The organism is Streptomyces lunalinharesii (genome assembly GCF_039532155.1).
In the GTDB taxonomy this organism is placed as follows: Bacteria; Actinomycetota; Actinomycetes; order Streptomycetales; family Streptomycetaceae; genus Streptomyces; species Streptomyces lunalinharesii.
In genome coordinates this window covers 115,344-169,299 of record NZ_BAAARK010000019.1, presented here as the reverse complement: position 1 = coordinate 169,299, position 53,956 = coordinate 115,344, and the positions used below count along the sequence as shown (strand labels likewise).

Below are 53,956 nucleotides of genomic sequence, written 5' to 3'. Positions count from 1 at the left end.
GAACCAGGACTGGCCCAGGCCGCCGGAGGCGTGGCCGGGGAAGGTCAGCCACTGCGGCTTCTCCGCGACGATCCGGTCCAAGAAGGGGCCGTAGCCGCCGAAGTAGTGCAGCGGCACGTACACCGCGAGGAACCCGAGGGTGACGATGACCAGCACGTCCTTGAGGACCGACACCCAGGCGCTGCCGCGCAGCCCGCTGACCACGACGAAGCCGGTGGTCACCGCGAAGCCGATGAAATAGGCCCAGTTGAGGCTGATCGTGCCGTAGGAGATGGTCGAGACGACCACGCCCATGCCGGTGATCTGGAGCTGGATGTAGGGCAGCAGGCAGACGGTGGCGAGGACCGCGACGGCGGCGCCGAGCCAGGGCCGGCGGTAGCGGTGGGCGATGATGTCGGTGATGCCGACCAGCCCGTGCCGGCGGGCGTAGGCCCACAGCATCGGGCCGACGACGTAGCCGATCGCGTAGCCGCAGGACATGTAGGCCAGGACGTAGAGCACCGGTGCGCCGAAGTTGTAGCCCCAGCCGGCCGCGCCGAGGTAGCTGAAGCTGGTGTAGCTCTCCCCGGCCATCAGCACCCAGATGAAGACGGTGCCCAGGCTGCGCCCGCCCACCGACCACTCGGCCAGGCCGGCCGCGGAGCCGTCGCCGCTTTGCCGGCCGCGGACCGCGAGCAGGCCCAGGGCGACGGTCAGCACCATGAACGCGGCGAAGATCGTGGTGGAGACGGTGGCGTTCACGCGCGGCCCCCGCTCGGTGCGTCGGCCCGGCCGTGGCCCCGCCGGCGGTCGCCGCGGCGGGCCAGCCACACCGACACCGGCGTCAGCAGGGTCGCGAGCAGCATCCAGAAGAAGAGGAACGGCAGGCCGAGGACGGTCGGCGTGACCCGGTTGACGAACGGCAGCACCACCAGGAACAGCACATACGGCAGCAGTAGCCAGAGCAGCGCGGGGCGCTTTCGGGATCCCGGGGGCGGGCCGCCGGGGGACTGGTTTCGCACGTGGGGAGAGCCTAGGCGACCGGCCGGTCGCCCGGTGCGGGACCTCGGCGATCGGCGGCGGTCCGCGCTCACCGCGGCTGCGCCGTCCGCAGCACCGCCCAGACGACCAGGCGGTAGGTGGAGGTGTACTCGGGCGTGCAGGTGGTCAGGGTGAGGTACGCGCCCGGGGCGGTGAAGCCGTGGCCGGGGTGGACGGTGCTGCGGGGAACGGGCGCCAGTACACCGGTGTCGCCCGGCGTGGTCTCGGGCAGCGTCGCGCGGACCACGTAGGTGGCGCGCAGCCGGGCGGTGTCGACGACGACGGTGTCGCCGGGGCGCAGCCGGTCGAGGTGGCGGAACGGCTCGCCGTGGGTGTTGCGGTGGCCGGCCAGCGCGGTGTTGCCCGGCCCGCCGGGCTGCGCGGTGCCCGGGTAGTGGCCGACGTAGCCGCGGTTGAGGACGGCGGTGCGGTCGACGCCCTCGGCGACCGGGGCGGTCAGGCCGATGCGGGGGATGCGCAGGACCGCGTAGGCGAGGTCGCGGGGCGGGGCCGCCGGGGCGGTGTCCGGGCCGTGCGGGGGCGCGGTGGGCGGGGCGGTGCCCGGCGCGGTCGGCCGCGCGCTGCCGGTGCCGGCCGCCGGCGCAGGGCGCACCGGTCCGGCCGCGGCCCCGGCCCGCCACTGCCGTTCCAACTGGCCGACCTCGTCGCGGGCGGCGCCCTGGGCCACGCGGTTGGTCCACCACAGCTGGTGGGCGACGAACAGCAGCAGCACCACGCCGAGCGTGACGGCCAGTTCCGCACCGGTCCACACGAGCTGAGCGGCCGGCGAGCGGCGGCCGTACCGCCCCCGCCGCCCCTGTACGACCACCGGTATCCGCTCCCGCACGCGGGCACCGTAAGCCCTGGGGCCGCAGCCCGCCAGGGTCGGTGCGGATCCGGTCCGGGCGCGGTGCCCGGGGTCCGGCCGGGTCAGCCGCCGAACGCCTGGGAGACGGCGTAGATGCACAGTCCGGCGAGGGCGCCGACGACCGTGCCGTTGATGCGGATGAACTGCAGGTCGCGGCCGATGTGCGCCTCGATCTTCTTGGAGGTGTGCTCGGCGTCCCAGCCGGCGACGGTGTCGGTGATCAGTGCGGTGATCTCGCCCTGGTACGTCGTCACGACGTAGGCGGCGGCGCCCTCCAGCCAGCCGTCGACCTTGTCGCGCAGCCGGTCGTCGGCCGCGAGCCGGCCGCCCAGGGACAGCAGCGCCCCGCGCACCCGGAGCCGCAGCTCGCTGTGCTCGTCCTCGGCGGCCGCCACCATCATCGCGCGGACCGCGCCCCAGGCGGAGGCGATCAGGTCCTGCACCTCGCCGCGGCCCAGCACCTCGGACTTGAGCCGCTCGACCTTCTCGCGGGTGCCCGGGTCGGAGCGCAGGTCGCTGGCGAAGTCGGTCAGGAAGCGGTCCACGGCGCCGCGCGCCGGGTGGTCGGGCATGTCCCGCATCTCGGTGACGAAGCGCAGCAGCTCCTTGTAGACCCGGTCGCCGACCTTGCGGTCGACGAACCGCGGGGTCCATCCGGGGGCGCCGCCGGAGACCGCGGCGACGACCGAGTCGCCGTGGTAGACCAGCCAGTCGTGGGCGCGGGCGCAGACCAGGTCCACCACCCGGGAGTGGCCGCCCTCGGCGACGACCTTCTCCAGCAGGGAGCCGATGCCGGGCGCGATCTCCTGGGCGTCGGCGCGGCGGGTGATGGCCTCGCCGACCACCGCCTGGACGTCGGAGTCGCGCAGCACGGTCAGCGCACCGCGCAGCGCGGTGGACAGTTCGGCGGTGACCCGGTCGGCGTTGCGCGGCTCGGCGAGCCAGGTGCCGAGCCGGGCGGCGACGCCGACCGAGCGCAGCCGGCGGCGGACCACGTCCCCGGAGAGGAAGTTCTCCCCGACGAAGTCGCCCAGGCTCTGTCCGAGCTGGTCCTTCTTGGTGGGGATGATCGCGGTGTGCGGGATCGGCAGCCCCATGGGGCGCTTGAACAGCGCGGTGACCGCGAACCAGTCGGCCAGCGCACCGACCATGCCGGCCTCGGCGGCCGCCGCGACGTAGCCGGTCCAGCCGCCCGCGCCGGCCGCCCCGGCCCACTTCGCCAGGGCGTACACCACGGCGACGACCAGCAGCAGACCGGTGGCCAGGGCCTTCATCCGGCGGACGGCCCGCCGCTTGTCCTCGTCGGCGGCGCTGTAGCCGAAGCCGCCGGGTGCCGTCCGGCCGCCCGGGGCGCCGGCCGCCGCCGGTGCGACGGCCCGCGCCGCCCGCGGCCCGCGCGGCCCCTCCGTCTGGGTGCGTTCCATCCGCTCCACCACTCCCACCGTGTCCCCCGCCTTCCGTACGCCGTCCGGTCCGCATCGCCCGGTCGGCGCCGTGCGCACGGCGCCGACCGGAGCGCGCGGTCCGTCCCGGGGCGCCGGGAGCCGTCCGTACCGGCCGTACGCCCGTATGTGTCCCACAGTGCCCTACTCCCGCAACCCACCACGAGTTCCCGGCGCCGCGGACGCCGGGGCGGGTCGGGGCGGCAGGCGGGCCCCCGGGGGTCCGTGGGATCATGGACCCCCGGCCGGACCGCGACGGCACCGCCGTCGACCGGACGTCCGCCGTCCGGCCTTCCCGGTCCGGACGTCCGCGTCCCGCCGTGCCCTGTCCGCCCGGAGCGCGCCGCTCCGCCAGCCCCAGGAGACGCCTGCGGCATGACCAGACGTGTGGGATTCCTCCTGCTCGCCGGCCTGGCGGCGGTGGTGCTGCTGATCTCGGCCGGCATATTCGTCGGCTTCGGCGGCGCCGGCGGCATTCCCGGCGCGGCTCCGCACGAACCTCAGACCTCGGCGGCGCCGGCGGTCTCCGGGCAGTGGGTCGGCACCTGGTCGGCGGCCGCGGCGTCGGCCGAGCCCGGCACCCAGGACGGCTACGGCCAGATGTCGATCCGCAACGTCGTGCACACCAGCGTCGGCGGCTCCAGCGCCCGGATCCGGCTCTCCAACCTCTACGGCACCCGCCCGCTGGCGGTCGGCCACGCCTCGCTCGCGCTGTCGGCGGGCGGCGGCAGCCCGCTCGCCACGGCCGGCACCATGCGCCGGATCACCTTCGACGGGAAGCCGTCGGTGACGCTGCCGGCCGGCGGCGAGCTCACCAGCGACCCGGTGCGGCTGGCCGTCCCCGGCAACGCCGACCTGCTGGTCACCACCTACTCACCGGCCCCCTCGGGACCGGCCACCTACCACCCGTACGCCCGCCAGACGTCCTACCTGGCGCGCGGCGACCGCACCGAGGACCCGGCCGGCACCGCCTACACCGAGCAGAGCCCCTACTGGCGCTACCTGACCGGCGTGGACGTGTTCAGCACCCAGGCGCACGGTGCGGTGGTGGCGATCGGCGACTCGATCACCGACGGCATCACCTCCACGCCGGGCGCCAACCACCGCTGGACCGACTTCCTCGCCGACCGGCTGCGCAACGAGCCGGGCGCCCCCCGCTACGGCGTCCTCAACACCGGCATCAGCGGCAACCGCCTACTGACCGACAGCAACCGCCTCTCCCCCACCAACGGCCCCAGCCTGCTCTCCCGTCTGGACCGCGATGCGCTGTCCCGTACGGGGGTGAAGGCGGTGGTGGTCGAGATCGGCGTGAACGACCTGTTCAAGGCGCCGCGGCAGCTCGACGCGCAGAAGATCGTGGCCGGCATGCGGGAGGTGGTCCACCAGGCGCACACCCACGGGCTGCGGGTCACCGGCTCCACCCTCACCCCGTTCGGCGGGCACCGCGGCTACTCCCGACAGCTCAACGCGGTACGCGAACAGATCAACCACGTCATCCGGTCCGGCACCGTCTACGACGAGGTGGTCGACTTCGACCGGACGCTGCGCGATCCGGTGCACCCGCTGCGGCTGCGGCCGGCCTACGACTCCGGGGACCACCTGCACCCCAGCGACGCCGGCTACCGCGCGATGGCCGACGCGGTGGACGTCGACCACCTCCGGCGGGCCGCCCCCGCCGCGCTCTGACCGCGGCGGCGGCCGGTCAGTCCAGTTCCCGGCGCTCGCGCCGATCCTCCCTGAGCCGCCGCTTCTCCTCCCGGCGCTCCTCCTTCAGCCGCCGCTGCTCCTCCTTGGGCAGCTTGCGCTCCACGCCGACGCCGCCCATCACGGCCAGCCCCGAGACGATCACCCGGGGCGCGCCGGGGTCGCCCGGGACGCCGTCCTCCTGGGAGTCGAAGGCCCCCATGATGCCCAAGCCGCGGGTCTCGACCTCGATGCCCGGCGGCACGATGACGTTGACCCCGCCCATCAGCGTCCAGACGCTGATCTCGACCTCCCCGGCGGCGAAGTTGGCCTCGCGCAGGTCGAGTTCGCCGCCGCCCATGAGGCAGATCGCGAGGAACCGGCGCCCGATCGTCCACCGGCCCTTGCGCTCGAAGCCGCCCATGACGGCGAGGCCCGACGTGGAGCCCTTGGCTCCCTCGGTGATCCGCTCGGACCAGGCCGTCACCGCGTCGCCGGCCGCCGGCTCCTTGCGCAGCGACAGCGGGGCCGGGGCGGGGGCGGCCGCCGGCAGGTCGGCGGTGATCAGTTCCAGTTCGCCGTAGGTGCGGGCCCGGTAGGTGGCGTCGAACCGCTCGTCGAACTCGGCCATGTCCAGCCGGCCTTCGGCGAGGGCGTCCCGCAGGATCTCGGCGACCCGCTCGCGGTCGGCGTCGGAGGCACGCAGCTGGGGCAGCCGTTCGTCAGTCATGCGGACAGATTACGGCCCGGTCCCGGGGCGCGGGCCGGGTCGCGCCGCCCGGTGCGACGCGGGCCGCGCCGCCGCCCGCGTACAGCTCGGCGATCAGGGTCTCGACGTCGGGTTCGCGGACCGCGAGGTCCACCAGTGGATAGCGGGCGGCGACCGCCGTGACCAGGGGCGCCGCGCTGTGGGCCGCGGGGAACGCCAGCCACTGCCGGGGGCCGTCCACCTTGGCCGTGCGGGCCCCGGGGACGCCCTCGATGGGCGGCAGCTCCGCCGCCAGGTCCACCACCAGCAGGCGTTCGCCGTCGGCGGCCGCCCGCAGCCCGGCCAGGTCCCCGTCGAAGACCAGCCGGCCGTGGTCGATGACCATCACGCGGCGGCACAACTGCTCGATGTCGGTGAGGTCGTGGGTGGTCAGCAGCACCGTGGTGCCCCGCTCGGCGTTGACCTCGTGCAGGAACGCGCGGACCTTCGCCTTGCTGGTGACGTCCAGGCCGATGGTCGGCTCGTCCAGGTAGAGCACCTCCGGGTCGTGCAGCAGCGCCGCCGCGAGGTCGCCGCGCATCCGCTGGCCGAGGGAGAGTTGGCGGACGGGGACGTCCAACAGCGGTGCCAGGTCGAGGAGTTCGACGCAGCGGTCGAGGTTGGTGCGGAAGGCGCCGGCCGGGACCCGGTACATCCGGCGCACCAGTTCGTAGGAGTCCTTCAGCGGCAGGTCCCACCACAGGGTGGTGCGCTGTCCGAAGACCACACCGATCCGGCGGGCGAGGCGGGTGCGTTCGCGAGAGGGGTATCCCCTGTTCGAGCGCAGCCGAGAACTTGGGGAAGGGTCGATGCCCGCGACCCGCAGCCGGCCGCCGCTGGGCGTCAGGATGCCGGTCAGCATCTTGATGGTGGTCGACTTCCCGGCGCCGTTCGGCCCGATGTAGCCGACCATCTCGCCGCGCGGCACCTGGAAGGTGAGGCCGTCGACGGCCCGCACCTGGTGCCGGGCCCGCCGCAGCCGGCCCACCTTGCGCCGCACGGTGAAGACCTTCTCGACACCGGCCACCTCGATCAGCGGCTCCGCCTCCGCCGGGTCCGTTTTGCCCACTGCGCTCGACTTCCCTTCGTCTGAAGCTCGTTGATGCGTGCGGTCAGCTGCCGGTGCTGCGGTAGGCGCACACGCCGCGCCGCCAGGCCAGGGCCGCGCCGGCGGCCATCAGCGCGGCCACCGCCGGCCCGAGGAAGGCGGTCCAGAGCGGCAGCCCGAGGGGGTAGGGGCGGCCCAACAGCCACAGCGCGGGCAGCCAGTTGACGAAGGCCAACGGGACGATGAAGGTGACCCCGCGCACCAGGTCCCGGGCGAACACCGTCGGCGGGTACTGGAGCAGGGCGTTGCCTCCGTAGGTGAGGGAGTTCTGCAGCTCGGCGGCGTCCTGGGCCCAGAACTGGAAGGCCGCGCCGACGGTGTAGACCGCGCCGAAGATCACCGCACCGCACACCGCCATCAGCGGCACCATCAGGACCCGGCCGGCCGTCCACTCCACGTCGAGTCGGCCCACCGACCACAGCAGCACCAGCAGCCCCTGGGTGGTGCGACCCAGCCGGCGCAGCGCGAAGCGGTCCGCGGCGATCTGGAGGTAGACCGGGACCGGACGCAGCAGCAGGGTGTCCAGGGTGCCGTCGCGGATCCGGGCGCCCAGCCGCTCCACGTTGCCGACCAGCAGGTCCGCCAGGCCCAGCGCGAGACTGCAGGTGCCGTAGAGGAAGGCGACCTCGGGCAGGGTGAAGCCGCCGAGCGCGTCGACCCGCGAGAACATCAGCAGGATCGCGACGAAGTCCAGTCCGCTGGCGGCGAAGTTGCCGAACGTCATCAGCACGAACGACGTCCGGTAGGCCAGCGTGGAACGCACCCACATCCAGGCGATCAGCCCGAACGCGAACAGCCCGTGCCCGACGGCCCGCAGCCGCCCGTCCGGTCCGTCGTCGCGCCACCCGGGCCGGGCGCTAGCCACCGTGGACCACCACCTTGCGGGTGGCGGCCGACTGCACGAGCCGCCCCAGTGCCAGCAGCACCACGGCCCAGGCCGCCTGGAACGCCAGCCCGCCGAGCAGCGCCCCGCCGGTCCGCGCACCGATCAGCACGTCGGCCGGCACCTGGAGCAGCGCCGCCCAGGGCAGCAGTTGGGCGAGGTCGGCGAAGCCGCCGGGGAAGACCCGCAGCGGCAGCACCATCCCGGAGAAGAACATGCAGGACAGCCCGCTGATCATGGCCAGCCCGGAACTGTCCAGCAGCCAGAACGCGGACAGCGCCACGAGGTAGCGCAGCGCGAAGCTGACGACCACGCCCAGCAGCGCCGACAGCAGGAAGCAGGCCCAGGTCAGCGGGTTGCCGGGGAGCGCCAGCGGGAACGCCAGGGCCCCCACCGCCAGCGGCACCACCCCGCGGCCGATCAGTTGGAACCCGGCCCGGCCCAGGTCGGCGGCGAGCCACCACAGCTGGAGGTCGGCCGGCCGGTAGAGGTCGACCGCGACGTCGCCGCTGCGGATCCGGTCCTGGAGCTCGTCCAGACCACCGGTGGCGATCATGGCGACGGCCAGCAGCGCCTGCCCGGCCCAGACGAAGGTCAGCGCCTGCGCGGGGCCGTAGCCGCCGAGGTGCGGCCGCTGGTCCCACAGGGCGAGGTAGGTGTAGGCGATGATGAAGCCGAAGACGGTGTTGGTGGCGACGCCCGCCGCGGTGGCGGCGCGGTAGGTGGCGTACCGCCGGAAGCTGCCGGCCGCCACGGCCCCGTACAACACGCCGCGCTCCCCCTGCTCTTGGTCGGTTCCGTCCGGGTCCGTGCGGGTCCGTGCGGACGGCAAGGCACCGGAGCCTAAGGTCCGCGTGCGGTGGGCACCATCGATTTATCACCCGTCCGGGTGAGGCAGGGGCGCCATTCAGCCGGTCGCCGGGCGGACGCGGGTGCGCGCCACCCCTGGCGACCGGGACGGATGATGCGAAAGTTATCCATCGGGTGCCCGTTGCCCTTCCCGGCACAGTGCAACACGGCGCAGCAGCACCGCACGGCGCTTCGCACGGCACTCCGCACGACCCCGCACCGGTCCTGACACGACACCGCTCCCGCCGCGGCACGACCTCCGGCGGCGGCCGAGGAGTCACACAGACATGAGCGACGACGCGCGGCACGACGGCACGGGCGACGAGAGTGACCACGACGGCACGGGCGGCGGCACGGGCGAGGAGGTCCCCGCCCGCCCCCGACGCACCGGCTGGCGCCGACTCGTGCCCACCTGGCGGATGGTGCTGGGCTCCGTCCTGCTCCTCCTGCTGCTGATCGTGGGCGGCCTGACCGCCGGCTACCTCCTGGTCGGCATCCCGCCCGCCAACAGCGCGGCCAAGGCGCAGAGCAACGTCTACCTCTACTCCGACGGCACCGAGCTGGCCCGCGACGGCGACGTCAACCGCGAGAACGTACCGCTGGGTCAGGTCCCCAAGGCCGTCCAGCGGGCCGTACTCGCCGCCGAGGACCGGGACTTCTACTCCGAGTCCGCGGTCGACCCGGCCGCGATGCTGCGGGCCGCCTGGAACACCGTCACCGGCAAGGGCAAGCAGTCGGGCTCCACCATCACCCAGCAGTACGTCAAGAACTACTACCTCGGCCAGGAACAGACCGTCACCCGCAAGGCCAAGGAGTTCTTCATCGCCATCAAGCTGGACCGCGAGGCCAGCAAGGACGACATCCTGGAGGGCTACCTCAACACCAGCTACTACGGCCGCAACGCCTACGGCATCCAGGCCGCCGCCCGGGCCTACTACGGCAAGGACGTCGGTTCCCTCACCACCGCCGAGGGCGCCTACCTCGCGGCGCTGCTCAACGCCCCCAGCGCGTACGACGTCACCGCCCACCCCGAGAACCGACCGCGCGTGGTGGCCCGTTGGAACTACGTCCTGGACGGCATGGTCAAGCAGAAGTGGCTCGGCGCCGGCGAACGCGCCGGGCTGGCCTTCCCCGCCCTCACCAGGGCCCGCACCTCCGCCGGCCTCTCCGGCCAGCGCGGCTACCTCGTCGAAGCGGTCCGGGACTACCTCACCGACCACGACGTGCTCGACGACAACACCCTGCGGGCGGGCGGCTACCGCATCACCACCACCATCGACCACAAGCGGCAGAACGCCTTCGTCAAGGCCGTCCGCACCCAACTGATGGACCGGCTCAGCGAGGACCGCGCGGTCGACGGCTACGTGCGGGCCGGCGGCGCCTCCATCGACCCCGCCACCGGCAAGGTCGTCGCCCTCTACGGCGGCGTCGACTACGCCAAGCAGTACGTCAACAGCGCCACCCGCCGCGACTACCAGGTCGGCTCCACCTTCAAGCCGCTGGTCTTCGCCTCCGCCGTGCAGAACGGCTCGGTCACCCAGGACGGCTCCGCGATCACGCCCAACACCGTCTACGACGGCACCAACAAGCGGATGACACTCAACCACGGCCGCCCCACCGGCTTCGCCCCCGGCAACGAGGACGACCGCTCCTACGGCCCGATCACCGTCACCGAGGCCACCGACAAGTCCGTCAACGCGGTCTACGCCCAGATGGGCATCGACGTCGGCCCGGACACCGTCCGCAAGACCGCCGTCGCCCTCGGCATCCCGGCCAAGACCCCCAGCCTCGCCACCTCCCAGGGCGCCATCTCCCTGGGCACCGCGACCCCCAGCGTGCTGGACATGACCCAGGTCTACGCGACCCTCGCCCACCACGGCCGGCAGCTGCCGTACACCCTGGTCGACCACGTCGCCAAGGACGGCGAGGACGTCGACCTGCCGGAGCGCGAGGAGAGCACCGCCGTCGAACGGGCCGCCGCCGACACCACCACCCAGATCCTGCGCAGCGTCGTCGACGGCGGCACCGGCACCGCCGCCCAGGGCGCCGGCCGCCCGGCCGCCGGCAAGACCGGCACCGCGGAGAACGACAAGGCCGCCTGGTTCGCCGGCTACACCCCCGACCTGGCCACCGTCGTCGCCGTCCTCGGCCAGCACCCGCAGACCGCCGTCCAGGAACCGCTGTACGGCGCGGCCGGCCGGGACCGGCTCAACGGCGGCGACTTCCCCGCCCAGATCTGGGCGGACTACACCGCGGCGGCGCTCACCGGCCACCCCGCCCACGACTTCGACCTGCAACTCCAACAGGGCGCCGAGGCCGGCGGGTCGCCCTCGCCGTCCGCCGACGACTCGGCGTCGGCGAGCGCCTCGACCTCGCCGGGCACCGGCCCGTCCGACAGCACCGGCCCGACCGGCACCGGGGCACCCACCGGGACCGGCGCCCCCACCGGACCGACCGGCGAACCGACCCTCCCGCCGATCCCCACCGAGGCGCCGACCACCGACGCGCCCACCGAGGAGTTCCCCACGGTGGGCCCGCCGGACGTCGACGACTACGCGCGACGGTGGGGCGACGGATAACCGACGGCGGCCGGAGAAGCGGCCCGCATCAGTGGCCGGAGGTGGCCTTCAGCCCGACCACGGCCACCAGCAGCAGGCAGATGAAGAAGATCCGCGCGGCGGTCGCGGGCTCACCGAGCACCAGCATCCCGACCACCGCGGCCCCGGCCGCACCGATGCCGACCCAGACGCCGTAGGCGGTGCCGATCGGCAGCGTCCGGGCGGCGTAGGAGAGCAGCACCATGCTGACGACGATGCCCGCACCGGTGGCCACACTGGGCCACAGCCGGGTGAACCCGTCGGTGAACTTCATGCCGATCGACCAACCGACCTCCAACAGGCCGGCGACGACGAGCAGGATCCATGCCATGACGGCACCTCCGTGAAAGGACTTCAACAGGGGTGCGTCGTCTTGTCGTGACCCGGTACGGCGCGTCTCGTCGGGTTGTCACCGAGGCTAGCAAAAGGCTCCCCCGCAGGTGGTGACGTGGATCACCACCCGCGGGGGAGCCGGGTCCGCTACAGGTACAGGCCGGTCGAGTCGTCCGCGCCCTCCAGGCGCTCCGCGGCCACCGCGTGCAGGTCGCGCTCGCGCATCAGCACGTACGCCACCCCCCGCACCTCGACCTCGGCCCGGTCCTCGGGGTCGTACAGCACCCGGTCGCCCACCTCGACGGTGCGTACGTTCTGCCCCACCGCGACCACCTCGGCCCAGGCCAGGCGGCGGCCGACCGCCGCGGTCGCGGGAATGACGATGCCGCCGGACGAGCGGCGCTCGCCCTCGGGGATGTCCGTCCGGACCAGCACGCGGTCGTGCAGCATCCGGATCGGCAGCTTGTCGTGGGTGTCCTTGGCGTTATTCGGGCTCACGGCATGACCGTACCTGCCCCACGGCGCCCCCCACGCACCGCGGGCGGATTCCGAAGGCGGCCGCGCCCCCGTGGGACGGGCCGCCCGGGCCGCTGCTCGTACCGCTACTTGTGCCGCTTCTTGGAGCCCAGCACCAGCAGGCCCACCACAGCCACGCCGACCATGGCCACCGGAACGACCCGCTCCAGGCGCGGCGCCCCGTCCTCGGACACCAGCTGGCCGCGCACGTCCGAGACCAGGCGGTTGACGGCCACGTAGGCCCGCCCCGCCGTGCGGTCCACGGCCGCGGACGCCTTCGCCTTCGCATCGTCCATGATCGTCTTCGGGTGCAGTCGAACGCCGATCTCGTCGAGCGTCACGGCGAGATCCTGCCGCCTGCGGACGATGTCCGCCTCGATCTGCGCAGGGGTCCTGGCTTCCGACACCGCGCCGCCTCCGTCATCTCGTGCCGATGCTTACGGGGTCCCAACGCCTGCCGGAACCGCCCCGTACCGAACCGGCCACCTCGATCACGTGCCGATTCGTCAGGGACAGTCTGTCAGCTCGCACCGGCAGGCGCCCCACAGCGTCCCCGTTTCGCGCCGCCGCGGCGCCCCCGGCACCGGCCGCGGCCCGCGCTGGCTAGGGTCAGGGGCGTACGACCCAGCTGTACGACCCCGCAAGGAGACGGAGACCCACCATGAGCGAGCGACTCCAGCCCGGCGACACCGCGCCCGCCTTCACGCTCCCCGACGCCGACGGCCAGCAGGTCTCGCTCGCCGACCGCAAGGGACGCAAGGTCATCGTCTACTTCTACCCGGCCGCCCTGACCCCCGGCTGCACCAAGCAGGCGTGCGACTTCACCGACAACCTCGACTTCCTGGCCGGCCACGGCTACGACGTCATCGGCATCTCCCCCGACAAGCCGGAGAAGCTCGCGAAGTTCCGCGAGAAGGAGGAGCTCAAGGTCACCCTGCTCGGTGACCCCGACAAGGAGGTCCTCACCGCCTACGGCGCCTTCGGCGAGAAGAAGCTCTACGGCAAGACGGTCACCGGCGTGATCCGCTCCACCGTCATCGTCGACGAGGACGGCAAGGTCGAGCGCGCGCTGTACAACGTCAAGGCCACCGGCCACGTCGCCAAGATCATCAAGGATCTGGGCCTGTAACACCGCTACAGGCGTCCGGCGCGCCCCACCCCTACGGCGCCGGGGCCACGACCTCCTCCGGGACCGTCACCACGGCCCGGTCCGGCAACTCCAGCACGGCCTCGGCGCCGCCGCCCGCGGCGGCGCCGAACTCCAACCGCGCCCCCAGGACCTCCGCCTGCCCGGCCGCGATCGTCAACCCCAACCCGTGCCCCGTACCGCGCTCCGGCGCCGCCGTGCGGAACCGCCGCGGCCCCTCCGCACACAGGTCCGCCGGATACCCCGGCCCGTGGTCCCGCACCACGATCCGCGCCCCGGCGACCACCACCTCGATCGGCGGCTCGCCGTGCTTGGCCGCGTTCGCCAACAGGTTCACCAACACCCGCTCGACCCGCCGCCGGTCCGTCTCCACGATCACCGGCTCGCCCTCGACCGCCACCGACACCGACAGGTCGTCCACCCCGCGCTGCCGCACCGCCCGCTGCACGATCCCGCGCACCAACGACGGCAACTCACAGGCGTCCAGATCGGCCCGCTCCACCCCGGCGTCCAACCGCGAGACCTCCAGCAGGTCCTCCACCAGCCGCCGCATCGCCTGCGCCCGGTCCCGCACCAACTCCACCGCCCGCGGCTCCGGCAACAACTCGGCCGCCGCCACCAGACCCGCCACCGGCGTCCGCAGCTCGTGCGCCACGTCCGCGGTGAACTCCCGCTCGGCCTCCACCCGCGCCGCCAACGACGTCGCCATGTGGTGCACGCTACGACCCAGCTCCGCCACCTCGTCCCGGCCGTGGCTCGCCAACGCGTCCGCGTCCGGCGGCTCCCCCGCCGCGATCCGCCGCGCCGCCGCCGCACTCAACCGCAACCGCCGCGACAACCGCTGCGCCACGAACCACGACACCACCGCCATCAGCACGACCGTGCCGCACCCCGCGATCAGCAGCGCCCGGTCCAGCGCCACCTGCGCCGGATCGTCGTCCGGGTACGCCGCCGACACCGACAACGAACGCGTCGGCCGGTCACCGTCCCCACCGACCCCGGTCGCCGCCCACACCCGCGGGTCGTCGCCCCCACTGAGATACGTCCCCGACCGGTTGTGGAACACCGCCGCCCGCAACGGCGACGGCAGCGTCGCGTCGTCCAACTGCGCACCGAGCGCCAGCGTCCCGTCACGCTCGAAGATCTGCAGCGCCGAACTCAGCCGCTCGTCCTGATAGGACCGCGCCGACCGCTCCCGCTCGGCATCCGCGATGTGGTGCACGGCAAAGCCGAGCACCACCACCGCAAGCGCCGTCATGCACGAAATGGCCAGGGCGATCCGGCCTCGAATGCCCATCACGCGAGGTTGTACATCTCCGTCGTGTCACCGAGCGGCGTGGAGCCGTCGTAGGTCACCTCAAGGCCCGTGAAGGCCCGCGCACCGTCGACCTCCTTCGCCCCGTAGAGCCGGAACGTCGCCCGATACCCGGCATCCGTACCGACCCCCGCCGCGGTCTTCTCGACCTGCACCACACCCCGCCCCTCGGCCTCGTCCGCGTCATAGCGGTCCCACGTGATCGCGGTCGCCACCATCCCGGCGTCCGCACAGGTCAACGTGATCACCTGGGGCTTGATCTCCGGCTCCCCGATCCCGCAGTCGCGGACACCCGGCAGATCACCGCTCGGCGGACCGTCCGACTTCACGTCCTGCACGGCGGAGGTCTTCGGCGCGGCGTCCACCGCCGACGCCCGGTCCGACGCCTGGCCGAACCACACCCCACCGGCCGCCAGCGCCGTCACCACGAGGAAGGCCAGCAGGGCGGTGCGCCCGCGCCTCCAACGGGCCCCTTCGTGGTCGGTCATCACACACTCCTCCCGAGGCACCTTCGCCCCGTCAACCCCACCAGCAAACACGACCGCCGCGGCAACCCCGCACCGGCCCGGACCCCGATCACACCGTTCCGCCACCGCACCACGGCCGTCACGTCCCGCGACGAAAGGACACCCTTCGACGGGCCTGCGACCAAAAGGGGCGGTTTCGCCACCGCCACTCTCCTCTCCCCCCGACACAGGCTGATTGCCCGAATGCCGCGGTGACCCCTCGGCTTTGTACCAGTCGTGTAACAAGCCTCCGCGGGACGGCAACCCTCCCCCCCTGACGTGCGCCGTACGGACCGGTTCCGCGTGACATACCTCGCGTTCACCGTCCACAGTGTTTTGACCCGCCCTCCAGCGTGCAGGCGCACACGTCGAAGCCCCAACGCCCCACCCGCGCAACCGAACCGCGCGCCGACCCAACGGGAGGACCGCCGCGTGCCGCACCTCAGTACCGAAGACAGCCACTCCGCGCCGGAACCGGACCGAGAGGCACGCAGACGCCACTGGGCGCTCTTCCGCGCCATCGACCGCCGCCGCAACCCCCCACTGCGCCGCACCGACATCACCGTCACGGACGAACCCACCGTCCGCCGCGCCGTGAAGGCCGCCGCACTCGGCAACGCCATGGAGTGGTTCGACTTCGGGATCTACAGCTACCTGGCCCTCACCATCGGCAAGGTCTTCTTCCCCAGCGGCAGCGCCACCACCAGCCTGTTGTCCTCCTTCGCCACCTTCGCCGTGGCCTTCCTCGTACGGCCGCTCGGCGGCGCCTACTTCGGCCCCCTCGGCGACCGCATCGGCCGCAAGAAGGTCCTCGCGCTCACCATGATCATGATGGCGCTGGGCACCCTCTGCATCGGCCTCATCCCCTCCTACACGACCATCGGCCTGTGGTCCCCGGCCCTGCTCATCCTCTTCCGGCTCATCCAGGGCTTCTCCACCGGCGGCGAATACGGCGGCGCCTCCACCTTCATCGCCGAGTACGCCCCCGACAAGAAGCGCGGCTTCTTCGGCAGCTTCCTGGAAATGGGCACCCTGATCGGCTACACCGGCGCCGCCGGCATCGTCCTCCTGCTCAACACCACGCTCGGCCCGGACGCCATGCTCGCCTGGGGCTGGCGGATCCCCTTCCTCATCGCCGGCCCGCTCGGCCTGGTCGGCCTCTACCTCCGGCTCCGACTCGACGAGACCCCGGCCTTCCAGAAGTTCGAAGCCGCCCAGCACCACGCCCCCGCCGCATCCCCCGCCTCCGCCGAGGACGAACCCGCCCACCCGCCCGCCGGCAACCCGGGGAAGAAACTGGGCGAGATCCTCACCCAGCACTGGCCGGCACTCATCCTCTGCATCGCCCTGGTCGGCGCCTACAACATCACCGACTACATGCTCCTGTCGTACATGCCGACCTACCTCACCGACACCCTCAAGTACAACGAGGCCCACGGCCTGCTGATCCTCCTGGTCACCATGGTCGTGCTCATCTGTCTGCTCCCCACCGTCGGCAGGCTCAACGACCACTACGGCCGCAAACCGCTCCTCATGGCCGGCATGCTCGGCTTCCTGGTCCTCGCCATCCCGGCGTTCCTCCTGGTCAAACAGGGCTCCCTGCTCGCCGTCTCGTGCGGCATGGCGCTCCTCGGCCTCTGCCTGCTGTGCCTCCTCGGCACCATGTCCGCCGCCCTGCCGGCCCTCTTCCCCACCAGCGTCCGCTACGGCTCGCTCTCCATCGGCTACAACCTCGCGGTCTCCCTGTTCGGCGGCACGACGCCCCTGGTCATCACCGCCCTCATGGACGCCTTCAACAAGAACGTCATGGTCCCCGCCTACTACACGATGGCCGCCGCCCTGGTCGGCGTCGTCGCCGTCGCCTGCATGAAGGAGACCGCCCAACAGCCCCTCGAAGGCTCCCCGCCCTCGGTCGCCACCAAGGAAGAAGCCCTCGCCCTGATCGCCGAACGCACCCAGGAACCGCGCTTCTGACGTCGCTCCCCCGACCGGCTCCGGCGTGACCGCAGGCCCCTCCGCTCGTTCTCCAGTTCGGCAGTCGAGAGAACGCACGGAGGGGCCTGCGGCTCTGCTGCCCACGAAGGGGGAGCCATGCCGACGAGCCCGTACACCCGCGAGCGCCTGGAGGCCGCCGCGACGACATCCGGGACGCTGTCCGAAGCACTCGGAAAACTGGGGGTCGACCCGCGAAGCCCGAAGCGGAACTACCTCAGGGAGCGGATGCGCAAGCTGGGGGTGGACACGTCGCACTTCGAGCGGGAGCCGGCGCGATGGACGAGGGAGGTGCTCCAGGCCGCGGTCTCCGCCTCGACGAGCATGTACGGGGTTCTCCGGCACCTCGGGCTTGAGGTCGTCGGCGGGCACCACACGCACATCAGTCGCCGGGTCAGGGCGTACGGGATCGACACCTCGCACTTCACGCCGGTGGTCCGCACCGCGCGCATGAGGGACAACCAGCGCCGCCGGAGAGCCGAAGAGATCCTCGTCGAGACCACGTCGACACAGGCCAGGCGCACGTCGAACACCCGGCTCAAGAGGGCGCTGCGCGAGCGGGGAGCACAGGAGTGCTGCGCCCTGTGCGGCATCGCACCGGTCTGGCAGGGGAAGCCGCTCCCCTTGGAGGTCGACCACGTCGACGGCAACTGGCGCGACAACCGGATCGAGAACCTTCGCTTCCTCTGCCCCAACTGCCATTCGACGACGGACAGTTATCGAGGGCGCGGCAAGGGGCGCAGCAAGGGTGCCGTCGCATGAGCAGTGGCGTGCGGTACACCCGCGAGCGGTTGGCCGAGGCGGCCGCGCGATGCTCCGACATCGACGAGGTCATCGCCTTCTTCGGCACGCGGTCGTACGACACCCTCCGCCGTCACCTCTTCCGCCGGTTCGACCACTTCGGCATCGACGTGACGCACCTGCCCCGTCAGCGGCGGGCCACCGGGGCGACCGTGAAACCGGCCCCGGACGAACTGCGGCGGGCGGTGGCGGGGGCGACGTCCGTCGCCGGCGCCCTGCGCGCACTCGGCCGGAAGCCGTACGACAGCCGGCTCCGCGCGCTGTTCCCCACGTGGGTCGCCCAGGACGGCCTCGACACCTCGCACTTCCTGGGGCAGGCACACCAACGCGGCAGGTCGGGCGCGACTCCTCGCAAGCGTCCGGAGGACATCTTGATCAAGCACGCCGGTAGGCGCCGGACGCGCACCCTCCTCCTGCGTCGGGCGCTCCGCGAAGTCGGCGCCCCCGAGGCGTGCGCCGCATGCGGCGTCGGCCCGGAATGGCTGGGGAAGCCCATGACGCTGGAGATCGACCACATCAACGGCGACTGGAGCGACGACCGTAGGGAGAACCTCCGGTTGCTCTGCCCCAACTGCCATGCGATCACAGACACTTGGTGCCGGGGTGGCCACCCGGACGGCCACGGCCGCAAGAGCCGCTGATCCGCACCCGCCACGCCCGTGGCGGGGCCGGTACGATGACTGGGAGCTGGCGGCCGTGGCGGAATTGGCCTACGCGCAGCACTTAGGATGCTGTGGGAGAAATCCCTTGAGGGTTCGAATCCCTCCGGCCGCACTCATAAATGGCCTGCGAATCGAAGGTTCGATACGCAGGCCATTGTGCTGTCCGGACGTCTCAGCCCAACAACTCCCGCACCACCGGTGCCAGCGCGCGGAAGGCCTTGCCGCGGTGGCTGATGGCGTTCTTCTCGGCGGGGGTGAGTTCGGCGCAGGTGCGGGTCTCGCCGTGGGGCTGGAGGACGGGGTCGTAGCCGAAGCCGCCGGTGCCGGCGGGGGTGCGGCGCAGGGTGCCGTCCAAGGTGCCTTCGACGACCCGTTCGGTGCCGTCGGGGAGGGCGAGGGCCGCGGCGCAGGCGAAGTGCGCGGCGCGGTGTTCGTCGGCGATGTCGGAGAGCTGGGCGAGGAGCAGGTCGAGGTTGGCCTGGTCGTCGCCGTGCCGGCCGGCCCAGCGGGCGGAGAAGATGCCGGGGGCGCCGCCGAGGACCTCGACGCAGAGGCCGGAGTCGTCGGCGACGGCCGGGTGGCCGGTGGCCCGGGCGAGGGCGTGCGCCTTGAGGAGGGCGTTCTCGGCGAAGGTGACGCCGGTCTCCTTGACGTCGGGGACGTCGGGGTAGGCGTCGGCGCCGACGAGTTCGACGTCGAGGTCGGCCGCGGCGAGGATGGCGCGGAGTTCGGTGATCTTGCCGGTGTTGCGGGTGGCGAGGACGAGGCGGCGGGGGGCCGCGGGGCGGTCGCCGGTTTGTGACTCCATGGGTGGTGATTATTCCTCGTCGTCCGGGGTGCAGGCGCTGGTGATCCGGCCCAGGGAGTCGCCGACGGGGGTGAGGTCGGGGGTTTCGTCGTCCGCGATGGCGCGGCGGGCGTTCTTGATGCCGGTGCTCATGGTGTCGACGGCTCCGGCGAGCTCGGGGTCGTCGGTGGCGGCGCTGAGGCGGTGCAGGTCGGTGTCGAGGGCGTCCAGGGCCGCGGTGGCTTCTTGGGGGTCGTCGGTGGCCTTGTCGGCGGCGGTGTGGAGTTTGTCGACGCCGTCGACGAGGGCGGTGACGGTGTGGGTGCAGTCGACGGCCCGCTGGGCCGCGCCGCAGGCGACCAGGAGCGGGAGGGCGGTGGTCGCGGCGGCCAGTGCGGCGAGCGCGGTGACGGTGGGGCGGCGCGGGCCGGGGTGGCGGTGGGGGCGGGCCATGGGGCGTTCCTTCCCCTGCGGCGTACGGGGGATGCGTACGGGTGCCGGCGCGCGGTGGTGCGGGGTGGTGCGTGCGGCGGACTCAGCAGGGGTGGGAACGCGGGGTGGGGAAGGGGGGGCCCGGTGGCGGTGGGGGGAGCGGGGCGGAGGGTGGTGTTCCGGTCCGCTCCCCCGGTGGGTGCGGTCGGTCAGAGGGTGCGGGCGAGCGCTTCCTGCTGGGCGGCGTCGAGGGTGGTGCAGCCGGCGACGGCGAGGTCGAGCAGGGAGTTGAGTTCGTCGCGGGCGAAGGGGGTGGCCTCGGCGGTGCCCTGGACCTCGACGAAGCGGCCGTCGCCGGTGCAGACGACGTTCATGTCGGTCTCGGCGCGGACGTCCTCTTCGTAGCAGAGGTCGAGGAGCGGGGTGCCGTCGACGATGCCGACGCTGACCGCGCTGACGGTGCCGGTGAGGGGGCGGCGGCCGTGCTTGATGAGCTTCTTGCCCTGGGCCCAGCTGATGGCGTCGGCGAGGGCGACGTAGGAGCCGGTGATGGCGGCGGTGCGGGTGCCGCCGTCGGCCTGGAGGACGTCGCAGTCGAGGACGACGGTGTTCTCGCCGAGGGCCTTGAAGTCGATGACGGCGCGCAGCGAGCGGCCGATGAGGCGGGAGATCTCGTGGGTGCGGCCGCCGATCTTGCCGCGGACGGATTCCCGGTCGCCGCGGGTGTTGGTGGAGCGGGGCAGCATCGCGTACTCGGCGGTGACCCAGCCTTCGCCGGTGCCCTTGCGCCAGCGCGGTACGCCTTCGGTGACCGAGGCGGTGCAGAAGACTTTGGTGTCGCCGAAGGAGACGAGGACGGAGCCTTCGGCGTGCTTGCTCCAGCCGCGTTCGATGGTGACGGGGCGGAGCTGTTCGGGGGTGCGGCCGTCGATGCGAGACATGGTCTTGACCCTATCGGCTGCGTGAAGGGCCCCGGTTCCGGTTCCGGGATGCCGGAAACTTCGGGAGCGGGGCCCTCGTCAGGAGCGGTGGCTCACATCATGTCTTCGATCTCGGCGGCGATCGGGTCGGCGTCGGTGCCGATGACGACCTGGATCGCGGTGCCCATCTTCACGACGCCGTGTGCGCCGGCGGCCTTGAGGGCGGCTTCGTCGACCAGGGAGGCGTCGTTGACCTCGGTGCGGAGGCGGGTGATGCAGCCCTCGACCTCTTCGATGTTGTCGAGTCCGCCGAGCCCGGCGACGATCTTCTCAGCCTTGGTGGCCATGTCCACTCCTGCTTGTCTCGGCCGTCGGCGGTTCCGCCGCGCGGTTTTCACACGGTAACGCACGTTCAGCCCACTACTGCGGGCGTTTGAGCGCGATCTGACGAAGGATGGCGAGCGTCGGAGGGGGTGTCCGGAAGGCCCCCTCCGACAAATGGTCTACACCACCAGTATGCGGCAAACGGCGGGTCGGGCGCCGCCGGGTCGGCGCCGGGGACGGGCGGAGGGCGCGGATGAGTTCGGACGCAGCGGGCGCGGCACCGGGGAAGGGGCCGAGCCCCGTCAAGGTCCGGGCGGCGGGCCTGTTCCAGGGGCTGCAGAAGATGGGCCGCAGCTTGCAGTTGCCGATCGCGGTGCTGCCGGCGGCGGGCATCTTGAACCGGCTGGGTCAGCCGGACGTCTTCGGCGCCGAGGGCCTGGGCTGGGGGAACGTCGCGAAGGTGTTCGCGGGGGCGGGCGGGGCGCTGCTGGATTCCGGGCTGGGGCTGCCGCTGCTGTTCTGCATCGGTGTGGCGATCGGGATGGCGAAGAAGGCGGACGGGTCGACGGCGCTGGCGGCGGTGACCGGGTTCCTCGTCTACTACTCGGTGCTGCACGCGTTCCCGGCGCGCTGTGCCGTCGGGCAGCGGTACACCCAGACCGGCCAGTGGGCCGGGGTGTGCGTGGACACGTCGGCGAAGGTGACCCAGGCGGCGTTCCAGAACCCGGGGGTGTTCGGGGGCATCGTGATGGGTTTCCTGGCGGCCTGGCTCTGGCAGCGCTTCCACCGGGTGCGGCTGGTGGACTGGCTGGGCTTCTTCAACGGCCGGCGGTTGGTGCCGATCATCATGGCCTTCGTCGGGCTGGTCTTCGCGGTGGTGTGCCTGTTCGTCTGGCCGCCGATCGGTGACGGGCTGATGCGGTTCAGCGAGTGGCTGACGGCGCTGAGTGCGTGGGGTGCGGGGATCTTCGGGGTGGCGAACCGTGCGCTGCTGGTGGTGGGGCTGCACCAGTTCCTGAACATTCCGTTGTGGTTCCAGTTCGGGAGCTTCACCAAGCCGGACGGGACGGTGGTGCACGGCGACATCAACCGGTTCATGGCGGGCGATCCGACGGCGGGGCAGTTCACCACCGGTTTCTTCCCGATCATGATGTTCGCGTTGCCGGCGGCGGCGCTGGCGATGGCGCACTGTGCGAAGCCGCATCGCCGCAAGGAGATCGCGGGGATGATGCTGTCGATCGGCCTGACGTCGTGCGTCACCGGCATCACCGAGCCGATCGAGTACGCGTTCATGTTCGTGGCGCCGGCGCTGTACGTGCTGCACGCGGTGCTGACGGGGGTGTCGATGGCGGTGAGTTGGGGGCTGGGGGTGCACGACGGCTTCAGCTTCTCGGCCGGGCTGATCGACTACGTCATCAACTGGGGGCTGGCGACGAAGCCGTGGTTGCTCATTCCGATCGGGCTGTGCTTCGCGGCGGTGTACTACGCGGTCTTCCGCTTCGCGATCAAGCGGTTCGACCTCCAGACCCCGGGGCGGGAGCCGGACGAGGTGGGGGACACGATGGAGCGGGAGAACGTGAAGTAGCGCTCACCGGGGTGGGCGGCGTGCGGTCGGCCGCGCCGCGACCGGTAGCGGGCCGTCCGGTTGAGGCCCTTTGGCAGGTTCCTTGCAACGCCCCCGCCGTGCTACAACAGGTCTACACCACCTCGCGTGTGGTGTAGACCTGCGGCCGGTTCTGGCCGCGTCCCCCCGAGACGCCGCCGTCCCCCACCACTTCGTCCAGGCGGCGCCTTGTCCACTGGAGGAAGTTGTGTCCACGGCCAGTGCCGTCCCCGCGGCCGAGAAGAAAAAGAAGGGTTCCGGCGCGATGGCTGTCATGCAGCGCATCGGTCGCAGCCTGATGCTGCCGGTCGCCGTGCTGCCCGCAGCCGCCCTGCTCGTCCGCCTCGGCAACGCCGACATGCTCGGCCGGGAGTCGTTCCCGACCGTCATCACCAAGATCGCCAGCTACATGGCGGCCGGCGGCGGCGCGATCCTCGACAACATGCCGCTGCTGTTCGCCGTCGGCATCGCGATCGGCTACGCCAAGAAGTCGGACGGCTCGACCGCGCTGGCCGCGGTGACCGGTTACCTCGTCTTCCAGAAGGTGCTCGCGACCTTCACCGACAAGAACCTGCCCAAGGTCGCCGCGGTCGTGGACGGCAAGATCGTCATGAACGAGGCGCCGGTCAACGCCGGCGTGCTCGGCGGTGTCGTGATGGGCCTCGTAGTAGCGCTGCTCTACCAGCGCTACTACCGCAAGAAGCTGCCCGAGTGGCTGGGCTTCTTCGGCGGTCGCCGGCTGGTCCCGATCCTGTCGGCCTTCGCGGGTCTGGTCGTGGGCATAGTCTTCGGCCTGATCTGGCCGGTGCTCGGCGCGGGTCTGCACAACTTCGGCGAATGGCTGGTCGGCTCGGGCGCCGTGGGCGCGGGCATCTTCGGCGTCGCGAACCGCGCGCTGATCCCGGTGGGCATGCACCACCTGCTGAACTCCTTCCCGTGGCTCCAGGCGGGCGACTACCACGGCAAGCACGGCGACATCGCGCGCTTCCTCGCCGGCGACCCGAGCGCCGGCCAGTTCATGACCGGCTTCTTCCCGATCATGATGTTCGCGCTGCCGGCCGCGTGCCTCGCCATCGTGCACTGCGCGCGCCCCGAGCGCCGCAAGGTCGTCGGCGGCATGATGCTCTCGCTCGCGCTCACCGCGTTCGTCACCGGCGTGACCGAGCCGATCGAGTTCACGTTCATGTTCATCGCCCCGGTGCTGTACGCGATCCACGCGGTGCTCACCGGCGTCTCGATGGCCCTGACGTGGGCGCTGGGCATGAAGGACGGCTTCGGCTTCTCGGCCGGCTTGATCGACTACGGGCTGAACCTCGGGATCGCCTCGAACCCGTTGGGGCTGGCGCTGGTGGGCCTGTGCTTCGCCGCGGTCTACTACGTGGTCTTCCGCTTCGCCATCACCAAGTTCAACCTCCCCACGCCGGGCCGCGAGTCCGACGAGGAGCTGGCGGAACTGCAGAAGGCCGAGTCCAAGTAGCCGCTGCTCCACCGTCGTTCACCGCCGGGTTCCCCTTCCGCACCGGAAGGGGAACCCGGTTTTTTGCTTCTTCGCCGCCGATTTCCCTCGCTTGCCGGGCCGGGCGGCCGGCAGGCGTCGGCTGGCCCGTCCAGGCGGCGTGCTTCCGGCGGGGCCCCGGCGACGAGCCGGTCGTCGATGCGCCTCTCCCCCGGCCCGGCTCAGACCTCGTAGACCGCGCCGGCCTTGGCGACCTCGACCGGTCCGTCGTAGACCTTCTGCGCGTCGCGGACGCTGATGTCCGGGTCGGTCCACGGCGGGATGTGGGTGAGCACCAGGCGCCCCGCGCCGGCCCGCCGGGCGTGCTCGCCGGCCTCCCGGCCGTTGAGGTGGAGGTCCGGGATGTCCTCCTTGCCGTGCGTGAAGGACGCCTCGCACAGGAAGAGGTCGCTGTCCTCGGCGAGGCTCTCCAGCGCCGCGCAGGGGCCGGTGTCGCCGGAGTACGTCAGGGTGCGGCCGCCGTGCTCGATGCGGAAGCCGTACGCCTCGACGGGGTGGCTGACCCGTTCGGTGCGGACGGTGAACGGGCCGATGGTCGCGGTGCCCGGCGTCAGCGTCCGGAAGTCGAAGACCTCGCTCATCGCGCCCTCGTGCGGGAGGTCGTCGTGGGCGGCGGTCAGCCGGCGTTCGGTGCCGGTCGGCCCGTAGAGCGGCAGCGGCGCGCAGCGGCCGCCGTCCGGGCGGTAGTAGCGGACGACGAAGTAGCCGCACAGGTCGATGCAGTGATCGGCGTGCAGGTGCGACAGGAGGATGGCGTCCAGGTCGTAGAGACCGCAGTGGCGCTGCAACTCGCCGAGGGCGCCGTTGCCCATGTCGAGGAGCAGCCTGAAGCCGTCGGCCTCCAGGAGGTAGCTCGAACAGGCCGATTCCATGGAGGGGAACGACCCCGAGCATCCGACGACGGTGAGCTTCATGCGGGCGTGAACCTCCGTGGGCTGGGGGCACCTCCCAGCGGCAGCTGGGGGAGGAGGGCGGCCGGCACCTCCGCCGGGCCGGGCTGCTGCCGGGTCCGTGGCGGTCGGTGCGGTGCCCCCGAGCGTAAGGCGCGAAGGGGTCCGCGGCGCCTTAGGTGGGGCGAGCTGTGGGCGGAATCACCAGTCCGGGTGGGGGTTCGGCGGCGGGGTGCGCACGGGCCTTCCGGTGGGCGGAAAGTCGGCCCGGAGCCGGCCTCCGCAACCGATGCCGGAGGGGGTGGTCACCGGCGCGCGCCGGTGACCACCCCCTCGGGGTCGGCGGGGCCTACGCCCAGAGCTGGCCGTGCAGCGTCGCGATGGCCGCCTCGGTCGACTCGGCGGTGTAGACGCCGGTGGAGAGGTACTTCCACCCGCCGTCGGCGACGACGAAGACGATGTCCGCGGACTCGCCGGCGCGGACCGCCTTGCGGGCGACGCCGAGGGCGGCGTGCAGTGCCGCGCCGGTGGAGATGCCGGCGAAGATGCCCTCCTGCGCGAGGAGTTCGCGGGTGCGGCGGACCGCGTCCTCGGAGCCGACGGAGAAGCGGGTGGTGAGCACCGACTCGTCGTAGAGCTCGGGGATGAAGCCCTCGTCGAGGTTGCGCAGGCCGTAGACCACGTCGTCGTAGCGGGGTTCGGCGGCGACGATGCGGACGCCGGGGACGTGCTCGCGCAGGTAGCGGCCGACGCCCATCAGGGTGCCGGTGGTGCCCAGGCCGGCCACGAAGTGGGTGATCGAGGGCAGGTCGGCGAGGATCTCGGGGCCGGTGGTGGCGTAGTGGGCGCCGGCGTTGTCCGGGTTGCCGTACTGGTAGAGCATCACCCAGTCGGGGTGCTCGGCGGCGAGTTCCTTGGCGACCTTGACGGCCGTGTTGGAGCCGCCCGCCGCGGGCGAGGAGATGATCTCCGCGCCCCACATGGCGAGCAGTTCGCGCCGCTCGGCGGAGGTGTTCTCCGGCATCACGCAGACGATGCGGTAGCCCTTGAGCTTGGCCGCCATGGCGAGCGAGATGCCGGTGTTGCCGCTGGTGGGCTCCAGGATCGTGCAGCCGGGGGTGAGCCGGCCGTCCTTCTCGGCCTGCTCGACCATGTGGAGCGCGGGCCGGTCCTTGACGGAGCCCGTGGGGTTGCGGTCCTCCAGCTTCGCCCAGATGCGGACGTCCTCGGAGGGCGAGAGGCGCGGGAGGCGGACGAGGGGGGTGTTCCCGACCGCCGCGAGCGGGGAGTCGTACCGCACGTCAGACCTGCCCGACCCGTCGTCCGACCGCCGCCCCGGCGGGACGCGTCGACGCGGCGGCGGAGCCGCCCGCGACGGCCGGCAGGATCGTCACGCTGTCGCCGTCGGAGAGCTTGGTGGAGATGCCCTCCAGGAAGCGCACGTCCTCGTCGTTGAGATAGACGTTGACGAAGCGGCGCAGCTGCTCGCCGTCGACCAGGCGCTCGCGGATGCCGGCGTGCCGGCTCTCCAGGTCGGTGAAGAGTTCGCCGACGGTCGCGCCGGAGCCCTCGACCGCCTTCTCGCCGTCGGTGTAGCTGCGCAGGATGGTCGGGATGCGGACCTCGATGGCCATGGGAGTGCTCCTGTCGGAGTTCGGGGTGCGGTGGCGGGTGCGGAGTGGGTGCGGCGCGGTCGGTGCGTGCGCGGTGCGCCGCGGGGGTGCGGGCGGAGCGGGCGGTGCGGGGCGCCGGAGGGCGCGGGGGCCGTGCGCTCGGGGGTGCGGCGGCGCCGCGGGCGGCGGCTCAGCCGGCGGCGCAGCGCGGACAGATGGCGCTGGAGAGGCGGCACAGGTCGATGTGCAGCCGGGCGGCTCCGCAGCCGAAGGCGCCCAGGAGGGCCGATGCGGAACGGCGCGTGGCGAGCGGGGCGTGCGTCAGCAACGCACCCGGCCTCTGCTCGCTCGCTCCGCCCACGACATGGTCAACCATGCGGTCATCGTATCGATTCCCGGTCCGGGTTCTGGAACCTCGTCCCATGATGCGGACGTTCGCTGTACGCCAGGTGGGACGCGGGGTGGGCCCGGCCGTCCGCGCGTGCCGTGACCGGGGGTGAACGCCCAGGTCACGGCCGCTGACTGCGGCGGGCATGAGGTCGCCCACGCGTCAGGCGTAGCTCTCCACGATGCGGACTTCTTCCTCGGTGACCTCGCCGTCCACGATGCGGTACGAGCGGAACTGGAAGGGGCCCGCGTCGTCGGCGTCGGCGGTGGAGACCAGGACGTAGTGCGCGCCGGGCTCGTTGGCGTAGGTGATGTCGGTGCGCGAGGGGTACGCCTCGGTGGCCGTGTGCGAGTGGTAGATGACGACCGGCTCCTCGTCCCGGTCGTCCATCTCGCGGTACAGCTTGAGGAGGTCGACGGAGTCGAACTCGTAGAACGTGGGCGAGCGGGCGGCGTTGAGCATCGGGACGAACCGCTCGGGGCGGTCGCTGCCGGCCGGGCCCGCGAGGACGCCGCAGGCCTCGTCGGGGTGGTCCTGGCGGGCGTGCTCGACGATCTGGTCGTGGAGGGCCTTGGTGAGGGTCAGCATGCGGCCAAGAATAAGGAGGTGCGTGCGAAGCACTCCGGCAAGGGTGGTGGTGGGCGACGGGCGGGCGGGCCCGCGCGTACCGAGGGGTGGTACGCGCGGGCCCGAATGCTGGACTGCCGGTGGGATTCCGGCCGGTTCAGCGCGGTGCGTCAGCTCTTCTCAGCGGCCTTCGCCGGCCCCTGGGACAGCTGGGCGGCGTCCCGCCGCTTGATGGCCAGGTAGCCGACGGCCATGACGATCGCCCACACGGGAGCCGCGTAGAGCGAGATCCGGGTGTCCGGGTCGACGCCCATCATCACGATCACCATGGCGATGAAGGCCAGCGCGAAGATCGAGGTGTACGGGGCGCCGGGGGCCTTGAACTCGGACTGCGGCAGCTCGCCGCGGTTCGCCTTGGCCCGGTAGCGCAGGTGCGAGAGCAGGATGACGATCCACGCCCACATGCCGGAGATGGTGGCGAAGGAGACGACGTAGTTGAACGCCTCGCCGGGCCACTGGTAGTTGATGTAGACGCCGAACAGCATCAGGGCGACCGAGATGCCGGTGCCCCGGGTGGGCAGGCCGTTCTTGCTGAGCTTGGTGAAGAACTGCGGGCCCTGGCCGTTGAGCGCGAGGTCGCGCAGCATCCGGCCGGTGGAGTACATCCCGGAGTTGGCCGAGGACAGCGCCGCGGTCAGCACGACGAAGTTGACGATGCCCGCGCCGGCCGGCAGGCCGATCTGCTGGAAGGCGGCGACGAAGGGGCTGACGCCCGGCTTGAAGACCGTCCAGCTGACCACCGACAGGATGATGATGAGCGCGCCGACGTAGAAGAGGCCGATCCGCCACGGCACGGTGTTGATGGCCTTGGGGAGCACCTTCTTCGGGTCGGTCGCCTCGCCCGCGGTGACGCCGACGAGTTCGACGGCGAGGAAGGCGAACATCACGATCTGCAGCGTCATCAGCGTGCCGCCGATGCCCTTGGGGAAGAATCCGCCGTCCGACCAGAGCAGGGTGAACGAGGCGGTGTCCCCGGCCTTGGAGAAACCGAGGGTGATGACGCCGATGCCGATGAGGATCATGCCGATGATCGCGGTGACCTTGACCATCGAGAACCAGAATTCGAGTTCACCGAAGATCTTCACCGAGATCAGGTTGATGCCGAAGAGCGCGACGGTGAAGACCAACGCGGAAACCCATTGCGGTATGCCCTTGTTCCAGTACTGGATATAGGTGGCCGCAGCAGTTACTTCGGTGATGCCGGTGACGACCCAGAAGAGCCAGTACGTCCAGCCCGTCACGAATCCGATGAACGGGCCGAGGAATTCCCGGCCGTACTCGGAGAACGAGCCGGAAACGGGCCGGTACATGAGCAGTTCGCCCAGGGCCCGCATGATGAGGAAGATGACCAGACCGACGATGGCGTACGCCAGGATGATGCTCGGCCCGGCCTTGGAAATGGCCTTGCCTGCTCCGAGGAACAGACCGGTACCGATGGCGCCACCAATGGCGATCATCTGGATCTGGCGATTGCCCAGACCCCGCTGGTAGCCCTCTTCGGGGGCCCCGCCAGCGGCCTCGTTGCCGTCGCGATTCTTGTCGACCTGCACAGAGGTCATGAGTGGTGCGCCTTTCTCCATACCGACCCGGTTCTTTCCGGATCGGGTCCCGATCCCCCCGGATGGAGTTCCTGCACGCCGACGGTCGGCCGGCTCAGCGCCCCCGCAGCGACAGGGGTGGCGTCGCTGAGGCAGGTCGAGAACTTTTATCACGAGCTGGCCGAGATCGACCAGAGTCGGCGTGGGGCGGATCACAGCGGAATCAGGACAAAGAAACGAAATTCACAACACAGCGCACGGGTGCGGTGACGCGATCGTTATCCGGATTTGAGCCTCCGCTGAGCGAACGCGGTGTAGGCGTCCGGGGCCTTCGCGCCCCGGTTCGCGCCGGCGCCGCCGGGACGGACCCGGCGGTCAGCCCATCAGCGCTTCGACGAGCGTCTCCTGGAGGCCGCCGAGCCAGTAGTAGGCGAGCACCATCGGCTTGCGCGGGTCGCTGTCCGGCAGCCGCAGCAGTTCCCCGCCGTCGTCCTCGTCGGTGACCTCCAGCCGGGTGCCGATGGCCAGCCGCAGGTCGTTGAGGGCGCCGAGCCACTGCCGGCACTCGTCGGGCTTGAGCCGCAGCACCGCGCCGCCGTTCTCGGCCGACAGTGCGTCCAGCGCCCGGACCAGCGCCAGGGCGTCCTCGCGCTTGCGGGCCCGCAGGTCGTTCTCGGTGTAGCGGCGGAACTCGGCGGAGGCGGCGCGGACGTCGTCGTCCGGGACCAGGTCGGGGCCGCCGTAGGCGTCGGGGAAGAGGCGGGCCAGCACCGGGTCGGAGGGCGGCTCACTGGGGCCCTCGACGAAGAGCGCGGCCAGCATGTCGTCCTCGCCGGCACCGGCCGGCTCCGTGCCCGGGCCGACCAGCTCCAGCAACTGGACGGCGAGGCTGCGCAGGATGGAGATCTCGACCTCGTCGAGCGGGGCGGCCGCACCGCCACCGGGCAGCGGTTCGAACTGGCCGGTCATCAGCGGTCCTGCTGGAGGGTCGCCCACAGGCCGAAGCCGTGCATGGCCTGCACGTCGCGTTCCATTTCCTCGCGGGTGCCGCTGGAGACGACCGCGCGGCCTTTGTGATGGACGTCGAGCATCAGCCGGTGCGCCTTGTCCTTGGAGTAGCCGAAGTACGTCTGGAAGACGTAGGAGACGTAGCTCATGAGATTCACAGGGTCGTTGTGAACGATCGTGACCCACAGGACGTCGGGTTCGGGGACGGCGAAGGGGGCTTCGCTCGCCTCCGGACGCTCGATCTCGACCGGCACGCTGAGGCGTGCGTGGTGCGGCCGGAGGGTGCTCATGGGTGACGGGGGGGCGCTCACAGGGCCCATGCTGCCACCCAGGGGCGGGGGACGCACAAACGACCCTGGCGCGCGGCGCAGCGGCGCGGCGCGGTGGTGCCCCGGAGAGGCGGCCCGGGACCACTATCGTCAAAGTGACGAGTAATGGGGGTAGCATCTCTCCCATGAACACAGCGGACCTGGGGCTGCCGGTGGCCGTGCCGTCGACGGCACTCTTCACCGACCAGTACGAACTCACCATGCTGCAGGCCGCGTTGCGGTCGGGGACCGCGGACCGCCGGTCGGTCTTCGAGGTCTTCACCCGGCGGCTCCCCGAGGGGCGCCGCTACGGCGTGGTGGCGGGCACCGGACGGGTGTTGGACGCGGTGGAGAACTTCCGCTTCGACGCCACGATCCTGGACTTCCTGCGGGAGCGCGGCATCCTCGACGGGCCGACGCTGGACTGGCTTGCCGACTACCGCTTCCGCGGCGACATCTGGGGCTACCCGGAGGGCGAGGTCTACTTCCCCGGCTCGCCGATCATGCGCGTCGAGGGCACCTTCGCGGAGGCGGTGGTGCTGGAGACGGTGATCCTGTCGATCCTCAACCACGACTCGGCGGTGGCCGCGGCGGCGTCCCGGATGGCGGTGGCGGCCGGCGACCGGCCGCTGATGGAGATGGGCGCCCGGCGCACCCACGAGCTGTCGGCGGTGGCCGCGGCCCGCGCCGCGTACGTCGGCGGCTTCCACGTCACCTCCGACCTGGCGGCGGGCTTCCGCTACAACATCCCCACCGTCGGCACCAGCGCGCACGCCTTCACCCTGTTGCACGACAGCGAGCGGGACGCCTTCACCGCCCAGGTCGACACCCTCGGCAGCGGGACGACGCTGCTGGTGGACACCTTCGACGTCACCGAGGCGGTGCGCACCGCCGTGGAGGTGGCCGGCCCGGGCCTGGGCGCGGTGCGGATCGACTCCGGCGACCTGCTGCTGATCGCGCACCGGGTGCGTCAGCAGTTGGACGAGCTGGGCGCGACCAAGACCAAGATCGTCGTCACCAGCGACCTGGACGAGTACGCCATCGCCTCGCTCGCCGCCGCGCCGGTGGACGCGTACGGGGTCGGCACCCAGGTGGTCACCGGCAGCGGGCACCCGACCTGCTCGATGGTCTACAAGCTGGTCGCGCGGGCCGACGGCAACGAGCCGGGCACGCCGCTGCGGCCGGTGGCGAAGAAGTCGATGGGCGCCAAGTCCTCGATCGGCGGCCGCAAGTGGGCGGCGCGCCGGCTGGACGAGGACGGGGTGGCCGAGGCGGAGGTGGTCGGCACCGGCCCGGTGCCGGCCGACCTGACCGACCAGCTGCTCCAGGTGCCGCTGATCAGCGGCGGCAAGGTGGTGGCCCGGGAGCCGCTGGACGCGTCCCGCAGCCGGCACATCGCGGCCCGCGCCGGGCTGCCGCTGTCGGCGACCCAGCTGTCGCGCGGGGAGCCGGTGCTGCCCACGGAGTTCGTCTGACGCCCGCCGGGCGGCGGGGCGGGTGCGGCGCGGGCGCGCCCGCCCCTCCCGTCGCGCCCCGGCAGTGGCTACCCTCGGTCACACCACGTCTCGCCCCCCGAAACCCCAGCCGGAAGGCACGCGCCATGCACCGGGCACTGATCGTCGTCGACGTACAGAACGACTTCTGCGAGGGCGGCAGCCTCGCGGTGGCGGGCGGCGCGGACGTCGCGGCGGCCATCACCGACCTGGTGGGCGCCGCGGCCGGCAGCGGCTACCGCCACGTGGTGGCCACCCGCGACCACCACGTCGATCCCGGCGACCACTTCTCCGACCGGCCGGACTTCCGCACGTCCTGGCCCGTGCACTGCGTGGCCGGCACCGAGGGCAGCGGCTTCCACCCGAACTTCGCGCCGGCCATCGCGTCCGGCGCGGTCGACGCGGTGTTCTCCAAGGGCGCGCACGCGGCCGCGTACAGCGGCTTCGAGGGCGCGGACGAGCACGGCACGACGCTCGCGCAGTGGCTGCGGGAGCGGGACGTCACCGAGGTGGACGTGGTCGGGATCGCCACCGACCACTGCGTCCGCGCCACGGCCCTGGACGCCCTCGCCGAGGGGCTGCGGACCCGGGTCCTGCTGGACCTGACGGCGGGCGTCGCCCCGCAGACCACCGAGGCGGCCTTGGGGGAGCTCGGCGCGGCGGGCGCGGAGCTGACCGGCAAGCCGGTGGTGGCCGGCGGCTGACGGGCGCCTGGCGGGCCCGTCAGGGCCGTGCGCCTCACCCGCCGGTCGGGGTGCCCGCCGCCGCGGTCCGGGCGGCCTCCTGCCGCAGGAGGGCCCGTATCGGGTGCCAGGACTCGGTGTCGTCGTCGGGGGCCTCGCGCCAGACCAGGCCGTCGGGGTGGTGGAGCACCGCGGTGATCTCGTCGGGGGTCGGCGGCGCGGTGTTGCCGCGCAGGTAGACGGCGCGCAGGCCGAGGTTGCGCAGCCTGGTCAGGGCGCGCTGGCGGTTCACCGCATGGACCAGGACCCGGATGCGGCAGCCGCCGCCGTACGGTTCGCAGAGCGGGCCGTGGCCCGGTCTGGGCAGCGAGAGGGCGACCACCACGCTCCCGCCGGGAAGCCTGGTGAAGCCGCCTCTGGTCATCGTCATATCTCCCCCGTGAGACTCGGCGTCAACAAGGAACTGCAAGACGCATCTAAACGCCTATCGGCCGCCGCCCGCTAGGGGGCGACGGCCGACAACGCTATGACCTGCGGCTTTTACTTTTTACTTACCGGCGGGGCCCACCGTGAGGTTCACCGTGGAGCCGTCCTTGGCCTCCTTGGTGATCGCGATCTTGGTGTTGGTGTCAGGAACGACGACGCCGCCGGTCGGGTTCGCCTTGTCGTAGTAGACGCCGTTGCGGTCGTCGAAGACCCGCACGCCGGGCTTCGAGGCGATCTTCACCGCGACGCCGTCCTTGTGCAGGGTCAGGGCGTCGGTGCGGGCACCGGTGAACGTCGCGTCGTAGGTCTGGAAGCGGTTGCGCATCAGGGTGCCGTCGGCCCAGCGCTCGGCCCGCGGGTGCGCGTCGACCGGGAGGATCCGTCCGACTCCCGGGTGCATGCCGACGTTGTTGTCCCGCTGCGAGGTGTCCCACAGCCAGATCAGCACGCCGTTCTGGAACGGGAAGTGCTCGACCCAGCCCGGTCGGGCGGTCTTCCAACCGAAGTTGTACGGGCCGGACTTGAGGGTCTTGTCGTAGGAGACGTACTGGCGGTTCTCGGCGAGGTAGTACTGCGCGTAGTCCTTGGTGAAGGACGCGCCGATCCGCGAGAATCCCTTGCTGGTCCAGCCGTTGTCGCCGTGCTCGGCGTCGTCGGTGAAGAGCGGGGTGCCGTCCGCGGTGACGGTCAGGGCGTCGGCGGTGAAGCCCTTCTGCGCGACGCCGCCGTCGGTCTGGTAGCGGAAGCGCAGGTCGATCTTCTTGCCGGCGTACGCGTCCAGGGGGAAGGCCAGGTCCTGGTGGTCGGTGACGGTGCCGCTCAGCGCGGGCTTGCCGGAGGCGTCGCGCGGCAGCGCCTTGCCGTTCGCGGTGCCGTCCAGGGGCGTCCAGTTGGCGCCGCCGTCGGTGGAGACCTCGGCGTAGACGTAGTCGTAGTCCTTCTCGGTGTCCCACCAGCCCTTGAGGGTGAGCGCCGCGCGGGAGGCGCCGGTGAGGTCCACGGGCCGGGTCAGGGTGTTGGACAGGTCGTCGCCCATGCCGCTCCACCACTGCGTCGCGCCCTCGGCGGGCTTGACGACCTCGGTGGTGACCTTCTTCGCGGGCAGCTCGACGACGAGCGCCTGCTTGTTCTTGGTGTTGTACTCGGCGACGCCCAGGGTGTGCCGGGACGGCGTCGCGGCCTTGGCGGTGCCGTAGTTGAGCCAGCCGAGCTGGAGCTTGTCCCAGGCGCTCATGTCGCCGGGCAGGTCGCCGATGGCGTCCTTGCCGCGGCCGAGCCAGGAGCCGGCCGACATCAACGACCAGAAGTCCACCGAGGATTCGCCCTTGCCGGTGGTGTCGTACTCGTCCGGCAGGCCCAGGTCGTGGCCGTACTCGTGGGCGAAGACGCCGAGTCCGCCGTTCTCCGGCTGCATGGTGTAGTCGCCGACCCAGAAGCCGGTGTCGCCGATCTGGGTGCCGCCCGCCTTGTTGTCCGCGGGGCCCGTCTTGCCGGCGTCGGTGCCGTACGCGTACCAGCGGTGCGCCCAGATGGCGTCGGTCTTCTGGACGCCGCCGCCGGCGGACTCGTCCTCACCGGCGTGCACGATCTGGAAGTGGTCGAGGTACCCGTCCGGCTCGTTGAAGTTGCCGTTGTGGTTGTAGTCGTTGCGGTCCCACTGGTCGTACTGGGCGAGGTCGGCCTTGATCTGGGCGTCGGTGCGGCCCTGGGCCTTCTGGTCGGTGACCCACTGGTTGACCGCGTCGCGGATCAGGTCCCAGGCGCTGGGGCAGTTGGTGGAGCCGCAGTAGTTGGAGCCGTAGCGGGCCTCGTTCCACGGGACCCGGACCCAGTCGGAGACCTGGCCGTTCACCGAGTAGCGGCCCGAGGACTGCCGCTCGTAGTACTTGGCCAGCGACTCCTTCTTCTTGTCGTGCGAGAAGTACAGGTCCTGGTAGTGCTGCCGGTTGAAGTCGGCCTGCCAGGCGGTGCTGTTGTCCTTCTTCCGGTCCGGCTTGGCGATCGTGTTGTGCGCCGGGCCGGGGGTGCCGCCGTACTTCTTGACCGGCGGCAGCGGACCGTCGCCGTCCGGGTCGTACATCGTGGTGTCGTCGACCTTGTCCCCGAAGTCCACCAGGATGGTGAAGATCTTGTCGGTCTTCTCCCGGGCCAACTCGACGTACTTGCCCTTGCCGAGCTTGACGACCTTGGAGCCGTTGCGCTCGGTCGCCTTGGCGTCGCCGGATATGACCTGCTGGAGCGCCTCGGTGCGCTGCGCCTTCTGCCGCTCGCTGAACGGGCCCTTGAGGTCGTGGGCGTCGGCGCGTTCGGGCGCCGGGTCCGTGCGGACGGTGGGCGCGGCGGCCGGCTGGGCGTCGGCCGCGGCCACTCCGGTCGAGAGAACGGCCGCCCCGGTCGCGGCGAGCGCGGTGGCCAGGGCGGCCGTCCCGAACAGTCTTCGGTGCTTTCTCACTTGGTCAAGTCCTCCCCATCAACTGCCCAATGCTGGAGGGCATTCGACCGGATGCGGGGAAGAAAAGACAGATCTTGACGTGTACGCGGACAGCGAAGTACGTTATCCGGCTTGCGTGTCACAGCTATCGGACAGCGGACGCACAGGTTCCGAATAGCCTGGCGCGCCACCGGAACACCGCGGGGGGATATGCCCGACGGGCATGCGCCCCCGCCGTCAACAGGCCGGACGGCGCACCCGGCGACTTGTCGCACGGATCCGCGACCGCGCCGTGCGCCCCCGTGCTCCAGGCCGGTGGGTTAGGTCACGCTTACCTGGCGTTCCGCTCGGGCACAAGGGACCGTAGGCTCGTTCGGTGGCGCGTCGCCGGACGCCCGACACCCCGCCGACCCTCCGAGGACGGATCCCGCCATGCCTCGTCCGACCGCCACCCAGCTCGTCTACGGCTCGGCCACCGTCTTCCTCTCCACCCTCGCGATGCTGCTGCTCTCCCAGACGCAGACCGGGATCGGGGTCGCGGTCATCGCCCTGGCCGGCCTCGGACTGGGGCTGTTGGTGGCGATGACAGTGCCGATGCCGGGACTGGCGCGGGTGGCGCGCCGGGCCGGCGGGAGCACCTCGGCCACCGACGGGCCCGCCCCGCTGCGGGCCGTGCCCGCCCCGACCGAGCGCCTGCCGCGGCAGCGGGCCCGCGCCCGGGTCGGCGAGCGGACCCGCTGACGGGCGCCCCGCGGCGAGTTGACGCCCCGTCACACCGTCAGTCCGTGGCGACCACCACGGTCCGGGCCGCCTTGTCGTGCAGGCACTGCTGATACGGCTTGTCCCAGGTGCACCACAACACGTTGACCAGCCAGAAGATGAAGCCGCAGCACGGGATGATCTCCGGCAGGGTGTAGACCGCGGCCCGGGTCCAACCGGCCTGCGCGGTCGGGATGGCGCCGTCCGAGAGCATCGCCACCCGGATCCGCATCGCCATCTTGCCGAGCGTCTGGCCGCGGCTGGTCAGCATCAGCCCCTCGTAGATCAGGTACGCCAGCATCGTCACGCCGGACACCGTCGCCTGCTTGCTGGTCTCCACGCTGCTGGTGCTGAAGTAGTCCACCCAGCCGACGATCGCGTTCATGATCAGGGTGACCGGGACGCCGATGATGAGCGCGTCGATGATCCGGGCGACCAGCCGCTTGCCGCGGTTGGCCAGCGGCGGCATCCCGGCCAGGGGATCGGCACCGTACTCCCCCGCGCCCCCGTAGGGACCGCCCGCCGGGGGCCCGCCGTACGGGCCACCGCCGTAGGGCGGCGGCTGACCGGCGCCGGGCGGCGGGGGCGGGGGCGGCGGACCACCGGGAGGGGGCGGGGCCCCGCCAGGGGGGCCGCCGCCCTCGCCCGGGCCGGCACCGTACGGGGAGCCGTTGCGCGGTGCGCCGTCGTGCGGAGCGCCGCCCGCCGGGGGCCCCGGCGGCTGCTTCAGGAACGGGTCGTGCTCCGGCGGTTCACCGGGGCCGGGCCGGGGCTGGTCGGTACTCATGGCCCGAGTCGAACCCTTGCGGACCGGCGCCGCATCCGCCGGGGTCCGATCGGCGTACCCGGGCCGTCAGGGCGGGTGACGGCCCGGGCAACGACCGGGTGACGGTCAGTCGGACGCCGCGTCGGAGGCGACGAAGGTGCGGGCCACCTTGTCGTGCCAGCACTGCCGCCACGGCTGGTCGAACACGCACCACAGGGCGTTGACCACGCCGACCACCGCGACGCCGAGCACGCCGTAGACCAGCCAGCGCTTGAGGGCGCCGGCCAGCTCCGGGGTGTCGTGGCTCTCGATGTCCAGCACCCGCACGCCGCAGAGCTTCTTGCCCAGCGTGCGGCCCCACTTGAGGGTCGGCAGCACCTCGTAGAGACCGCCGCCGATCAGGATGACGGCGAGGATCGTGAGGTAGACGGGGGCGGTGGTGCCGTCGACCAGGTACACCGTCACCTGACGGCCGGACTGCTTGGCCGCCTCGACCTTGGCGTCGAGGTGGTCGGTGACCGTGGACCACATGGGCAGTGCCACCGCGAGGGTGACCAGGGCCAGCACCAGGGTGTCGATCAGGCGGGCGGCGAGCCGGCGGCCGAGCGGCGCCGGGTGGCCCTGCGCGGCCTGAGCGGCGGCGAAGAAGACATCGGCGGTCGGCGGCTTCCAGGGGATGACGCCGTCGTCGCCGGCGGCACCGCCCTGCGGCGGGAGACCGGGCGTGGAGGTCGGGGCCGTCGGGCTCGTCGGGACGGCCGGCGGCTGGGCCTGGCGGGCCGTCGGCTGGGCCGGGGGCTGTTGGGCGGGGGGCTGTTGGGCCGGGGGCTGTTGGGCGGGCGCCCCGGTGGCGGGCAGGGACTGCGGTGCGCCACCGGCCGGGCCGGCCGTGGGCCGGTCGCCCGCCGGGAGCCGGAAGGCCATCGTCTCGTTCTTGACGGCGGGGCGGTCGCCGCCGGCCGGGTCCGGCCGGACGGCGCGGAAGGCGGTGGTGCCCCGGTCCGCGGGCGGCGGGGTGGGGGCCGGGGTGCCGGGCGGGTTCCCGGGCCGCACCGCGCGGATCGCGGTGGTCCCCTGGTCGCCGGACCCGCGGCGGGCCGCCGGGTTGACGGCGCGGATCGTCACCGTCCCGTCGGTCGGGGCGTCCGGCGCGGGCGGGCCCGCGGTGCCGGACGCGTCACCGGCGCCGGCCCCGTCGGTCTCCGCGGCGCGCTGCGGCGGCAGCCCGCCCCAGGCCGCGCCACCGGCCGGAGTGCCCGCGGGGGCCTGGCCGGGCGCGCCCCAGGAGATCCGGCCGTCCTCGCCGAAGCCGGCCTGCCGGGAGGCGTCGGCCTGCCAGGAGGGCGCCCCCTCCGGGCTGGTGCCGTGCAGCCGCGCCGGATCGTCCCAACTCGCGCCGGGCACCTCCATCTCGCCGCGGGGGCGGACGGTCGGCATCGCGGAGCCGGAACCGGCCGGGTCCGCCCCGTCCAGGAAGACCGGGCCGGTCTCCTCGACGGCGGCCGGCGCGGGGGCCGCGCCGGGCGGCGGCGCGGGCATCGGCTCGCCCTCGGCGGGGGCCGGCCGACTGGTGCCCGGCGCCCATGCGGCACCGTTCCAGTACCGGATGTAGCCGGGGATGGACGGGTCCGGGTAGAAGCCTGGCGTGGGGCTGCCGCCGGCGGATCCTGAGGTAGGGGCGCTCATGTCCGAAGTCCCGTATCTGTTCTCGGCCTGGTGGGTGTCGGGGTGCAGTCTGCCGCAACGCGGCGTCCACATCTATCAGACCCCGGGTCGTAACCGTGTTCCTCCCCTGCCCCGGCAGCCGTCGGCAACTCCCGGAGAACTCCCGGAAAAAAGTTGCCCGAAGTCGTGTAAGAGTCCGGCCGCCGCCCGCTCTCTCCTGGTGCGGGCCCGCACTCGGGTCCCGCGCGAGACGTTCGGAGAGAGGCGGAAACCCATGCACACCGTGGTGGAACGAGAGCTGGAACTGGGTCTGGTGCTGTCGTCGGAGCGAACCATTCCGGTACCGGCCCGGTTGACCTACCGGACCGATGACCCCTATGCCGTGCACGTCACCTTCCACGTCGGATCGGACTCCCCCGTCCACTGGACGTTCGCCAGGGAACTGCTCGTCGAGGGTGTCTTCCGGCCGTCCGGCGAGGGCGACGTGCGGGTCTGGCCGGCGAAGTTGGACGGCCGCAGCCTGGTCTGCATGGCACTGGACTCGCCGGACGGGGAGGCCCTGTTGGAGGCGTCGGCCGCCGTCGTGTCCGCCTGGCTGGAGCGCACCCTGCGGATCGTGCCGCCCGGCTCCGAGAGCGTCCACCTGGGCATCGACAAAGGGCTGAGCGCCCTGCTCGCACTGGCCTCCCGGGACGACGCCGGGCCGAACGGGCCCTGGCCGACGGAGGAGTCCCCCGAACCCGGCGCGTGAGCGGTGGCGCCGTTCCACCGCCCCACGACCACCGGCCCGTCGACCACCGGCCCGTCGACCGCCGGCCCGTCGACCGCCCGTCCCAAAGGCGTCCACCGCGGCGCGGGCCCGGGGCCGGGTCCGCGCCCGCGCGCCCGACCCCGGACCGGCCCCCGCTCAGTCGCCGCGGAACGCCTCCAGCAGCCGGAGCCAGACCTCGCTGATCGTCGGGTAGGCCGGCACCGCGTGCCAGAGGCGTTCGATCGGGACCTCCCCGGCGACCGCGACGGTGGCCGAGTGCAGCAGCTCCCCGACGCCCGGCCCGACGAAGGTGACGCCCAGCAGCACCTCGCGGTCCAGGTCCACGACCATCCGGGCCCGCCCGCGGTAGCCGTCGGCGTACAGGGACGCGCCGGCCACCGCGCCCAGGTCGTGGTCGATGACGCGGATCCGGTACCCGGCGCGTTCGGCCTCGGCGGCGCTCAGGCCCACGGCCGCGGCCTCGGGATCGCTGAAGACCACCTGCGGGACGGCGTGCCGGTCCGCGGTGGCGACGTGCGCGCCCCAGCGGTCGGTCTCCAGCAGCGGAACCCCGCGGGCCCGCGCGGCGATCACGGCCCCGGCGACCCGCGCCTGGTACTTGCCCTGGTGGGTGAGGAGGGCGCGGTGGTTGACGTCGCCGACCCCGTACAGCCAGCCGCCGGGCACCCCGTCGACCCGCAGGGTGTCGTCCACCTCCAGCCACCCGCCGGGCGTCAGCCCGACGGTCTCCAGGCCCAGGTCCTCGGTGCGCGGCGCCCGCCCCGTCGCGATCAGCAGCTCGTCCGCGACGATCTCGTCACCGGTGTCGAGCAGCACGGTCACCGGCCCGCCCGGCGCCTCCCGGCGCACCTCGCTCACCTCCACGCCGGTCCGCAGGAACACGCCCGCCTCGGCCAGCGACTCGGCCACCAGATGGCCGGCGAACGGCTCCATCCGGGGCAGCAGCCCGTCCCCGCGCACCAGCAGCGTCACCGACGCGCCCAGCGCCCGCCAGGCGGTCGCCATCTCGACGCCGACCACCCCGCCGCCGACGATCACCAGCCGGCCCGGCACCGCCTTGGCGCTGGTGGCCTCCCGGCTGGTCCACGGCTTGGCCGCGGCGAGCCCTGGCACGTTGGGCAACACCGGGCGACTGCCCGTGCACACCGCGACCGCGTGCCGGGCCACCAGCGTCCGCCCGCCCTCGACGGTCACCCGCCGCGGCCCGGCCAGCCGCGCCCGGCCGCGCACGAGGTCCAATCCGACCGAGTCCAGCCAGCGGACCTGGCCGTCGTCCTTCCAGTAGGAGACGGTCGCGTCCCGGTGGGCGAGGACCGCCGGCGCGTCCAGGGGCCCGGCGACCGCGTCGCTCAGCCCCGGCACCCGGCGCGCCTCCGAGCGCGCCGTCACCGGTCGCAGCAGCGCCTTGCTGGGCATGCACGCCCAGTACGAGCACTCGCCGCCCACGAGTTCGTGCTCCACCACCACCGCGCTCAGTCCGGCGGCGTGCACCCGGTCGGCGACGTTCTCCCCGACCGGCCCGCCGCCCAGCACGATGACGTCGTACGTGTCGGGGGCGGCCCCGTCACCGCCGGACGCCGCCCTCGCTGCGCTCTCTTCGGTCGCTTCGGTCGGTCGGTTCGCTGACATCGGCGGTCGCTCCCTGCTGCCCAAGGGGTGGGCCGGGGTCACACGGCCCTAACGGCCATCCTCTTCCCGCCCCGCGCTCACCGCATCCGGCGCTCGACCGCCTCCTTCGCCTCCACGAGCCCCGCACCGGTCACCTCGCGGTAGACCTTGATCGCCGCGATCGGCTTCTTCTCCGCCAGCAGGGCGTCGACCTCCGCCATCCGCGGGTCCGCCGGCTCCTCCACCCCGAGGTGCGCCATCAACAGGTCCACCCGCTGCTCCAACCGCGCCATGCGCCGCTCCAACGGCTTGGTACGACGGTCGAGCGAGGAGGCGAGCAAGGCGACCGCTAACACCAAGACGGCCACGGCAATGAGAGTTGTATCCATGAAGAAAGAGTAAAACGCCTGACGGGAGCGCGTGTCGTGAAGCACGTGCGGGGGTGCGAAACGCTCCGCCCGCCCGCCGGGCCGGGCGCGCCCCGGAGCACAACGGATCGACGAAGCAGGGAAGTTACCGACTACCTCGCGCCTGGCACTCCGGCACGTCCCGGACCTCCACGCCGCCGAGGATGACGGCGAGATTCTCTCCCCTGCGGAGATCGCACCGCACGGGGTCGTCCCGAAGGAACCGCGCCCTTCGCCAGCCCACTCGGGTGGAGGGTCACGCGCACTGAGGAAGGCCGGGGGCAGGGTCCATCTTCGTGCCCACGTCCGACGCCGGAACATTTCCCCGAAAACCCTGGCCCTCGAATTGTGTCCAATACCAGATGTTGTTGCCTCCCGAGTGGTTGGCGCCACGCCCCCAGCACGCATACCGACTGGAGTTACCGGTGAGTGTGTGGGCCACCCCGGAATGGATGTTGCGGTCGTTGTACACCTCGATCCCGGCCTGATCGCCTGTGCAGTACAGGACCTTGCGTTCGACGTGACACTCGGCGTCAGGGGCGGACGGGCCGGTGTCCGGCCGACCATCAGGAGTCTTGTGCCCGGAAGGCGTTTCGACAGCGATCGCTTTCGGCGGCGTTCCCTCGCCGTCAGCGCCACCCCCGCCACCGGACAACGCCGAAGTGGCGGCGCTGACCACGCCGAACACCCCGCCGCCGACGGTCGTGATCAAAGCTGCGACAAGAGCGACTTTGCCGGCTTCGGTCAGACCGCCGAACCACTCCCGTGCCCGGTGCATGCGTGATCGTTGCCGGGGTAAAGGCGCAGGCTCGGAATCCGAGTCAGGGGTTGGGTTCGGGTCACTACTCGGGGATTGCGGTGCCGAGGACAACGAAAACCTCCTGGCCTTTCCATGGGCTGGACGGGCTCAAGACGGTAGAGGATTCGGGTGCCCAAAACCACAATGCAAGCTCAGGGTCGCCCGTTGACGGCGAGACCAACTACCGCTGCTCCCACAGCAGTTCGACTCACCCTCGTCGCAGCGCCAGCCACAACCGTGCTCGCCTGCTCGGGCTGTCGTACCGCCGACTAGATCGCAGGCGGCAGCGTCCCCCGGGGCCACCGGCCGAGCCAGAAGGCGATTGCGGAGGGCAGGTTCACGCCTTGGGTGGAGCCATCGTGCAGGAGGTACTCCGTCGGGGCGAGGTAGCCCTCACCGGGACTGATCCGGACGCGGATGCAGGCGAGGCGGTGGCCGGCGGCGACGTACGCCCGGTAGTCGTCGGTGTGGGGTGATCTGCGGGCGTAGTTCCGGGGGTGAACGGCCCGGCAGACCGCCTGGGCATCGAGTGCGCCGAGGATGATGTACCGGTTGCCGGGGCCAAGGTTGAGGGCGAGCCGTCGACGGGCACCAGGTCTGCCGGCGTAGCCGAGCTTGTCCCAGTTGTCGAGGTGGAGGCCGATCAGGCGGCCGTCCTGATAGTTGTTCGTGGTGGTGGTCATGCCGGGTTCGGCGAGGGCTTGCCCGAGGTACTGGGCCTGCTCGTCGCCCAACGGCTTCGCCAGACCTTCCAGGTCAGCGCCAGTGGGTGCGGGCAGTTTGACGACCTCCACGAGGGTGGCGGGTGAGGTGTGAGGTGGTGCTGCCAACGCACGGCCGGCCGCCGCCGTCAGTGGCTTCCAGGCTCCGGACGGGATGATCGCTCCGTCCTCGAACTCGGACGTGTTCCGGACGGCGCGGACGACAGCGGTGTCGCACCGTTCTCGGAGGGCGTCCAGGTCGGTGACGGCTACGCGTAAAGGCATGGATCCCCCTGGCTTCAGTCGTCTCCGACACTGATGCCGAGTTCGGCCACCAGAGCGTGGGCGAGGTCGGGCTGCTGCTCCGGACCGATGAGGACTTTTGACAGGTTGGCGACCCCGCGCACCGCCGCGATGTCGTTGCCGCGCAGGTCGGTGTCCCGGTAGCGTCCGGGGCCGAACTCGGTACGGGTGAGCATGCAATCGCGAAAGACGGCGTAGGTCAGGTCGCAGTCGGCGAACGTGGCCTCGGTGAGAGCGCAGCCAGCGAAAACGACGGGGCCGGCCGCACGGATCTTCTCGAACGTGGCGAAGTCCAGTCGGCAGCCTTCGAACAGGACGTCGTCCAGCACCAGACGGTGCAGCACGGCTCCCATGAGCTTGCAATCGCGGAAGACCACGCGCGTCAGCTTGCTCTCACTCCAGCGGGCGGCGCCGAGATCACTGCCGACGATCTCCACACCATGAAGGTTCAGTGCCTCGAACTCCACCCGCTCACACCGGAGATCGCTGATGCGGCCGGTGATGAGCTGCGTGTCCTCGAGGTCCAGCGACCGCAGGTTCGCCTCTCCGTAGGAGAAGTCCCGGACGCTGCCACGTGGAGGGTCGAGGGTGTTGACGCGGGAGAGGTAGAGGCCCGGCTCGTCCAAGTCGGGGGTGGTGACGGTGACGTGCCCGAAAGTCCGGCTGGCCATGGTGGTCCTTCCAAGAGGCAACGGGACGCTGCCGTGGGTGGCGGGAACGCCCGCGGTCTGGCGGGGGCGCTATTTCTTGTTCCAGTTGTCCCAGGTGGGACGGTTGTCAAACGCTGATCCCTGGTTGTCCCACGTGGGTCGGTTGTCGAACAAAGTCGTGGGCTCGGTTTTCGCGGCCTCCAGGAGGGACTGGAAGCCGGGGGCCGAGGCCAGCACGATGTCAATGGCGGTGTTCGCGGACATGGCGCACAACTCCTTCGAGCAGAGCGATCTTCGCGGTGGTGCAGTAGCGGGTCCGGGTGCCATCCATCCGGCCGCCGTGTTCGAAGTACCGGTTGGCAGGAAGCGCCCCGCCGCAGAATGCGAAGTACGGGCAGGTGGCGCGGCAGGCGTCGACGCCGTTCCAGAATTCGGCGATCCAGGGCGTGCGCTCCTCGGCTTCCGCCACCAGCACGTCCAGACCGTCGTGGAGCGCGTTGCCGGTGGTGAAGTCCCCGAACCGCTTGTCGCTGAATCCGGCCAGCTCGGGAGAGAGCAGGACCACGCCGCCGTCGTAAGCGACCGTGGGCAACGGATCCCACGGCGCGGAGGGTGGGGCCGGCAAGCCGCCGGGCTACTGGCCGCGGAGATGGCCGCGGCCAAGCTCGTGAACGTACGGGTGTACGGCGTCGAAGGCCCAGTGTGTAGTGCGCTGAAGGCGACCGAGCAGTAAACCGGCCAATCCGTTCCGGACGACGCCCCGTTGTTCACCTCGGCCCTGGAGGCCACGCGACTGGTGGAAGCACACCCGGACCTCCTCGCGGCCAGCTCGCACATGCTCGCCGTCGCGCGGGCGTAGCCGCACACCGTGAAGCGACCCGAAGGGCCCATGCGGATACGGCCCATTCTTCGCAGGGTTCGGCGTGCGCTTCCCTCGATAGCTTCGGCATAGCGAAGGGGACGGCGGGGCGGCCTGCCGCCCCCTCGCGCGTGCGGCGGGGCGCAGCCCGGAGCCGACCCGCCAGGGCTCAGGAGGGCAGTTCTCCGCCCTTGACGGCAGCAACGAAGGACGACCAGCCGTCTGACGAAACCACCAACACGGGACCACGCGGATCCTTCGCATCACGAACGGGGACGATCCCGGGGAAACCGGGGGCCACCTCGATGCAGTCCCCGCCGTCGCGGTCGCTGTAGCTGCTCTTGGTCCAGGTCGCCGAGTTGAACTCGTACGCGTCCATCAAGCCTGTGCCCTTCCCTCTGGAGTGGAGCAACCGCACACCGACCTCAGGCGGTCAACTCCCCGCCGTTTACGGCAGCAACGAAGGACGACCAGCCGTCTGACGAAACCATCAGCACGGGACCGCGCGGATCCTTCGAATCACGGACGGGGACGACGCCGGGGAAACCGGGGGCCACCTCGATGCAGTTGCCGCCGTTGTCGTCGCTGTAGCTGCTCTTGGTCCAGGTCGCCGCGCCGAGTTCGTGCCTGTCCATGATGCCCGTACCCTTCCATCACGTCGCTGATCAGAGCGGCGGATTCGCAGGCTGACGGAGCGTCTGCCCTGAGCACATCATAGGTCTGGGCATGACGCGCATAGGTGGCTGGATCATCGTTGAAATGGCCACGGTCAAGAGATTCCGAGTAGACCCACCGGTGCCCGTCGGGCAGCTCGATCAACGACATGGAACCTCTTGGCCTGATGAACCCAGTGACGCCCGCCGGGGCAACTTGGATACGGATGTTGGGGTGCCTTCCAACTCTCAGCAGATGGGCGCACTGGTCACGCATGATCTCTGCACTTCCCACCCCGTTGCGGAGGCAGCTCTCATCCAAGACGGCGACGTAGAGCGGACCGTCGTCTACCAAGAAACGCTGCTGCCGGCTCAGTCGGGCTCTGACACGCTCCCCGACTTCCTCCATACTCGCAGGACGGCGACTGAACAGCGCATGTGCGTAGTCGGGCGTCTGCAACAAACCCGGGATAACCCGCTCTTGATATTCCCGCAGCGCCACCGCCTCCGCGTCCATCTCCGCTCGCCGCTTGAACCAATCGGGATGCGCGACCTCCGGATACCAGTCGATCCGCCCCCACAGCCGCTTCAACACCCCACCCGTGCTGAGCAGTTCGTCGCACTTCTCGGCCGAGGTCTCGTGCGGGACCCGCGTTCCCCGCTCGACTCTCGCCACGTGCGACCGATCGCACGGGATCTTCCTCGCCAGGTCCTCCTGGGTGAGTCCGGCCGCTTCGCGGAAGTGCCTCAGGACCTCCCCGAAGACGGCGGCGTTGGTGGCGGCCGTTCCCCCCGTGGCATTGCGTCGGTTCACGCATTCCCCTTTGTGACAGTCGGCAAGTGGCACGCGTCAGGCATTGCACCCCGGCACTCCGCAGAGCAACGCTCTACCTACCCAACGTAACGGGCCCAGGGCGGCGCGACCCGCCATTCGCACAAGACCCCCGCGACCGTGCAACCGGTCCGGGGGCGTGGCCATCAACTACAACGGAGTTGACGACGTGATGCACCGTACCGTGAGCCTCTTCCTGCCGCTGCTGCGGCTGTTACTTCCGGCCGCCGGACGGCACCGGACACCCGGCACCCCGCCCCCGTCGCCCCCCGCCCCGCCCCACGCGGCCCCGCAGTCGGCGATCGTGCCGCTTCGGCCGGCCGCGCGGCTGCCGGTGCTGCTCCGTGGTGCGGACGTCCCGCTCGTCCGGCCGTACGTCCTCACCGAGGCGGAACGCGCGGAGCGGCGGCTACGGCGCGGGCGGCGGCGGGCCCTGTGGCTCGCCGTGCACGGCGTCGACGTCGAGCCGCGCCGCATCCACGGGGTGGCGGTCGCGGCATGAGGGACCACGCCGACCGCGCGCCGCGGCTGTTGCCCTGGACGACCCCGGAGGGGAACCCGTGCTTCCTGCTCCCCAGCGACGGGACCGGGTACGTCTCCCGGCTCGCCGACCGCTGGGAGGCCGAACAGCTCGGCTCCGCCGCGGTCCTCATCGAGGACGCGGAGCGGATCCTCGCCGCACGGTCCTGGACGCCCGGTGAACTCCATCTGCTCACCGTCGAGTTGAAGAACTCGCTGGTCACCACCCATCGGGTCGCGGAAAGCCGCGGGGCGCGGCTGCCGGGGCCCGCCTACGAGCCGGACGACGACCCGGACGACGATCCCGAGGACGCTCCCGACGACGAGCGGCACCGACCCTAGACAGGGCCACGGGCCCGCCCCAGACGTGGCGTCCCCCGACGGGAAGCAGCGCGACGACGGCAGCCGTGCCGTTCGCCCCGCCCCGTCCGCCCCCGTGACGCGGGGTGCCGCCCCCGGGCGGTGAGGGACGCCACCACGCCGGCGCGCCGGGCTGCCACACACTCCCGCGGGGCAGCTCGGCGCGCCGCCCGGCCCCCGACAGCGGGGCCCGAAGAACTCCCCGCCCCGTACGGGTGGGGACGTACGAGCACCTCCCCACCTGGAAGGAAGGAGAGCGCCATGCCCCGTACGGAACTGGCAGAGCGCCGCCCCATCGGCCTGGCACTGGACGCGCCGGAGCTGCGGTTGCCGCTGAGCACCGGCGGCGCCACGCCCCTGCCCGAACTCCTCACGGGCCGCGGACCGTCGCCGTTCGCGTTCCGTTTCCTCGTACCGGTGACGGCCTCGGGCGGCATCCTGCCGTCCGACGTGGCCTACGACGAGGACACCCAGACAGGGACCTACGAGGACCTGCCGCCCGGCGTCTACATGACCAAGAACCCGCCGAAGACCTACGGCCCCACCCAGCCCACCGGGCAGATGGACGCACCGGACGACCCCGGACCGAGCGACGACTGATGACGGAAGCCGGACAGGTTCTCGTCCTGGCGGGTCGCTTCGATCCGACCTGCGATCTGGTGGTCGAGGAGCTGAACCGGCGTGCCGTGCCCGTCTTCCGGGCCGACCTGGCCGAATTCCCGCTGAGGCTCACGCTCGCCGCGAGCCTCAGCGGGAACCGCTGGCACGGCACGCTGCGCAACGACCGCCGCACGCTCGATCTGGCGTCGGTCCGTTCCGTCTACTACCGCCGTCCCACCCGTCCGGCGTTCCCCGCGCAGCTGACTGCGGAAGCCCGCAAGGTCGCGGAGACCGAGGCGCGGTGGGGGTTCGGCGGGCTGCTGTCCGCCCTGCCGTGCCGGTGGCTCCCGCCGCCGGGGAAGGCGGCCGACGCCGAGTACAAGCCGCTGCAACTGCGCGTCGCCGCGGCAGCGGGCCTACGCGTCCCCGGGACCCTGATCACCAACGACCCCGACGCGGCACGGGATTTCGCCGATTCGACGGGCGGCCCCCTCGTCTACAAGCCGTTCTTCCCCGTGCGGGGAACCGTGCACGGGCAGACTGCCGCCGTGTACGCCAGCATCGTCCCTCCCGGAGACCTCCCCCACCCGGACATCGCAACCACCGCCCACCTCTTCCAGGAGTGGGTGCCCAAGGCGCACGAGGTGCGACTGACGGTCGTCGGCCGCCGGATCTTCGCGGCCGAGATCCACGCCGATTCGGACGCGGGTCGCATCGACTGGCGCAGCGACTACGACAGCCACACGTACCGGATCTGCGAGCCGCCGGACGACGTGGCGGCCGGCGTGCTCCGGGTGCTCGACCGGCTCCAACTGCCCTATGGGGCATTCGATTTCGTGGTCTCGCCGGACGGCGACTGGCACTTCCTGGAAGTGAATCCCAGCGGCCAGTACGGGTTCGTCGAACAGGCCACCGGGCTGCCCATCACGGCCGCGATCTGCGACTACCTGGAAGGGAACCACCAGTGACCCCCACCGTCGGTGACGAGCGGCGCCTGATCGCCGCTCGCGTCGCCCTGACCCAGCAGATCGACCGCGGAGGCGTGGTGCTGTCCGCCCGTCTGGCGGGCGCCTTCCTCAACGTCCCCCGGCACCCCTTCGTGCCCGTCTTCTACCGCCGCCACGGCGAACGGTTCCTGCCCTGGCGCGGTTCCGACGGCGATGCGCAGGCGTGGCTCGACGCCGTCTACGCGGACGACTCCCTCCTCACCGAAGTGGCCGGCGTCCACGCCGAGGACGCCGCTCCCGAAGGGCTGTCCGGAGTCCCCACGTCGTCGTCGACGGCGCCGAGCCTCATGGCGGACATGCTCGACGCCCTCGACGTGCACGAAGGGCACGAGGTCTACGAAGCCGGCACCGGCACCGGCTACAACGCCGGCCTCCTGTGCTTCCTCGCCGGGGACCGGCACGTCACGACCGTCGACCGCACCGGCGCCCTCACGGACCGGGCCCGTCCGCGGCTGGGCTCCGTGGGCTTTTGTCCGCTGGTCGTCCACGGCGATGCGGCGCGGGACTTCCCCGGCGACGCCACGTACGACCGGATCATCGCCACCGCCTCCGTGCGCCGGGTCCCGCCCGCCTGGCTGGCGCGGCTCCGCCCCGGCGGCCTCATGGTGGTGCCGCTCAAGGGCGCGCTCGCCGGTGGGATGGTCGCCCGTCTGACGAAGCTCCCCGACGGGACCGCGGCCGGCCACGTCCTGCACTCGCCCGCGGCGTTCATGCCGCTGCGGAGCGGACCGGAGCAGCCCGCCCCGTCGCCCCTCGTCCCCGACGGCCCGAGCACACAGGCCGAGGTCTCGGCCCGGGTGCTCGACGACTGGGCGTTCTCGTTCTTCGCCGAACTCCACCTGCCCCCGAACCTCGTCCGCACGTTCGGGACCAACGACGACGGTGTGCACGTCACGACCCTTCACGACCCCGCCGACGGCTCGACGGCCCGCGTCGAGGACGGGCCCGAAGGCCCCCCGCAGCTCATGTCCGGGGGGCCACGTGACCTGTGGGGGCCGGTGGAGAGCGCCTACCGACGGTGGCTCGAACTCCGGTGCCCCCGCCGCGAGTGGTTCCGCATCGAGGTCACCCCCACGGAGCAGAGCCTGCGGTACACCGCCCCGGACGGACGGGTGCACCGCTGGACCACGGCGGGGCCCGCGGGCGGGTGGCGGGAGGGGCGCGCCTAGAACAGCTTGCCCGGGTTGAGGAGGCCCAGGGGGTCGAAGACCTGCTTGATGCCGCGGTGCAACTCCACCGTGTCCGGGCCGAGTTCGCGGGCCAGCCAGTCCTTCTTCAGGACGCCGACGCCGTGTTCGCCGGTGATGGTGCCGCCCAGTCGGAGGCCGAGCGCCATGATGGCGTCGAACGACTCGCGGGCCCGTCGTTCCTCGTCGGGGTCGGCCGGGTCGAAGCAGACCAGCGGGTGGGTGTTGCCGTCGCCGGCGTGCGCGCAGACGCCGATGGTCAGGTCGTACTCCTCGGCGACGGCGGCGGCGCCCTCCAGCATCGCGGCGAGTTGCGAGCGGGGCACGCAGACGTCGTCGATGAGCATCGCGGGCTTGATCCGCTCCAGCGCGGTGAAGGTCAACCGGCGTGCCTGGAGGAGGAGTTCGGACTCGGCGGCGTTCTCGGCGGGGACGACCTGGGTGGCGCCGGCGGCCTCGCACAGCGCGCCGACCGCGGCCAGGTCGGCCGCCGGATCGGGGGTGTCGAAGGCCGCCAGCAACAGCACCTCGGTGGTCTCCGGCAGGCCCATCTGCGCCATGGCGTTGACCGCGCGGACACTGGTGCGGTCCATCAGCTCCAACAGCGACGGGGCGTGGCCCTCGGCCATGATCCGGCAGACCGCGTCGCCGGCGGCGGCCACCGAGCCGAACTCGGCGACCAGGGCGAGCTGTTGGGGCGGTTCTGGCTTCAGCGCCAGGGTGGCGCGGACCACGACGCCGAGGCTGCCCTCGGAGCCCACGAAGAGCCGGGTGAGGTCGTAGCCGGCCACGCCCTTGGCGGTGCGCCGCCCGGTCTTGATCAGTCGGCCGTCGGCGAGGACCACCTCCAGGCCGAGCACGTACTCGGCGGTGACGCCGTACTTCACGCAGCACAGGCCGCCGGCGGCGGTGCCGATGTTGCCGCCGATGGTGCAGGTCTCCCAGCTGGAGGGGTCGGGCGGGTAGGAGAGGCCGTGCTCGTTGACCGCGCGGGACAGGACGGCGTTGACGACGCCCGGCTCGACCACCGCGATCCGGTCGACGGGGTTGATCTCCAGGATGCGGTCCATCTTGACCAGCGACAGCACGATGCAGCCGTCGGTGGCGTTGGCGGCGCCGGAGACGCCGGTGCGGGCGCCCTGGGGGACGACCGGGACGCGCAGTGCGGTCGCGGTCCGCATCACGTGCTGGACCTGCTCGACGGTGCGCGGCAGGACGACCACGGCGGGGGTGCCGGCGTCGCAGAAGTTGGCCATGTCCCGGGCGTAGGAGCCGGTGACGTCGGGGTCGGTGAGCAGCGCTTCCCCGGGGAGCCCGGCGCGCAGGCGTGCGATGAGGTCCATGCCCTCAGCCTCGCATCCGTGGGCCGTACACGGAAGATCGTCCACGGCCCACGGACCGGGGCTCCGGCGGCGGGACGGCGCCGGCCGGAGCCGCCGGCTCAGAGGTTGCCGCGGCGGTCCTGCTCGCGCTCGATCGCCTGGAAGAGGGCCTTGAAGTTGCCCTTGCCGAAGCCCAGGGAGCCGTGCCGCTCGATCATCTCGAAGAAGACCGTCGGGCGGTCCTGGACCGGCTTGGTGAAGATCTGCAGCAGGTAGCCGTCCTCGTCCCGGTCGGCGAGGATCTTCAGCTCGCGCAGCTCGTCGATCGGGACCCGGGTTTCGCCGACCCACTCGCCGAGGGTGTCGTAGTACGAGCCGGGCACGTCGAGGAACTCCACGCCCGCGGCCCGCATCTGGCGGACCGACGCCACGATGTCGTTGGTGGCCAGCGCGATGTGCTGGACGCCGGGGCCGCCGTAGAACTCCAGGTACTCGTCGATCTGCGACTTCTTCTTGGCGAGGGCCGGCTCGTTGAGCGGGAACTTCACCTTCTTGGTGCCGTCCGCGACGACCTTGGACATCAGCGCCGAGTACTCGGTGGCGATGTCGTCGCCGACGAACTCCTTCATGTTGGTGAAGCCCATGACGTCGTTGTAGAAGGCCACCCACTCGTCCATCTTGCCGAGTTCGACGTTGCCGACGCAGTGGTCGATGGCCTGGAAGAAACGTTTTGTCGGGGCGGCGACCAACGGCTCGACGGCGACGAAGCCGGGCAGGTAGGGACCGTCGTAGCCGCGGCGCTCCACCAGGGTGTGGCGGGTCTGTCCGTAGGTGGCGATGGCGGCCCGGACGACCGTGCCGTGCTCGTCGGTGGTCTCGTAGGGCTCGGTGAGGCCGGTGGCGCCGTGCTCGACGGCGTAGGCGTAGGCCGCGCGGGCGTCCGGCACCTCGATGGCCAGGTCGACGACGCCGTCGCCGTGCGCGGCCACGTGCTCCGCGAGGAAGCGGCCCCAGTCGGTGGTCGGCTTGACCACCGAGGTGAAGACGAACCGCGCGCCGCCGGACTCCAGGACGTAGGAGGCCGTCTCGCGACTACCGGTCTCCGGGCCCTGGTAGGCGACCCTCTTCATGCCGAAGGCGGTGGAGTAGTAGTGCGCGGCCTGCTTGGCGTTGCCGACGGCGAAGACGACCGCGTCCATCCCCTTGACCGGGAAGGGGTCCGCCTGCCGGGCCGTGGCCGGGGTGGTGGGCTGGGTGTGCATCGTGGTGTCTGCCATGTCCGCAGAGTCCCGCCGATCCACAAGGTGCGCAATAGTTCACGCAATCACTGGGCAGTGTGTATAGGCATTCACGGAAACCACCGAGCGATCTGTACACGATGACCATCGAAATCGGAGGCTACGGCCGTGGCGATCGATCATTTGGACGGAGCGTTGCTGGAACTGCTCGCCCGGGAGCCGCGGATCGGCGTCCTGGAGGCGTCCCGCCGGCTGGGGGTGGCCCGCGGGACGGTGCAGGCGCGGCTCGACCGGCTTCAGTCGAATGGAGTGATCCGGGGCTTCGGGCCCGACGTGGACCCGGCGGCGCTGGGCTATCCGGTGACCGCGTTCGCGACGCTGGAGATCAAGCAGGGCCAAGGCAACGACGTGCGGGCCCACTTGGCCGGCGTACCGGAAGTGCTGGAACTGCATACAACGACCGGACACGGGGACATGCTCTGCAGGTTGGTGGCGCGGTCGAACGCCGATCTCCAGCGGGTGATCGACCGGGTCGTGGGCTTTGATGGCATCGTGCGGGCATCGACGGCGATCGTCATGGAAAATCCGGTTCCGCTCCGGCTCATCCCGTTGGTGAAGCAGGCCGCCGGCGACTGAACCGCGGCGGGCCGGCCGCAACGGTGACGGACCGAGGAGGCGACGGGTGAGCTTCTGGGAGTACGTCGGCAGCCGGCACGCCCAGCTGCTGACGGACACGTATCAGCACGCCAGCGCCGTCTTCCAGTGCATGGTGCTCGCCACCGTGCTGGGCGTCGCGCTCGGCGTCGCCACCTACCGCAGCGAGTGGGCCGGCGCGCTCGCCACCATGACCACCGCGACGATCCTGACCATCCCGTCCCTGGCCATGATCGGCCTGCTGATCCCGATCGTCGGCCTCGGCGTCGCGCCGACCGTCGTCGCCCTGACGCTGTACGGGCTGCTGCCGGTGGTCCGCAACGCCATCGTGGGGCTGCGCGGGGTGGACCCGGCACTGGTCGACGCCGCCAAGGGGATCGGGATGTCGCGCACCGCCCGGCTGTTCCGGGTCGAACTCCCGCTGGCCTGGCCGCCGATCCTCACCGGCATCCGGGTCGCCACCCAGATGCTGATGGGCATCGCGGCCATCGCCGCCTTCGCCTCCGGGCCCGGCCTGGGCAACGAGATCTTCCGCGGCATCGCCTCGTTGGGCAGCGCCAACGCGCTCAACCAGGTGCTCTCCGGGACGCTCGGGATCGTCGTCCTGGCCCTCCTCTTCGACGCCGCCTACGTCCTGATCGGACGCCTGACCATTTCCAGGGGGATCCGTGCCTGAGCCGCCCGCGAGCGACCGGAGCGCCACGGGGGCGGCCGCCCGGCCGGCCCCTTCGACGGGCGCCGCCATCCAGCTGGAGCACCTGACGAAGGCGTACCCCGG

Annotated in this window: 61 protein-coding genes, 1 tRNA gene and 1 riboswitch (2 of these 63 only partly in view); of the genes, 21 read left to right on the top strand and 41 right to left on the bottom strand. The window is 71.8% G+C overall.

The features are described 5' to 3' along the window. The 4 genes from ABD385_RS26130 to ABD385_RS26115 all read right to left on the bottom strand — a co-directional run. On the bottom strand, positions 1-741 hold the beginning of the coding sequence (locus tag ABD385_RS26130; RefSeq protein ID WP_344580495.1) for a sodium:solute symporter family protein. It extends 780 nt beyond the left edge of the window; 741 of the gene's 1,521 nt are visible here — the first part of the coding sequence; it begins with the start codon at positions 739-741; its stop codon lies beyond the left edge, outside the window. Then, positions 738-1,001: a DUF3311 domain-containing protein gene (locus ABD385_RS26125; protein WP_235217394.1), complete on the bottom strand. Its 264-nt coding sequence runs from the start codon at positions 999-1,001 to the stop codon at positions 738-740. Before ABD385_RS26125 ends, ABD385_RS26130 begins: the two co-directional genes overlap by 4 nt. Before the next feature lie 68 nt (positions 1,002-1,069). After that, the gene (locus tag ABD385_RS26120; RefSeq protein ID WP_344580491.1) at positions 1,070-1,867 is read right to left on the bottom strand and encodes a class E sortase; all 798 of its coding nucleotides are present in this window, start codon (positions 1,865-1,867) and stop codon (positions 1,070-1,072) included. Positions 1,868-1,950: 83 nt separating this feature from the next. Continuing rightward, positions 1,951-3,312, bottom strand: a complete 1,362-nt coding sequence (locus ABD385_RS26115) for a DUF445 domain-containing protein (protein ID WP_344580487.1) — start codon at positions 3,310-3,312, stop codon at positions 1,951-1,953. A 393-nt stretch (positions 3,313-3,705) separates the two neighbouring features. On the opposite strand from ABD385_RS26115, the gene ABD385_RS26110 reads away from it, so the two are divergent. Beyond that, positions 3,706-5,016, top strand: coding sequence for an SGNH/GDSL hydrolase family protein (locus tag ABD385_RS26110; RefSeq protein WP_344580484.1), 1,311 nt, complete (start codon positions 3,706-3,708; stop codon positions 5,014-5,016). A 16-nt stretch (positions 5,017-5,032) separates the two neighbouring features. Here the strand turns inward: ABD385_RS26110 and ABD385_RS26105 are convergent, their stop codons facing one another. From ABD385_RS26105 to ABD385_RS26090, 4 genes are read right to left on the bottom strand one after another with little or no spacing between them, the layout of a single operon-like run. Further along, positions 5,033-5,743 (bottom strand): DUF1707 SHOCT-like domain-containing protein, encoded by a 711-nt coding sequence (locus tag ABD385_RS26105; protein ID WP_344580480.1) that lies wholly within the window; start codon positions 5,741-5,743, stop codon positions 5,033-5,035. Continuing rightward, positions 5,736-6,830, bottom strand: coding sequence for an ABC transporter ATP-binding protein (locus ABD385_RS26100; RefSeq protein ID WP_344580478.1), 1,095 nt, complete (start codon positions 6,828-6,830; stop codon positions 5,736-5,738). The genes ABD385_RS26105 and ABD385_RS26100 overlap by 8 nt, the downstream gene beginning before the upstream one ends. Positions 6,831-6,873: 43 nt before the next feature. Further along, positions 6,874-7,734, bottom strand: a complete 861-nt coding sequence (locus ABD385_RS26095; protein ID WP_344580475.1) for an ABC transporter permease — start codon at positions 7,732-7,734, stop codon at positions 6,874-6,876. Next, positions 7,727-8,521: an ABC transporter permease gene (locus ABD385_RS26090; RefSeq protein ID WP_344580472.1), complete on the bottom strand. Its 795-nt coding sequence runs from the start codon at positions 8,519-8,521 to the stop codon at positions 7,727-7,729. The genes ABD385_RS26095 and ABD385_RS26090 overlap by 8 nt, the downstream gene beginning before the upstream one ends. Before the next feature lie 367 nt (positions 8,522-8,888). Here ABD385_RS26090 and ABD385_RS26085 point away from each other — a divergent pair, with 367 nt between their 5' ends. Next, positions 8,889-11,180, top strand: a complete 2,292-nt coding sequence (locus tag ABD385_RS26085; RefSeq protein ID WP_344580468.1) for a transglycosylase domain-containing protein — start codon at positions 8,889-8,891, stop codon at positions 11,178-11,180. 28 nt (positions 11,181-11,208) lie between these two features. Here the strand turns inward: ABD385_RS26085 and ABD385_RS26080 are convergent, their stop codons facing one another. From ABD385_RS26080 to ABD385_RS26070, 3 genes are all read right to left on the bottom strand, one after another. Beyond that, a complete protein-coding gene (locus ABD385_RS26080) occupies positions 11,209-11,529 on the bottom strand; it encodes a DMT family transporter (protein ID WP_039636118.1) in 321 nt (106 codons plus the stop codon). Between the two features lie 31 nt (positions 11,530-11,560). Beyond that, positions 11,561-11,622, bottom strand: a riboswitch (guanidine-III (ykkC-III) riboswitch). Between the two features lie 56 nt (positions 11,623-11,678). Continuing rightward, positions 11,679-11,981, bottom strand: coding sequence for a GroES family chaperonin (locus tag ABD385_RS26075; protein ID WP_044363777.1), 303 nt, complete (start codon positions 11,979-11,981; stop codon positions 11,679-11,681). Positions 11,982-12,133: 152 nt separating this feature from the next. Beyond that, positions 12,134-12,454, bottom strand: coding sequence for a DUF3618 domain-containing protein (locus ABD385_RS26070; RefSeq protein WP_344580461.1), 321 nt, complete (start codon positions 12,452-12,454; stop codon positions 12,134-12,136). Positions 12,455-12,708: 254 nt separating this feature from the next. Between ABD385_RS26070 and bcp the strand changes: the two genes are divergently transcribed. After that, positions 12,709-13,176: a thioredoxin-dependent thiol peroxidase gene (gene bcp, locus ABD385_RS26065; protein ID WP_016574828.1), complete on the top strand. Its 468-nt coding sequence runs from the start codon at positions 12,709-12,711 to the stop codon at positions 13,174-13,176. Positions 13,177-13,207: 31 nt separating this feature from the next. Here bcp and ABD385_RS26060 read toward each other — a convergent pair whose 3' ends face one another. Together ABD385_RS26060 and ABD385_RS26055 are read right to left on the bottom strand one after the other, a co-directional pair. Beyond that, complete coding sequence (locus ABD385_RS26060) at positions 13,208-14,491, bottom strand: sensor histidine kinase (protein WP_344580456.1); 1,284 nt, start codon at positions 14,489-14,491, stop codon at positions 13,208-13,210. Then, a complete protein-coding gene (locus ABD385_RS26055) occupies positions 14,491-14,997 on the bottom strand; it encodes a hypothetical protein (protein WP_344580453.1) in 507 nt (168 codons plus the stop codon). Before ABD385_RS26055 ends, ABD385_RS26060 begins: the two co-directional genes overlap by 1 nt. Positions 14,998-15,447: 450 nt before the next feature. Between ABD385_RS26055 and ABD385_RS26050 the strand changes: the two genes are divergently transcribed. The 4 genes from ABD385_RS26050 (at position 15,448) to ABD385_RS26035 (ending at position 18,582) form a co-directional block, all read left to right on the top strand. Next, on the top strand, positions 15,448-16,989 hold the full coding sequence (locus ABD385_RS26050; RefSeq protein WP_344580449.1) for an MFS transporter: 1,542 nt from the start codon (positions 15,448-15,450) through the stop codon (positions 16,987-16,989). 117 nt (positions 16,990-17,106) lie between these two features. Further along, positions 17,107-17,769 (top strand): HNH endonuclease, encoded by a 663-nt coding sequence (locus ABD385_RS26045; protein WP_344580446.1) that lies wholly within the window; start codon positions 17,107-17,109, stop codon positions 17,767-17,769. Then, on the top strand, positions 17,766-18,449 hold the full coding sequence (locus tag ABD385_RS26040) for an HNH endonuclease (RefSeq protein ID WP_344580444.1): 684 nt from the start codon (positions 17,766-17,768) through the stop codon (positions 18,447-18,449). Before ABD385_RS26045 ends, ABD385_RS26040 begins: the two co-directional genes overlap by 4 nt. A 49-nt stretch (positions 18,450-18,498) precedes the next feature. Beyond that, positions 18,499-18,582: transfer RNA gene (locus tag ABD385_RS26035), tRNA-Leu, on the top strand. Between the two features lie 60 nt (positions 18,583-18,642). On the opposite strand, the gene rdgB is transcribed toward ABD385_RS26035, so the two are convergent. The 4 genes from rdgB to ABD385_RS26015 form a co-directional block, all read right to left on the bottom strand. Then, positions 18,643-19,278, bottom strand: coding sequence for an RdgB/HAM1 family non-canonical purine NTP pyrophosphatase (gene rdgB, locus ABD385_RS26030; RefSeq protein WP_344580441.1), 636 nt, complete (start codon positions 19,276-19,278; stop codon positions 18,643-18,645). Positions 19,279-19,287: 9 nt separating this feature from the next. Beyond that, positions 19,288-19,710, bottom strand: coding sequence for a hypothetical protein (locus ABD385_RS26025; protein WP_344580439.1), 423 nt, complete (start codon positions 19,708-19,710; stop codon positions 19,288-19,290). Positions 19,711-19,898: 188 nt separating this feature from the next. Continuing rightward, complete coding sequence (gene rph / locus ABD385_RS26020; protein ID WP_344580437.1) at positions 19,899-20,630, bottom strand: ribonuclease PH; 732 nt, start codon at positions 20,628-20,630, stop codon at positions 19,899-19,901. A 92-nt stretch (positions 20,631-20,722) separates the two neighbouring features. Continuing rightward, entirely contained in the window at positions 20,723-20,962 is a 240-nt protein-coding gene (locus tag ABD385_RS26015; RefSeq protein WP_078487387.1) for a PTS sugar transporter subunit IIB, read from the bottom strand. 224 nt (positions 20,963-21,186) lie between these two features. Between ABD385_RS26015 and ABD385_RS26010 the strand changes: the two genes are divergently transcribed. Further along, entirely contained in the window at positions 21,187-22,518 is a 1,332-nt protein-coding gene (locus ABD385_RS26010) for a PTS transporter subunit EIIC (protein WP_344580436.1), read from the top strand. 283 nt (positions 22,519-22,801) lie between these two features. Beyond that, positions 22,802-24,013, top strand: a complete 1,212-nt coding sequence (locus ABD385_RS26005) for a PTS transporter subunit EIIC (protein ID WP_425585478.1) — start codon at positions 22,802-22,804, stop codon at positions 24,011-24,013. Between the two features lie 200 nt (positions 24,014-24,213). Here the strand turns inward: ABD385_RS26005 and ABD385_RS26000 are convergent, their stop codons facing one another. The 8 genes from ABD385_RS26000 to clpS all read right to left on the bottom strand — a co-directional run bounded on the left by ABD385_RS26000 (position 24,214) and on the right by clpS (position 30,406). Next, on the bottom strand, positions 24,214-24,966 hold the full coding sequence (locus ABD385_RS26000; RefSeq protein WP_344580433.1) for an MBL fold metallo-hydrolase: 753 nt from the start codon (positions 24,964-24,966) through the stop codon (positions 24,214-24,216). Between the two features lie 325 nt (positions 24,967-25,291). Further along, positions 25,292-26,242 (bottom strand): PLP-dependent cysteine synthase family protein, encoded by a 951-nt coding sequence (locus tag ABD385_RS25995; protein WP_344580431.1) that lies wholly within the window; start codon positions 26,240-26,242, stop codon positions 25,292-25,294. Position 26,243: 1 nt separating this feature from the next. After that, complete coding sequence (locus tag ABD385_RS25990) at positions 26,244-26,576, bottom strand: MoaD/ThiS family protein (protein ID WP_016573882.1); 333 nt, start codon at positions 26,574-26,576, stop codon at positions 26,244-26,246. 169 nt (positions 26,577-26,745) lie between these two features. After that, entirely contained in the window at positions 26,746-26,931 is a 186-nt protein-coding gene (locus ABD385_RS25985; protein ID WP_344580426.1) for a putative leader peptide, read from the bottom strand. Positions 26,932-27,105: 174 nt separating this feature from the next. Continuing rightward, complete coding sequence (locus tag ABD385_RS25980; RefSeq protein ID WP_344580422.1) at positions 27,106-27,531, bottom strand: M67 family metallopeptidase; 426 nt, start codon at positions 27,529-27,531, stop codon at positions 27,106-27,108. A gap of 149 nt (positions 27,532-27,680) precedes the next feature. Then, entirely contained in the window at positions 27,681-29,129 is a 1,449-nt protein-coding gene (locus tag ABD385_RS25975; RefSeq protein ID WP_344580419.1) for an amino acid permease, read from the bottom strand. A gap of 354 nt (positions 29,130-29,483) precedes the next feature. Next, positions 29,484-30,077: a DUF2017 domain-containing protein gene (locus ABD385_RS25970; protein WP_016573886.1), complete on the bottom strand. Its 594-nt coding sequence runs from the start codon at positions 30,075-30,077 to the stop codon at positions 29,484-29,486. Continuing rightward, positions 30,077-30,406, bottom strand: coding sequence for an ATP-dependent Clp protease adapter ClpS (clpS, locus tag ABD385_RS25965; RefSeq protein ID WP_344580522.1), 330 nt, complete (start codon positions 30,404-30,406; stop codon positions 30,077-30,079). Before clpS ends, ABD385_RS25970 begins: the two co-directional genes overlap by 1 nt. 164 nt (positions 30,407-30,570) lie before the next feature. Between clpS and ABD385_RS25960 the strand changes: the two genes are divergently transcribed. Beyond that, positions 30,571-31,899: a nicotinate phosphoribosyltransferase gene (locus tag ABD385_RS25960; protein WP_344580417.1), complete on the top strand. Its 1,329-nt coding sequence runs from the start codon at positions 30,571-30,573 to the stop codon at positions 31,897-31,899. 125 nt (positions 31,900-32,024) lie between these two features. Then, on the top strand, positions 32,025-32,621 hold the full coding sequence (locus ABD385_RS25955) for an isochorismatase family protein (RefSeq protein ID WP_344580414.1): 597 nt from the start codon (positions 32,025-32,027) through the stop codon (positions 32,619-32,621). A gap of 34 nt (positions 32,622-32,655) precedes the next feature. On the opposite strand, the gene ABD385_RS25950 is transcribed toward ABD385_RS25955, so the two are convergent. Beyond that, the gene (locus ABD385_RS25950; RefSeq protein WP_344580520.1) at positions 32,656-33,024 is read right to left on the bottom strand and encodes a hypothetical protein; all 369 of its coding nucleotides are present in this window, start codon (positions 33,022-33,024) and stop codon (positions 32,656-32,658) included. Positions 33,025-33,147: 123 nt separating this feature from the next. After that, positions 33,148-35,538, bottom strand: a complete 2,391-nt coding sequence (locus ABD385_RS25945) for an immune inhibitor A domain-containing protein (RefSeq protein WP_344580413.1) — start codon at positions 35,536-35,538, stop codon at positions 33,148-33,150. A gap of 411 nt (positions 35,539-35,949) precedes the next feature. Between ABD385_RS25945 and ABD385_RS25940 the strand changes: the two genes are divergently transcribed. After that, a complete protein-coding gene (locus tag ABD385_RS25940) occupies positions 35,950-36,258 on the top strand; it encodes a hypothetical protein (RefSeq protein WP_344580405.1) in 309 nt (102 codons plus the stop codon). A 37-nt stretch (positions 36,259-36,295) separates the two neighbouring features. Here the strand turns inward: ABD385_RS25940 and ABD385_RS25935 are convergent, their stop codons facing one another. Both ABD385_RS25935 and ABD385_RS25930 read right to left on the bottom strand, forming a co-directional pair. Continuing rightward, positions 36,296-37,063: an RDD family protein gene (locus ABD385_RS25935; RefSeq protein ID WP_344580403.1), complete on the bottom strand. Its 768-nt coding sequence runs from the start codon at positions 37,061-37,063 to the stop codon at positions 36,296-36,298. 105 nt (positions 37,064-37,168) lie between these two features. Next, entirely contained in the window at positions 37,169-38,728 is a 1,560-nt protein-coding gene (locus ABD385_RS25930) for an RDD family protein (RefSeq protein ID WP_344580400.1), read from the bottom strand. A 253-nt stretch (positions 38,729-38,981) separates the two neighbouring features. Here ABD385_RS25930 and ABD385_RS25925 point away from each other — a divergent pair, with 253 nt between their 5' ends. Continuing rightward, on the top strand, positions 38,982-39,458 hold the full coding sequence (locus ABD385_RS25925) for an SsgA family sporulation/cell division regulator (RefSeq protein ID WP_344580398.1): 477 nt from the start codon (positions 38,982-38,984) through the stop codon (positions 39,456-39,458). A gap of 156 nt (positions 39,459-39,614) precedes the next feature. On the opposite strand, the gene ABD385_RS25920 is transcribed toward ABD385_RS25925, so the two are convergent. The 10 genes from ABD385_RS25920 to ABD385_RS25875 form a co-directional block, all read right to left on the bottom strand. Then, a complete protein-coding gene (locus ABD385_RS25920) occupies positions 39,615-41,108 on the bottom strand; it encodes a dihydrolipoyl dehydrogenase family protein (protein ID WP_344580395.1) in 1,494 nt (497 codons plus the stop codon). A 77-nt stretch (positions 41,109-41,185) separates the two neighbouring features. Further along, on the bottom strand, positions 41,186-41,476 hold the full coding sequence (locus ABD385_RS25915) for a ribosomal protein L7/L12 (protein ID WP_344580392.1): 291 nt from the start codon (positions 41,474-41,476) through the stop codon (positions 41,186-41,188). 274 nt (positions 41,477-41,750) lie between these two features. Then, positions 41,751-42,272: a hypothetical protein gene (locus tag ABD385_RS25910; protein WP_344580388.1), complete on the bottom strand. Its 522-nt coding sequence runs from the start codon at positions 42,270-42,272 to the stop codon at positions 41,751-41,753. A 290-nt stretch (positions 42,273-42,562) separates the two neighbouring features. Continuing rightward, the gene (locus ABD385_RS25905) at positions 42,563-43,279 is read right to left on the bottom strand and encodes a hypothetical protein (RefSeq protein WP_344580386.1); all 717 of its coding nucleotides are present in this window, start codon (positions 43,277-43,279) and stop codon (positions 42,563-42,565) included. Positions 43,280-43,293: 14 nt separating this feature from the next. Beyond that, positions 43,294-43,968, bottom strand: a complete 675-nt coding sequence (locus tag ABD385_RS25900) for a pentapeptide repeat-containing protein (protein WP_344580383.1) — start codon at positions 43,966-43,968, stop codon at positions 43,294-43,296. 69 nt (positions 43,969-44,037) lie between these two features. Next, the gene (gene amcA / locus ABD385_RS25895) at positions 44,038-44,211 is read right to left on the bottom strand and encodes a multiple cyclophane-containing RiPP AmcA (RefSeq protein ID WP_344580381.1); all 174 of its coding nucleotides are present in this window, start codon (positions 44,209-44,211) and stop codon (positions 44,038-44,040) included. Beyond that, complete coding sequence (locus ABD385_RS25890) at positions 44,189-44,539, bottom strand: radical SAM protein (protein WP_344580378.1); 351 nt, start codon at positions 44,537-44,539, stop codon at positions 44,189-44,191. Before ABD385_RS25890 ends, amcA begins: the two co-directional genes overlap by 23 nt. 436 nt (positions 44,540-44,975) lie before the next feature. Further along, positions 44,976-45,185 carry a DUF397 domain-containing protein gene (locus tag ABD385_RS25885; RefSeq protein WP_344580375.1) on the bottom strand — a complete coding sequence of 70 codons (210 nt, stop codon included), beginning with the start codon at positions 45,183-45,185 and terminating at the stop codon, positions 44,976-44,978. Between the two features lie 46 nt (positions 45,186-45,231). Further along, a complete protein-coding gene (locus ABD385_RS25880) occupies positions 45,232-45,363 on the bottom strand; it encodes a DUF397 domain-containing protein (RefSeq protein ID WP_344580372.1) in 132 nt (43 codons plus the stop codon). Then, positions 45,326-46,273 (bottom strand): helix-turn-helix domain-containing protein, encoded by a 948-nt coding sequence (locus ABD385_RS25875; protein ID WP_344580370.1) that lies wholly within the window; start codon positions 46,271-46,273, stop codon positions 45,326-45,328. Before ABD385_RS25875 ends, ABD385_RS25880 begins: the two co-directional genes overlap by 38 nt. 190 nt (positions 46,274-46,463) lie before the next feature. On the opposite strand from ABD385_RS25875, the gene ABD385_RS25870 reads away from it, so the two are divergent. The 5 genes from ABD385_RS25870 to ABD385_RS25850 all read left to right on the top strand — a co-directional run bounded on the left by ABD385_RS25870 (position 46,464) and on the right by ABD385_RS25850 (position 49,946). Next, positions 46,464-46,793 carry a hypothetical protein gene (locus ABD385_RS25870; RefSeq protein ID WP_344580367.1) on the top strand — a complete coding sequence of 110 codons (330 nt, stop codon included), beginning with the start codon at positions 46,464-46,466 and terminating at the stop codon, positions 46,791-46,793. Beyond that, positions 46,790-47,152 carry a hypothetical protein gene (locus ABD385_RS25865; protein WP_344580364.1) on the top strand — a complete coding sequence of 121 codons (363 nt, stop codon included), beginning with the start codon at positions 46,790-46,792 and terminating at the stop codon, positions 47,150-47,152. The genes ABD385_RS25870 and ABD385_RS25865 overlap by 4 nt, the downstream gene beginning before the upstream one ends. A 279-nt stretch (positions 47,153-47,431) precedes the next feature. Next, on the top strand, positions 47,432-47,770 hold the full coding sequence (locus ABD385_RS25860) for a hypothetical protein (protein ID WP_344580361.1): 339 nt from the start codon (positions 47,432-47,434) through the stop codon (positions 47,768-47,770). Beyond that, positions 47,770-48,738 carry an ATP-grasp ribosomal peptide maturase gene (tgmB, locus tag ABD385_RS25855; protein WP_344580358.1) on the top strand — a complete coding sequence of 323 codons (969 nt, stop codon included), beginning with the start codon at positions 47,770-47,772 and terminating at the stop codon, positions 48,736-48,738. The genes ABD385_RS25860 and tgmB overlap by 1 nt, the downstream gene beginning before the upstream one ends. After that, entirely contained in the window at positions 48,735-49,946 is a 1,212-nt protein-coding gene (locus tag ABD385_RS25850; protein WP_344580355.1) for a methyltransferase domain-containing protein, read from the top strand. The genes tgmB and ABD385_RS25850 overlap by 4 nt, the downstream gene beginning before the upstream one ends. On the opposite strand, the gene ABD385_RS25845 is transcribed toward ABD385_RS25850, so the two are convergent. Both ABD385_RS25845 and hppD read right to left on the bottom strand, forming a co-directional pair. Further along, complete coding sequence (locus ABD385_RS25845; RefSeq protein WP_344580354.1) at positions 49,943-51,307, bottom strand: FAD-binding oxidoreductase; 1,365 nt, start codon at positions 51,305-51,307, stop codon at positions 49,943-49,945. The two genes, ABD385_RS25850 and ABD385_RS25845, sit on opposite strands and share 4 nt — an antisense overlap. A 98-nt stretch (positions 51,308-51,405) precedes the next feature. Then, positions 51,406-52,563 (bottom strand): 4-hydroxyphenylpyruvate dioxygenase, encoded by a 1,158-nt coding sequence (gene hppD / locus ABD385_RS25840; protein ID WP_344580350.1) that lies wholly within the window; start codon positions 52,561-52,563, stop codon positions 51,406-51,408. 129 nt (positions 52,564-52,692) lie between these two features. Between hppD and ABD385_RS25835 the strand changes: the two genes are divergently transcribed. From ABD385_RS25835 to ABD385_RS25825, 3 genes are all read left to right on the top strand, one after another. Further along, a complete protein-coding gene (locus ABD385_RS25835) occupies positions 52,693-53,160 on the top strand; it encodes an Lrp/AsnC family transcriptional regulator (RefSeq protein ID WP_016576396.1) in 468 nt (155 codons plus the stop codon). 46 nt (positions 53,161-53,206) lie between these two features. Then, the gene (locus ABD385_RS25830; protein ID WP_344580345.1) at positions 53,207-53,854 is read left to right on the top strand and encodes an ABC transporter permease; all 648 of its coding nucleotides are present in this window, start codon (positions 53,207-53,209) and stop codon (positions 53,852-53,854) included. A 73-nt stretch (positions 53,855-53,927) separates the two neighbouring features. Beyond that, positions 53,928-53,956: the start of a betaine/proline/choline family ABC transporter ATP-binding protein gene (locus tag ABD385_RS25825; RefSeq protein ID WP_425585480.1), read on the top strand. It continues 1,198 nt past the right edge of the window; only the first 29 of its 1,227 coding nucleotides appear in the window; the start codon lies at positions 53,928-53,930; its stop codon lies off the right edge, out of view.

Excerpts from the sequence above, each read along its gene's own strand:
- ABD385_RS26115 (WP_344580487.1), bottom strand. The coding sequence starts at position 3,312 with ATGGAACGCACCCAGACGGAGGGGCCGCGCGGGCCGCGGGCGGCGCGG.
- ABD385_RS26110 (WP_344580484.1), top strand. The coding sequence starts at position 3,706 with ATGACCAGACGTGTGGGATTCCTCCTGCTCGCCGGCCTGGCGGCGGTG.
- ABD385_RS26105 (WP_344580480.1), bottom strand. The coding sequence starts at position 5,743 with ATGACTGACGAACGGCTGCCCCAGCTGCGTGCCTCCGACGCCGACCGC.
- ABD385_RS26085 (WP_344580468.1), top strand. The coding sequence starts at position 8,889 with ATGAGCGACGACGCGCGGCACGACGGCACGGGCGACGAGAGTGACCAC.
- ABD385_RS26080 (WP_039636118.1), bottom strand. The coding sequence starts at position 11,529 with ATGGCATGGATCCTGCTCGTCGTCGCCGGCCTGTTGGAGGTCGGTTGG.
- ABD385_RS26075 (WP_044363777.1), bottom strand. The coding sequence starts at position 11,981 with ATGCTGCACGACCGCGTGCTGGTCCGGACGGACATCCCCGAGGGCGAG.
- bcp (WP_016574828.1), top strand. The coding sequence starts at position 12,709 with ATGAGCGAGCGACTCCAGCCCGGCGACACCGCGCCCGCCTTCACGCTC.
- ABD385_RS26060 (WP_344580456.1), bottom strand. The coding sequence starts at position 14,491 with ATGGGCATTCGAGGCCGGATCGCCCTGGCCATTTCGTGCATGACGGCG.
- ABD385_RS26055 (WP_344580453.1), bottom strand. The coding sequence starts at position 14,997 with ATGACCGACCACGAAGGGGCCCGTTGGAGGCGCGGGCGCACCGCCCTG.
- ABD385_RS26045 (WP_344580446.1), top strand. The coding sequence starts at position 17,107 with ATGCCGACGAGCCCGTACACCCGCGAGCGCCTGGAGGCCGCCGCGACG.
- ABD385_RS26040 (WP_344580444.1), top strand. The coding sequence starts at position 17,766 with ATGAGCAGTGGCGTGCGGTACACCCGCGAGCGGTTGGCCGAGGCGGCC.
- rdgB (WP_344580441.1), bottom strand. The coding sequence starts at position 19,278 with ATGGAGTCACAAACCGGCGACCGCCCCGCGGCCCCCCGCCGCCTCGTC.
- ABD385_RS26025 (WP_344580439.1), bottom strand. The coding sequence starts at position 19,710 with ATGGCCCGCCCCCACCGCCACCCCGGCCCGCGCCGCCCCACCGTCACC.
- rph (WP_344580437.1), bottom strand. The coding sequence starts at position 20,630 with ATGTCTCGCATCGACGGCCGCACCCCCGAACAGCTCCGCCCCGTCACC.
- ABD385_RS26010 (WP_344580436.1), top strand. The coding sequence starts at position 21,187 with ATGAGTTCGGACGCAGCGGGCGCGGCACCGGGGAAGGGGCCGAGCCCC.
- ABD385_RS26005 (WP_425585478.1), top strand. The coding sequence starts at position 22,802 with ATGGCTGTCATGCAGCGCATCGGTCGCAGCCTGATGCTGCCGGTCGCC.
- ABD385_RS26000 (WP_344580433.1), bottom strand. The coding sequence starts at position 24,966 with ATGAAGCTCACCGTCGTCGGATGCTCGGGGTCGTTCCCCTCCATGGAA.
- ABD385_RS25990 (WP_016573882.1), bottom strand. The coding sequence starts at position 26,576 with ATGGCCATCGAGGTCCGCATCCCGACCATCCTGCGCAGCTACACCGAC.
- ABD385_RS25985 (WP_344580426.1), bottom strand. The coding sequence starts at position 26,931 with ATGGTTGACCATGTCGTGGGCGGAGCGAGCGAGCAGAGGCCGGGTGCG.
- ABD385_RS25980 (WP_344580422.1), bottom strand. The coding sequence starts at position 27,531 with ATGCTGACCCTCACCAAGGCCCTCCACGACCAGATCGTCGAGCACGCC.
- ABD385_RS25975 (WP_344580419.1), bottom strand. The coding sequence starts at position 29,129 with ATGACCTCTGTGCAGGTCGACAAGAATCGCGACGGCAACGAGGCCGCT.
- ABD385_RS25970 (WP_016573886.1), bottom strand. The coding sequence starts at position 30,077 with ATGACCGGCCAGTTCGAACCGCTGCCCGGTGGCGGTGCGGCCGCCCCG.
- clpS (WP_344580522.1), bottom strand. The coding sequence starts at position 30,406 with ATGAGCACCCTCCGGCCGCACCACGCACGCCTCAGCGTGCCGGTCGAG.
- ABD385_RS25960 (WP_344580417.1), top strand. The coding sequence starts at position 30,571 with ATGAACACAGCGGACCTGGGGCTGCCGGTGGCCGTGCCGTCGACGGCA.
- ABD385_RS25955 (WP_344580414.1), top strand. The coding sequence starts at position 32,025 with ATGCACCGGGCACTGATCGTCGTCGACGTACAGAACGACTTCTGCGAG.
- ABD385_RS25950 (WP_344580520.1), bottom strand. The coding sequence starts at position 33,024 with ATGACCAGAGGCGGCTTCACCAGGCTTCCCGGCGGGAGCGTGGTGGTC.
- ABD385_RS25940 (WP_344580405.1), top strand. The coding sequence starts at position 35,950 with ATGCCTCGTCCGACCGCCACCCAGCTCGTCTACGGCTCGGCCACCGTC.
- ABD385_RS25935 (WP_344580403.1), bottom strand. The coding sequence starts at position 37,063 with ATGAGTACCGACCAGCCCCGGCCCGGCCCCGGTGAACCGCCGGAGCAC.
- ABD385_RS25930 (WP_344580400.1), bottom strand. The coding sequence starts at position 38,728 with ATGAGCGCCCCTACCTCAGGATCCGCCGGCGGCAGCCCCACGCCAGGC.
- ABD385_RS25925 (WP_344580398.1), top strand. The coding sequence starts at position 38,982 with ATGCACACCGTGGTGGAACGAGAGCTGGAACTGGGTCTGGTGCTGTCG.
- ABD385_RS25920 (WP_344580395.1), bottom strand. The coding sequence starts at position 41,108 with ATGTCAGCGAACCGACCGACCGAAGCGACCGAAGAGAGCGCAGCGAGG.
- ABD385_RS25915 (WP_344580392.1), bottom strand. The coding sequence starts at position 41,476 with ATGGATACAACTCTCATTGCCGTGGCCGTCTTGGTGTTAGCGGTCGCC.
- ABD385_RS25910 (WP_344580388.1), bottom strand. The coding sequence starts at position 42,272 with ATGCACCGGGCACGGGAGTGGTTCGGCGGTCTGACCGAAGCCGGCAAA.
- ABD385_RS25905 (WP_344580386.1), bottom strand. The coding sequence starts at position 43,279 with ATGCCTTTACGCGTAGCCGTCACCGACCTGGACGCCCTCCGAGAACGG.
- ABD385_RS25900 (WP_344580383.1), bottom strand. The coding sequence starts at position 43,968 with ATGGCCAGCCGGACTTTCGGGCACGTCACCGTCACCACCCCCGACTTG.
- amcA (WP_344580381.1), bottom strand. The coding sequence starts at position 44,211 with ATGTCCGCGAACACCGCCATTGACATCGTGCTGGCCTCGGCCCCCGGC.
- ABD385_RS25885 (WP_344580375.1), bottom strand. The coding sequence starts at position 45,185 with ATGGACGCGTACGAGTTCAACTCGGCGACCTGGACCAAGAGCAGCTAC.
- ABD385_RS25870 (WP_344580367.1), top strand. The coding sequence starts at position 46,464 with ATGCACCGTACCGTGAGCCTCTTCCTGCCGCTGCTGCGGCTGTTACTT.
- ABD385_RS25865 (WP_344580364.1), top strand. The coding sequence starts at position 46,790 with ATGAGGGACCACGCCGACCGCGCGCCGCGGCTGTTGCCCTGGACGACC.
- ABD385_RS25860 (WP_344580361.1), top strand. The coding sequence starts at position 47,432 with ATGCCCCGTACGGAACTGGCAGAGCGCCGCCCCATCGGCCTGGCACTG.
- tgmB (WP_344580358.1), top strand. The coding sequence starts at position 47,770 with ATGACGGAAGCCGGACAGGTTCTCGTCCTGGCGGGTCGCTTCGATCCG.
- ABD385_RS25845 (WP_344580354.1), bottom strand. The coding sequence starts at position 51,307 with ATGGACCTCATCGCACGCCTGCGCGCCGGGCTCCCCGGGGAAGCGCTG.
- hppD (WP_344580350.1), bottom strand. The coding sequence starts at position 52,563 with ATGGCAGACACCACGATGCACACCCAGCCCACCACCCCGGCCACGGCC.